The sequence below is a fragment of the Streptomyces sp. NPDC034085 genome, from assembly GCF_055575555.1.
On sequence record NZ_JBVISL010000008.1, the window covers coordinates 226,612 to 282,739 of the forward strand.

The following is a 56,128-nucleotide window of genomic DNA, read 5'->3' on the forward strand; positions in this document are numbered from 1 at the left end:
CGTCCACCAGGGGCAGGCCGCGGTCCAGGTGGCCGGTCAGGGTCTGCAGGACGGTGGTGATGATGGTGGCGCCACCGGGCGACCCGACCGCCAGGACCGGCCGGCCGTGCTCCAGGACGATGGTCGGGGAGATCGAGGAGCGCGGGCGCTTGCCCGGCCCGGGCAGGTTCGGGTCCGGGACGCCGGGGGCCGCCGGGGCGAAGGAGAAGTCGGTCAGCTCGTTGTTGAGCAGGAAGCCGCGCCCGGGGACGGTGAGGGCGCTGCCGCCGGTGGACTCGATGGTCAGGGTGTAGGCGACGACGTTGCCCCAGCGGTCGGCGACCGTCAGGTGGGTGGTGTTCTCCCCCTCGTAGGTGGTGGGGGCCGGCCCGCCCGTGGTGGCGCAGGGCACGGGATTGCGGGGGTCGCCGGGGGTCAGCGGGCTGGTCAGGGCCCGGTCGGGCCTGATGAGGCAGGCGCGGGTGTCGGCGTACCGCTGCGAGAGGAGCTCGCGCGTGGGGACGGGGACGGCGGCCGGGTCGCCGACCCAGCGGCCCCGGTCGGCGAAGGCGATCCGGGAGGCCTCGATGTAGTGGTGCAGGTACTGCGCCGGGGACAGCTTCGACAGGTCGGTGCGCTCGAGGATGTTCAGCGCCTCGCCGACGGTGGTGCCGCCGGAGGAGGACGGCGCCATGCCGTAGACGTCCAGGCCCCGGTAGCCCACCCGGGTCGGGGCCTGCCGCTTGGTCTCGTACGCGCGCAGGTCGGCCGTGGTCAGGTCGCCGGGGCGGACGTTGCGGGTGGCGGACGGGTCGACGGGGGGCTTGCGGACGGTGTTGACGATGTCCTCGGCGATCGGTCCCCGGTAGAGCGCGCCGGTGCCCTTGCGGGCGAGTTCGGCGTAGGTCGCGGCGAGGTCCGGGTTCTTGAAGGTCGAGCCGACGACGGGGGGCTGCCCGCCGGGCAGGAACAGCTCGCGGGTGGCGGGGAAGTCCTTGAACCGGTCCTGGTTGGCCTCGGTCTGGGCGCGGAAGGTGGCGTCGACCGTGAAGCCGTCCCGGGCCAGTTTCTCCGCCGGGCGCAGGAGCTGGGCGAGGGGGCGGCTGCCCCAGGCGTCGAGGGCGCTCTTCCAGGTGGCGGGGGTGCCGGGGACGCCGACCGCGCGGCCGCTGGTCTGGCCTTCGGCGAAGGGGATGGGCGCGCCGTTCTCCTGGAAGAGTGCCGCGGTGGCCGAGGCGGGCGCGGTCTCGCGGCCGTCGATGGTGTGCACCCGGCGGGACCGGGCGTCGTAGTAGACGAAGTAGCCGCCCCCGCCGATCCCGGCGGAGTACGGCTCGGTGACCCCGAGCGCGGCGGCGGTGGCGACCGCGGCGTCGACGGCGTTGCCGCCGGCGCGCAGGACCGCGATGCCGGCCGCGGAGGCGTCGGCGTCCGCACTGGCGACGGCCCCGCCGTATCCAGCGGCGACCGGCACCTTGGGCGGGGCGGGGCTCTGCTGGGGCGGAGCCGCGGCCCCGGTGGAGACGAGCGCCCCGGCGAGGGCGGCGAACGCAAAGTGACGTGCTGCGAAGGCGCGCATCCGGTTCCTCCAGTCGACTGCCTGTCAGGCCTGGGAGCGGCAGCCTAGCTTCGCCGCACCCCCCGCGTCAGGAAGGCGGTGCGGCGGCTACCATCCGCGGCATGAACGATGACGTCCGCAACATCGTGCTCGGGGTGGTCGCCACTGCCGTCAGCGGTGGTTTCGGCTGGTTCACGCGGACGTACCTGTGGCGCCGCGCCCTCCGCCGCAAGCAGGCCTTCTTCGGGCTGCCGACCGGCTCGGACTGCCTGTTCGTGGCGAACCGGCAGGTGGGCGGTACGGAGTCCTCGCTGCACCGCAGCGACGCCTTCGCGCTGTTGGAGATATCCGCCCTGATACGGGACTGCGGGGCGACGGTGCGGATCGTCACGCACGAAGCCCGCCAGGGTTTCGGTGAGCGGGCGGAGTTCTGCGTCGGCGGTCCGGCCTCCAACTCCCGCACGGTGGCCCACCTGCACTCCATGCTGCCGGGCGTGCGGGTCGACCTCTCCACCGAGCCCGGCCCCGGCCGGGGGGCGATCAGCGTCGGCGGGGAGGCGTACCGCTGGGAGCCGGGCCTGGTGGAGTACGTCCTGCTGGCGCGGCTGACGGCCGGGGAGGGCGCGCGGCCGGTGTTCCTGCTGTCGGGGCAGACCGCCAACAGCAACCAGGCGGCGGCCCGTTACCTGGCCAGGCACCATGAGGCGCTGGCCCGTACCTACCGCGGCGGCTCCTTCTGCCTCGTGCTGAAGGTGGTCAACTCCGATGCCTACGGGCCGGACGTGACGGAGCTGGTGGCCGACGTCACCGCCGCGGCCCGGACACCCGCAGCGGCAGCCGCGTGATGCCGTTGATGAAGTTGGAGACCAGCCGGCGGGGCTCTCCCGCGAGTTCGGGAGCGGGCATGGCGGCGCGCCACTCCTCGTAGAGGGGTGCGCAGCTGGAGCCGGGCGAAGTGGGCGCCGAGGCACACGTGAGGGCCCTCGCCGAAGGAGACGTGCGGGTTCGGGGAGCGGTCGGGGTCGAGGCGGTGCGGGTCGGTGAAGACGCGCTCGTCGTGGTTGGCGGCGGCGTGGAAGACGACGACCTTGTCGCCGGCCCGGACCGGGGTGCCGGCGAGTGCGGTGTCGCGGGTGGCGGTGCGGCGGAAGCTGAGCACCGGCGGGTGGACGCGCAGCAGCTCCTCGGTGGCCCGGTCCACCGGGGCGGTGCCGTCGGCGAGGCGCCGGTAGGCCTCGGGGTGGCGGGCCAGGGCGAGCAGGCCGCCCGGCGCGGCGCTGCGTACGGTGTCGTTGCCGGCGACGGTCAGCAGGAAGAAGAACATCTCCAGCTCGGCGGGCTCCAGTCCGGCCTGCGCGAGGGCGGTCATCACGTCGTCGCCGGGGTGGGCGCGCTTGTGGGCGGCCAGTTCGCGGGCGTACGCGAACATCTCGCCGAGCAGGGCCGGGGAGCGCGGGTTCAGCGGTGTGCCGTCCGGGCCGAGGAGCGGCGCGGGGGCGTCCTCGGGGTCCTGGTAGCCGATGATCCGTACGGTCCACTCCAGCAGCAGGCCCCGGTCGGCGGGCGGGACGCCCAGCAGGTCGGTGAGGTTGAGCAGGGCGTACTCGTCGGTGACGGCCCGCACCACGTCCGCGGCGCCGTCCTCGGCCCCGGCGCGGGCGGCGGCGAGGAGGGTGCGGGCGCGCTCGCGGACCCGGCCCGCGAAGGCGTCGACCCGGGCGGGGGTGAAGGCGCGGGCGACGAGGCGGCGCAGCCGGCCGTGCCGGGGAGGGTCCTGGTTGAGCATGGTGCTGCGCAGGAACGGCAGGTCCGCCGGGTCGGGGTCGCGGATCTGGGTGGCGCCGGTCCAGGAGGAGTACGTGGCGTGGTCGCGCAGCACGCGGACGACGTCGGCGTGCCGGGTGACGGCCCAGAACCCGGGCCCGGCGGGCCAGCCCTGGACCTCGGGCTCCTCCTGCCAGGCCACCGGGTGCCGCTCGCGCAGCAGCCGGTACCGCTCGTGCGGGATGCCGCCGGCGTAGAGGCGGGGGTCGAAGACGTCGGGGATGCCGGGGGCCCGGGCGGCGGCGCGTTCCATGGCCCACACGGTGGCGGCACGGCGGGGCCGCCCGCAAGGGGCCGTCAGGTCCCCGCCGCCCCCGCCGTCCCCGCCGTCCCGGACGCGGCCCCGGCCCCGGACCCGGCCCCGGCGTCGCAGCCGGCCGCCTCCAGTGCGGTGTCGGTGCCGTGCAGCTCCACCCGCGTGCCCGGGGCGAGGGTGGACAGGGCGCTGCACACCAGCTGGCGGCGGGCCAGCGGGTCCAGGTCCGCCACGGGGAGGGGCAGCCGCACCTCCAGCAGGTCCCGCGCCGGGTAGCCGGCCGTGATCTCCTCCAGCCGGCGTTCCTCGACCGGCGGCAGCCGGGTGCCCAGCCCGGCCTCGGCTTCCGCGGCGCCGGGGCCGCTGAGCAGTCCCGTGAGGCTGCCCCGGGGGCCGTTGGCGGTGTGCTCGGGCTGCGGCGAGGGAACCAGCCGCCCCTCGGGGGTGACGAAGTACGCCAGCGAGGTGCGGGCGGGCGCGGCGACGGCGACCTTGGCGGCCGCGCCGCTCTCCACGACCCCGGTGGGCTTGATCCCGCAGGCGGTGAGCAGCAGCGGCGGGCCGAGCAGGGCAGCGGCCGCCGCGAGGGTCCGCGTCCGGCTCATCCGGTGGCCTCCAGGGGCATGTCGAGGGTGAACACCGCTCCGCCGCCGGGTGCGTTCGCCGCGGTCAGGGTGCCGCCGTGCAGCCGGACGTTCTCCAGGGCGATGGCGAGCCCGAGGCCGCTGCCGGCGGAGCGGGCCCGGGCGGCGTCGGCTTTGAAGAAGCGCTCGAAGACGTGCGGCAGCGCCTCCTCGGCGATGCCCGGGCCGCTGTCGGCGACCTCCAGCAGCAGGCGCTCCCCGCCCGGGTGCTCCTCGGTGCGCACGGTGATCCGCACGGGTGCGTCGCCGTGCCGCAGCGCGTTGCCGACGAGGTTGGCCAGCACCACGTCGAAGCGGCGCGGGTCCAGCCGGGCGCGGATCCCGTCGGGCAGGTCGGTGGTGATCCGCTCGTCGTCCCAGCGGCGGCGCTCCAGGGTCTTGACCACGGCCTCGGCCATGTCGACCTCGTCGGGGTTGAGTCCGGCGGCGCGGGCGTCGAAACGGGAGATCTCCATCAGGTCCTCGACGAGGACGGCGAGCTTCCCGGTCTCGGTGCTGATCAGCCGCAGGGCCTTGGCGGTGTCGGGGCCGAGGCCGGCGGCGTCCTCGTCGAGCACCTCGGTGACGGCGAGCATCCCGGCGAGCGGGGTGCGCAGTTCGTGGGAGACGTCGGCGGCGAACCGGCGGGCCCGGGCTTCGGCCCCGCGCAGTTCGGCCACGGACTCCTCGAGGGCCGCGGCGGTCTCGTTGAAGGTGCGGGCGAGACCCGCGAGTTCGTCCGCCCCCCGGACCTCGATCCGGGTGTCGAGGCGGCCCCGGCCCAGGTTCTGCGCGGCGCGCCGCATGTCCCGTACGGGGCGCAGGACGCTGCGCGCGGCCAGCAGGGCGGGAACGAGCGCGATGGCGAGGCCGGGGACGGCGCCCTGCTTGGCGGCCTCGACCATGGCGTCGACGGTCTGCTGTTCGCTGGTCAGGGGCATGACGGCGTAGACGGTGACCCCGGTCGGCTCGCGGTCGCCGCCGCGCGTGAAGACGGCGGGCATGCCGATGGTGAGGTAGGGCTCGCCGCGGCCGTCCCGCACGCGCTGGAAGGCACCGTGCGGGTTGGCTGCGACCTGGTCGCGCAGGGCGTCGGTGAGGACGGCGGAGGTGGTGGGGGTCCCGTTGGAGGAGACCCGCAGGGTGCCGTACTCCCCGTAGACCACCCAGGAGTGCGGTTTGCCGCGCTTGCCGAGGTCGTTGACGAGGCGTTGGAGCTGGGGGCGGTCCATGGGCAGGCTCATGCCCTGGCCCTCCAGCTGGTCGCGCAGGGTGCTGACCGCCGTGTCCTGGCTCTGGGTCAGGACCGCCCTGCGTGCCTGCCGGTAGGTGAGCGCGGCCGTGCTGACCGCGCAGATGGTGGCGACCAGCAGGAACGCCGCGATCAGCCGGGTGCGCAGTCCGAGCGGGGGGAGGTTGCGCACGGCCTAGAGCGGGCCGAAGCGGTAGCCGAAGCCCCGCACGGTCTGGATGTAGCGGGGGTGGCGGTCGGGGTCCTCGACCTTGTTGCGCAGCCGGCGCACGCAGGCGTCCACGAGGCGGGCGTCGGCGTGGTAGCTGTGCTCCCACACGTACTCCAGCAGCTGCTGCCGGGAGAAGACCTGCCCGGGTGAGGCCGACAGGTGGAGCAGGAGCTTGATCTCGCTGGGTGCGAGCGCGAGGCGCCTGCCGTTCTTGGCGACGGTCAGCCCGGCGCGGTCGACGGTGAGCTCGCCGTGGTGTTCCACCCCGGGCCGGCCGGCGGGGCCCTTGAGGCGGCGCAGCACGGCCTTGACGCGGGCCTCGATGATCTCGGTGCGGGCGGGTTTGACGATGTAGTCGTCGGCCCCGGCCTCCAGGCCGACGACGATGTCGAAGTCGTCGCCGCGTGCGGTGAGCATGATGACGGGGACCTGGCTGCTCTCCCGGATCCGGCGGCAGACCTGTACGCCGTTGATCCCGGGCAGCATCAGGTCCAGCAGCACCAGCTCGGGGCGGAATCCGCCGAGGAGCGCCAGGCCCTCCTCGCCGGTCCGGGCGGCGCTCACCTCGTGGCCGCGGCGGCGCAGGCCCAGGGCGACCCCTTCCCGGATGGAAGGGTCGTCCTCGATCAGCAGTACGCGCGGCATCCGGCCCGTATTCCAGGGTGCTTCATGTGCTTTCCTCCCGGTTTCGTCCGACCTTCCGGCGCAGGGAGTCCAGCAGGTCGGTGATCTCCGCCAGGCGCAGCGGCCGGGCGAGGAGTACGACGACCAGGGCGAGCGCGGCGGTTCCCGCTCCGGCCGCGGCGAAGGCCCCGAGGCCCTCGGCGGCGCGGGCGGCCCCGTACCCGGCGGCGGCCGCGGGCAGGCAGGCGCCGGCCAGCCGGAGGTGGGTGGAGAGGGCGGTGGTCCGGTGCCGGGCGCGCGGGCCGAGCCGCCGGGAGAGGGTGCGGGCGGTGACGGCGGCGCCCCCCATGAAGGCGAGGGAGGTGGCGGCGGCCATGCCGGTGACGGCCCAGCGGGCCGGCAGCAGCAGGTAGGCGGCGCAGGAGAGCCCGGCGTTGAGGGCGACGACCACCAGGTTGAGGAAGAAGGGGGTCCGCGCGTCGGAGAGGGCGTAGAAGCCGCGGGCCATCACGTACTGCGCGGAGTAGGCGAGGAGGCCGGGGGCGAAGGCGATGAGCATGCCGGCCATCGCCGCGACGCCGGCGGGGGTGACGTCCCCGTATCCGGCGGCGCAGTCCACCACCCAGGGGGCCAGCGCGGCGAACAGCGCGGCGGCGGGGATCACCAGGGCGGCGCTGGAGCGCAGCGCGTACGAGACGTCCTCGCGGACGGAGGCGAGGTCGCCGTCGGCGGCGGCCGCGCTCATCCGGGGCATGAGGGCGGTGACGAGGGAGACGGTGATGATGCCCTGGGGGACGACCCACAGCTGGTAGGCGCTGCTGTAGGCGGAGTAGCCGTAGCCGGCGGCCCGGTGTCCGACGGTGGTGGAGAGCCTGGTGACCACCCAGTAGGCGATCTGGTTGGTGAAGACGAGCGCGACCAGCCAGCCCGCGTTGCGCAGGGGGCGGGTGAGGCCGCTGCCGCGCCAGTCGAAGCGGGGGCGCCAGCGGAAGCGGGCGGCGCGCAGCGAAGGGACGAGGGCGAGGGCCTGGATCACGATGCCGGCGGTGGTGCCGAGGCCCAGCAGGCGGGTCTCGGCGGCGGTGAGGCCGGCGGAGCCGGTGCGGGAGAGGTACAGGAAGAGGCCGAAGACGGCCACGACCACGAGGTTGTTGAGGACCGGGGTCCACATCATGGCGCCGAACCGGCCGCGGGCGTTCAGTACTTGGCCGAGCAGGGTGAACAGGCCGTAGAAGAGGATCTGCGGCAGGCAGAAGCGGGCGAGGGCCACGACCGTGTCGCGTGGGGCGCCGGTGTACTCGGGGGCGTACGCCTCGACGATCAGCGGCGCGGCGAGGACGGCGGTGGCGGTGACCAGCAGGAGCGCCGCCGTGCAGGCGGTCAGCAGCCGGTCGGTGTACGCGGCGCCGCCGTCGCGGTGTTCCCGGGCGGCGCGCACCAGTTCCGGTACGAAGACGGCGTTGAGCGCGCCGCCGACGAGCAGCATGTAGATGATGTTCGGGACCGTGTTGGCGACGGCGTAGCCGTCGCCGAGCAGTTCGGAGCCCAGTGCGGCGAGGACCACGGCGGAACGGACGAAGCCGGTGGCGCGGGAGACGAGGGAGCCGGCCGCCATCAGCGCGCCGCTGCGCAGTACGGAGCCCTTCGGCGGTGGGGCGGTCGCCGGGGCGGCGCCGGCCGGTCGGGTGTCGGTGGCCGTCACGGACGGTCTCCCTCGTCTGGGTTGGCTGGGGGTCGAGGGTGGAGGGTACCCCGGGCGGATCGGCGGGCCTTCGCCCGGAATTCGCGGACGGTAGCGCCGTCGACCGCTTTCCACAAGGCCGAAAGTCCTTTATCCGAAACCGACACGAGTTTTCGGCCAGGGCTCGTCGGAACCGGCCACGGCTGCCGCCTCCGGCGTATGTGACCGTTCGGCAACCGTTGTGCTGCGGCCCATGTCACACGGCGCAGAGAGAGCCTTTTCCGGGGAATGCGCAACCTAAAGTCGTTCCGTTCACTCCTTGCTTGTGGACGATCATTACTTCGGAGGGGTTTTCCTTGAGCCGCACACGCCGTACCGCACTTCCGCGCCGCCGGGGCCGCCACGCCACGCTGGTCGGCACCGCGCTGCTGGCCGCCGCGCTGACCGCCTGCGGCGGCGGCTCGGGCGGGAAGGGCGCGGCCGGCGACGGCGGGGCGGACGCGAAGAACAAACCGGACATGGCGATCGCGGTGAACCTGACGGGCGACCAGGTCAAGGCGGGTGAGCCGGTCCGGGTTACCCTCGCCGACGGGAAGTTCTCGCTGGTCAAGGTCACGGACGGCAAGGGCGGGGAGCTGCCGGGCCAGATATCCGCCGACGGGCGGACCTGGACCTCGGAACGCAACGCCTCCCCGGGCACCGACTACAGGGTCGAGGCGCAGAACACCGCGAGCCAGAGCGCGAGCACCCAGTTCAAGACCTCTCCCGCGGACAAGGTGAACAAGGTCTCCATCAACATCCCGAAGGGCAGCACGGTGGGCGTCGCGATGCCCGTCTCGCTCGTCTTCGACAATCCGGTGAAGAACAAGGCCGAGGTCGAGAAGCAGCTGAAGGTCGCCGCCTCGGACAACACCGAGGGCTCCTGGGGCTGGTTCAAGGATTACTCCGGCAAGGACCGGGTGGACTGGCGGCCGAAGGAGTACTGGAAGTCCGGCACCACCGTGAAAGTGGACATGAAGCTGAACGGCGTGGACTCCGGCACCGGCGGCGGACTCTTCGCGCGCGATTACAACACCGAGTTCACGATCGGCAAGGACCGCCGGATGGAGGTGAGCCTCGACACCAAGAAGATGACGGTCACCGAGGACGGCCAGGCGGTCAGGACGATCCCGGTCTCGGCGGGCACGCCGGGCGGCCAGAAGGCCTCCTGGTCGGGGAAGATGGTCCTGATGTCGAAGGAGGGCACCATCCGCATGGACTCCCAGACGGTGGGCCTGGGCGACTCCTACGACAAGATGGTCGACTACTCGATGCGGCTCACCTGGTCGGGCATGTACGCGCACGCCGCGCCCTGGAACTCCGGCAACTTCGGCCGCGTCAACAGCAGTTCCGGCTGCGTGGGCATGAGCGACGCCGACGCCCGGTCCTTCTACGAGCGCGTGCAGGTCGGCGACCCCTTCGAGGTGGTCGGCAGCGGCTCCAAGGGCAACGCCGAGCTCGGCAACGGGTACGGCGAGTGGAACCTGTCGTGGGACCAGTGGAAGGCGAAGAGCGCCCTCGCCGGCGGCGGCGCGCAGCAGGGCTGAGCGTACGGGCGGCCGCTGACCCCTCCTCAATTGTTACCGCTACGTAACTTACTCATGGGTTACCACCGGTAAGCCCCTCCGGTTACCGTCGGGTCACTTTCGGACACCGGCGCACGCGAGGAGCGATCGATGAGACCCCGCCCCACCACCGCAGTGGCCGCACTGCTGGCGGCAGCCGCCCTGGGCCTGGCCCCCCACCAGGCCCAGGCGGCCCCCGCCACCACCTCGCAGACGGACGCCTCGTCGCAGCTGCGCTTCCACGACATCCCCGGCTCCGGCGGCATCACCCTCAAGGGCAACGTCTTCACCCCGGCCGGCGCCGAGCCCGGCCGGAAGTACCCGCTGATCGTGCTCCCCACCAGCTGGGGCATGCCGCAGATCGAATACATCGCCCAGGCCAGGCAGCTCGCCGACTCCGGCTACGTGGTCGTCAGTTACACCTCGCGCGGCTTCTGGCTCTCCGGCGGACAGATCGAGACCGCCGGGCCGGCCGACATCGCCGACGTCTCCGCCGTCATCGACTGGGCCCTCGCCACCGCCCCCGCCGACCCCGGCCGCATCGGCCTCGGCGGGGTCTCGTACGGCGCGGGCATCAGCCTGCTCGCCTCCGCGCACGACCCGCGGATCAAGGCCGTGGTCGCCCTCAGCGGCTGGGCCGACCTCATCGATTCCATCTACTCCGGCCGCACCCAGCACCTCCAGGCCGCCGGGATGCTCGGCGCCGCCGGCCGCCTCACCGGCCGCCCGGGACCCGAACTCCAGCAGATCCTCGGCGACTTCCTCGGCTCGAAGCTCGAGAACGAGCAGGCGATGATCGAGTGGGGCAGGAAGCGCTCCGCCGCCGACCAGGTGGACCGGATCAACGCCAACGGCGCCGCGCTCATGCTCGGCAACGCCTGGGGCGACACCATCTTCCCGCCCAACCAGTACGCGGAGTTCTTCGAGAAGCTCACCGGCCCCAAGCGCCTGGAGTTCCGCCCCGGCGACCACGCCACCGCCGAGGCCACCGGCCTGCTCGGCCTGCCCAACGACACCTGGACCAACGCCCACCGCTGGTTCGACCGCTACCTCAAGGGCGAACGCAACGGCGTCGACACCGAGGCCCCCGTGCAGATCAAGTCCCGCAGCACCGAAGGCTACGAGGGCTACCCGGACTGGAAGTCGGTGGGCTCCGGCGGCACCGAGCGGCTCCCGCTCGCCGACAGCGAGCACGTCTGGGCCAACGCCGACTCCGGCGCCAACGGCGGGATCCTCTTCCTCTCCAGCGTCCTCGACCAGTTCGCGAAGGCCCCGCCGACCGCCTCGATCCCCCTCCTCCCCCGCGCCTTCGCCGCCGTCTGGCAGTCACCGCGCTACGAGCGGGAGCGCCGCGTCCGCGGGGCCGTACGCGTGCACACCACCGTGACGCCCACCAAGGGGGACGGCACCTTCGTCGCCTACCTCTACGACGTCGGCCCGCTCGGCATCGGCAAGCTCGTCAGCAACGCCCCGTACACCTTCCACGGAAAGACGCCCGGCCAGTCCTTCGGGGTGGACCTCAACCTCTTCTCCACCGCCTACGACGTGCCCGCGGGCCACCGGCTCGCGCTCGTCGTGGACACCGTCGACCCGCTCTACATCGAGCACAACCCCACCGGCGCACAGCTGACCTTCTCCTCGCCGCGCACCGATCCCTCGTACGTCTCGGTGCCGCTGCGCGAGCAGTGATCCGCGGCTGCGGCCGGGGAGGCGGGCTCCGCGCCTACCTCCCCGGCAGTACCGTGCCCGGATCGGCGGGGGCGACCTCGACGGCCCTGGTCTTCATGCTGCGCCGCTCACGCCGCGCGACCCAGGTGGCGAACCAGGACAGCAGCATGCACATCCCGATGTAGATCGGCGAGATGATCATCACGATGGGGATGAACGGCAGGTCGTAGTCCAGGTTCGAGGCGATCAGCTTGCCCGCGTGCAGGAACTCCTCGTAGGTGATCAGGAAGCCCAGCGAGGTGTCCTTCAGGGCCACCACCAGCTGGCTGATGATCGCGGGCAGCATCGCGCGGACCGCCTGCGGGGCCAGAACGAAGGTCATCACCTGCGTCTTGCGCATGCCGAGCGCGTACGCCGCCTCGCGCTGGCCCTTCTCCACGGCGTTGATGCCCGTGCGGAAGACCTCGGCCAGCACCGACCCGTTGTACAGCGTCAGCCCCGCCACCAGCGCGGGCAGGGGCTGCACCTTCAGCGCCACGAAGACGAAGAAGATCATCACCAGTACCGGCATGGCCCGGAAGAACTCCACGCACAGCGTCGCCGGCCAGCGCAGCGGCCGGTGTGCCGAGAGCCGCCCGGCGGCGAGCACCGCACCGAGTGCGAGCGAGAGCACCGAGGCGTACGCGAAGGCCTTCAGGGTGTTCCCGAGCCCCTCGAGCAGCAGCTCCTGGATGCCCTCGTACCCGAAGGGGCGCCACTTGGCGGCGGTGAACTGGTGGGTGGCGAAGAGCAGGTGGAGGATCCATGCCAGCAGGGCGAGGATCACCACCGTCGAGGCGATCCCGTAGAGGAAGTGGCGCCGCCGGGCCCGGGGCCCGGGCAGGTCGTACAGCGCGGTGGACACCAGGTCCCCGTGCAGCGCGTGCGCGGTCATCGGGCGACTCCGTAGCGCTTCTCCAGCACGTTGAAGAGCGCGCTGATGGACAGGGTGATGATCAGGTAGCCGACGGCGATCCAGACGAAGGTCCAGATGATGCTGTAGCCCAGCTCGTTGAGGGTCTTGTACGTGCCCAGCAGCTCGGTGACGCTGAAGGCGCCGGCGATCGCGGAGTTCTTCGCCAGCGCGATCAGGGTCGAGCCGATGGGCGGGATGACGGAGCGGAAGGCCTGCGGCAGCACCACCGTGCCCAGGGTCTGCCCGAAGGACATGCCCAGGCTGCGCGCGGCCTCCCCCTGCCCCTTGGGCACGGTGTTGATGCCCGAGCGCAGCACCTCGCAGATGAAGGCCGAGGTGTAGCAGCCGAGCGCGAGGACGGCGAAGAGCTGAAAGGGCAGGACCAGTCCGAAGCGGGGCAGGCCCAGCAGCACGGCGAAGAAGAGCAGGGTGAGCGGGGTGTTGCGCAGCACGGTCACCCAGACCGTGCCGAAGACCCGGAAGGAGCCGACGGGCGCGACGCGGAAGGAGGCCATCAGGAAGCCGAGGACCAGGGCGAGGAGCGAGGCGTAGACGGTCAGCTCGACGGTGCCGAGGAAGCCCTTGCCGTAGAGCGAGAAGTTCTCGGTGAGTACGTCCATGGAGTGCGCTCTCCCCTCAGCTCGCCGGGTAGCGGTCGATGGCGGGCGGCTTGGGGGCGGGCCGGCCGGAGAGGCCGAGCGTGGCCTCGTAGGCCTTCTTCCAGTAGCCGTTCTTCTCGTCGGCGGCCAGGGCGTCGTCGAGGGCGAAGCGCAGGGCGTTGTCGCCGCGCGGGACGCCGATGCCGTAGGGCTCCTCGGAGAAGGGCTTGCCGACCACCTTGAGCTCCTCGGGAACCTTGGCGGCGTAGCCGAGGAGGATGGAGTCGTCGGTGGAGACGGCGTCGACCTGGTAGGTGAGCAGGTTGTCGACGCAGACCGAGTACGTGTCGTAGGCGACGAGGACCGCCTTGGGGAACTCCCGCTGGAGCCGCTGGTAGGGGGTGGAGCCGGCGGCCGAGCAGACCTTCTTGCCGGCGAGGTCGCCGGGGCCCTCGATGTCCTTCTCGTTCCTGCGGACCAGCAGGGACTGGCCCGCCATGAAGTAGGGGCCGGCGAAGCCGACCTGCTTCTTGCGGTTGTCGTTGATCGTGTAGGTGCCCACGTAGTAGTCGATCTGGCCGTTCTGCAGGGCGGTCTCCCGGTTGGCGGAGGCGATCGTCCTGAACTCGACGGCCTTGGGGTCGAAGCCGAGCGAGGCCGCCATCATCTTGGCGATCTCGATGTCGAAGCCGGAGTAGCGGCCGCTCGCGGGGTCCTTCTCCCCCATGTACGGCTGGTCCTCCTTGACGCCGACGACGAGGCGGCCGCGCCGCTTCGCCTTCTCCCAGGTGCCCGACTGCGGCAGCGAGAAGCCGGTGTCGACCCGGTAGGCGGGCAGGTCCTCGGGTTGGGGGCCCTTGACCGGGGGGCTGCCGGACTTTCCGCAGCCGGCGGCCGCGAGGAGCAGGGCGGCCAGGGCGAGTGCGCGCAGGGTGTGTTTCACCGGGCCGCCCCTCAGTGCTTGAGGATCTTGGAGAGGAAGTCCCTGGCCCGGTCGCTCTCGGGGGCGGTGAAGAAGGCCTCCGGGGTGCGGTCCTCGACGATCCTGCCGTCGGCCATGAACACGACGCGGTTCGCGGCGGAGCGGGCGAAGCCCATCTCGTGGGTGACCACGACCATGGTCATGCCGTCGCGGGCGAGCTGCTGCATGACCTCCAGCACCTCGTTGATCATCTCCGGGTCGAGGGCGGAGGTCGGTTCGTCGAAGAGCAGGGCCTTGGGGTTCATGGCGAGGGCGCGGGCGATGGCCACGCGCTGCTGCTGGCCGCCGGAGAGCTGGGCGGGGTACTTGTCCGCCTGGTCTGCGAGGCCCACCCGGTCGAGGAGTTCCCGGGAGCGTTTGTCCGCCTCTTCCTTCTTGCGCTTGCGCACCTTGACCTGGGCGAGCGAGACGTTGGCCAGGACGGTCTTGTGTGCGAAGAGGTTGAACGACTGGAAGACCATGCCGACCTCGGCGCGGAGCCCGGCCAGCTCCTTGCCCTCGGCGGGCAGTGGCCGGCCGTCGAGGGTGATGGTGCCGGACTCGATGGTCTCCAGCCGGTTGATGGCGCGGCAGAGGGTGGACTTCCCGGATCCGGAGGGGCCGATGATCACCACCACCTCCCCGCGGCCGACGGTGAGGTCGATGTCCTGGAGGACGTGCAACGTCCCGTAGTGCTTGTTCACGTCCCGCAGCTCGATCAACGGATCGACGGCCATACGCTGCCCTGCCCACTTGTCGGTGTGTCGAGGTCAGCGCAAACTATCCAGCCGCCGGAGGGGCTTCGCCTCGACACGCCTAAAAGGCACATAAAGTACATTGGCCCTTTATTCACCCCTCGGAGGCCTCGGCGTAGGCCTGGCCGAGTTCCGGGGAGCCGGTCATCGCCCAGGACACCCCCGACTCGATCACGTTGAGCTCGCGCCCCGAGGCGAGGCGGATCACCGGCTGGCCGTTGGGCCAGACCTGCCAGCGGGCGCCCGGGAGGCTGCGGACGATCACGGTCCCGAGGTAGAAGCCGGCGTCGTTGCCCAGCCAGGGCACGGCCTCGGGGTCCCGTCGCCAGCGCGGCATCAGCTGGTCGAGTGCCCCCAACGAGGCCGGGGTCCCGTCGAGTTGGAGCCCGGCCGCCCTCGCCTGGGAGCGCAGCATCTCGCACTCCGAGAACAGCTCGGCGACGCCCTCGGGATCATCCGCGAGGGCGGCGGCGAGCCCCGCACCCTGTTCCGTTTCGTGCCGGTTCCGCCAGTTGGCCAGGAAAGGGATGTTCATACCGCCCAGCCTGGCACCCCGGCCCCGGGCTGGCCACAGGGCGCGCCTTGATCCTCCGGCCTATCCTCAGGCCGTCTGGACGTCCAGGTCCACGACGACGGGGGCGTGGTCGGAGGCGCCCTTGCCCTTGCGCTCCTCGCGGTCGACGTAGGCGTCCTTGACCGCCTTGGCGAAGGGCTCGTTGCCGTACACCAGGTCGATGCGCATGCCCCGGTTCTTGGGGAAGGCGAGCTGGCGGTAGTCCCAGAAGGTGTACGGCCGGTCGTACTTGAGCGCGCGCGGCACGACGTCGGTGAGCCCGGCGACGCGCAGGGCCTCCAGGGCGGCCCGTTCGGCGGGGGTGACGTGGGTGAGGCCCGCGAAGACGGCGGGGTCGTACACGTCCTCGTCGGTCGGCGCCACGTTGAAGTCGCCGAGCACCGCGAAGGGGCGGGGGCCCGCGGCGTCTTCGGCGATGGCGGTGGTGAGGGCGCCGAACCAGTTCAGCTTGTAACCGTAGTGGTCGTGCTCGACCTCGCGGCCGTTGGGCACGTACACCGACCAGACCCGCACCCCGCCGCAGGTGGCGGAGATGGCGCGGGGTTCCTGGACGCCCTCGTAGTCCGGGCCGCCCGGCAGGCCCATGACGACGTCCTCCAGGCCGACCCGGGACAGGAGGGCGACGCCGTTCCACCGGCCGGTGGCGTGCACCGCCGACTCGTAGCCCAGCTCGCGCAGCTCGGCGGCGGGGAACTGCTCCACGGAGCACTTGGTCTCCTGGACGCAGAGCACGTCCGTGCCGGAGCTCTCCAGCCAGGCCAGCAGGCGCGGCAGCCGGGCGGTGATCGAGTTGACGTTGTACGTGGCGATACGCATGCACACCAACCTACCGCCCGGCACCGACAGTCAGAATGCGGCGCTCTGACCTGCGCCGAGGCGGCTGTGCGGGGCGCCGCCGAGGGTGTCGAGGGCCATGTCGTAGATCGGCCGGGCGATGTCCGCGAGGTAGGCGTCGTGGATGTCGAAGGCCCGGGCCGGCTTGACCTCGCGGAGGTAGTCGATCACCTCGGAGACCTTGTTCCACGGCGCGTGCACCGGCAGCATCAGCGTCTCGACCGGGGCGTCCGGCACGGTCAGCGCGTCACCGGGGTGGAAGAGGGAGCCGTCGACGAGGTAGCCGACGTTCGTGACCCGCGGGATGTCGGGGTGGATCACGGCGTGCAGCTCGCCGTGGACCTGGACCTCGAACCCGGCGGCGGTGAAGGTGTCGCCGTGGCCCACGGTGTGCACCCGGCCCGGGTAGGCGCCGGCCATGCGCTCCGCGACGCTGCGCAGGGTCCACAGCCCGGCGGCCGGGTTCGCGTCGAGCGCCGCGCGCAGCCGGCCCTCGTCGAAGTGGTCCGGGTGCTCGTGGGTGACCAGCAGGGCGTCCGCCCCGAGGCCCGCGTCCGGTTCGCTGAACGCGCCCGGGTCGATGACGAGCAGGCGCCCGTCCTTCTCCAACTGGACGCAGGAGTGCAGCCGTTTGGTGAGCTTCATGATCCCACCATAGGGCGTGCCCGGAAGCGGTCCGGGGAACGGCGGTCTACGGAACCGCGGTGGAGACGACGTACACGCGGGGGGCGGCCGGGTTGGCGAGGTCGACCGTGACGTCCCGGGTGGGGCGCGGCTCCTTCGCCTCCAGGGTGACCCCGGACCACTTGTGCTTCGGGCTCCAGCTCCAGCCGGCCACCCCGGCGTCGCGGTCGGAGACCGACACTCCGGGGGTCAGCGCCTCCCGGCTGGTGCCGATGCCGGACAGGAAGGCGTCCAGCTCCGCTGGCGTCACCTGGAACTGGACGTAGAGCCGGCTGGTGTGCCAGTTGTTGGTCTCCAGGTAGCCGACGTGGGACGCCATCATCGGTATCGGCACCTCGTAGATGCTGCGCTGCACCCTGGACGGCCAGTCCGGGCGCACCTTGACCGCGCCGACCCGGGCGGCCTTGTCCCGGCCGCTCTCGCGGCTCTGCTGGGCCGAGACGAACAGGTAGCCCGCCGGGACGCCGATGAGCAGCACGATGATGATCGCGGTGACCCAGCGGCGCCGCAGGGTGTGCCGGCGGTCCGCCTGCTCCTCGGCGGTGGGCGGCCGGCCGCCCGCGTCGGGGGCGGGGGCCTGGCGGGGCAGGGAGGGCGGTGTCACTGCTGTTCCTGGTCCTTGCTGTCCGTGGGGCCCGCGGTGCCGCGCCGGCCGAGCTGCGCGTAGCGCTCGTGCCGTTCGACGCGCCGGCGCGTGGCGCGGCGGAAGCGCCGGGCGACGAGCCGGGCGAGGTCCGCGGCGCCGACCATGCCCGCCTCGGGGCCGAGCTGGGCCTTGGCGATCCGGGCCTCGGGGCGGTAGCCGCGGCCGGTGAGGTGGCGGCGGAAGGCGTCCCGGGCGGGGCCGATCAGGAGGTCGTCGGCGGCGCTGACGCCGCCGCCGATGACGAAGCAGGAGGGGTCGAGGGCGGCGGCGAGGTTGGCGATGCCGACGCCGAGCCACTGGCCGATGTCCTGGAGGAGCTCGACGCACATGGCGTCGCCCTCGCGGGCCAGCTCGGTGATGAGGGGGCCGGTGATCTCGTGGACGTTGCCGCCGACCCTGGCGATGATGTTGTAGGCCACCGGGGAGTCGGCGGCTGCCAGCTCGCGGGCCTCGCGGACCAGGGCGTTGCCGGAGCTGTACTGCTCCCAGCAGCCGCGGTTGCCGCAGGGGCAGCGGTGGCCGCCGGGGACGACCTGCATGTGGCCGAACTCGCCGGCCACCCCGTAGCGGCCGCGCTTGACCTGGCCGTCCTCCAGGATGGCCCCGCCGATGCCGGTGCCCAGGGTGATCATCACGAGGTGGTCCTCGCCGCGGCCGGCGCCGAAGCGCCATTCGGCCCAGGCCGCGGTGTTGGCGTCGTTGTCCACCATGACCGGGACGGCGAGCCGGGACTGGAGCGCGTCGCGCAGCGGCTCGTCGCGCCAGGCGAGGTGCGGGGCGAAGAGCACGCGGGAGCGGTCGGCGTCGACCCAGCCGGCGGCGCCGATGCCCACGGCGTGCACGTCGTGCCGGTCGGACAGGTCGAGGACCAGTTCGACGATGGTGTCCTCGACGACCTTGGGGCTCTTGGACTTGTCCGGGGTCTCGGTGCGGATCTTCTCCAGGATGATCCCGTCGGCGTCGACCACGCCCGCCATGACCTTGGTGCCGCCGATGTCGATGCCGACGGTCGGCACGCGCGGGGCGGTCCGCAGCGAGCGCCGCTCGCGGGTCCCGACGGTCCGCAGGACGGTGCCCCGCGCCGCCCCGCGGTGGGCGAGCGTGAAGTCCCGGTACGTGCTCATCGAGTGGTTTCGTCCCTGTCGGAGGCCGGAGCGGAAGGGGTGGTCGCCCCTGATTCTGCCACCCGCTCCAGCTCGTGGCTCAGCTCCTCCAGCTCCGAGCCGCCCGCCATCTGCCGGGTGAGCTCGTCGAGGGTGATCGAGTCCCGGGTGTGACTGCCCGCCATGGCGCCCCGCTTGAGCAGGACGAAGCGGTCGCCGACGAGGTGGGCGTGGTGCGGGTTGTGCGTGATGAGCACCACTCCGAGGCCCGCGTCGCGGGCGGCCGCGACGTACTTGAGGACCACTCCGGACTGCTTGACGCCGAGGGCGGCGGTGGGTTCGTCGAGTACGAGGACCTTCGCGCCGAAGTGGACGGCGCGGGCGATGGCCACGCACTGCCGCTCCCCGCCGGACAGGGTGCCGATCGGCTGGTCGACGTCGCGCAGGTCGATGCCCATGCGCAGCAGCTCGGCGCGGGTGGTCTCGCGCATGAGCCGCACGTCGAGGCGGCGCAGGGGGCCGCGCCCCCGGGTGGGCTCGGAGCCGAGGAAGAAGTTGCGCCAGACCGGCATGAGGGGGACGACGGCCAGGTCCTGGTAGACGGTGGCGATGCCGTGGTCGAGGGCGGCGCGCGGGTTGGCGAGCTGCGTCGCGGTGCCCTCGATCTCGAAGGTTCCGCCGTCGTGCCGGTGGAGTCCCGCGATGATCTTGATGAGGGTGGACTTGCCCGCGCCGTTGTCACCGAGTACGCAGGTGATCTCGCCGGCCGACACCTCCAGGGAGACGTCCTTGAGGGCGCGGATGGTGCCGTAGTACTTGCCGACTCCGGTCAGTTTCACCAGTGGCGTGCTCATGCCCGTGCCTCCGCCCGCTTGCGGACCCATGCGTTCAACAGCGTGGCGAGCAGCAGCATGGCGCCCAGGAAGAACTTGAACCAGTCGGGGTTCCACTGGGCGTAGACGATGCCGTTGCTGGTCATCCCGAAGATGAAGGCGCCGACGGCCGAGCCGATCGCGGAGCCGTAGCCGCCGGTCATCAGGCAGCCGCCGATGACGGCCGCGATGATGTAGAGGAACTCGTTGCCCACCCCCTCCCCCGACTGGACGACGTCGAAGGAGAAGAGGATGTGCTGCCCGGAGATCCAGGCGCACAGGGCGACGCCCATGTAGAGGCCGATGCGGGTCTTGACGACCGGTACGCCGACCGCGCGGGCCGCGTCCGCCCCGCCGCCCACGGCGAAGATCCAGTTGCCGGCGCGGGTGCGCAGCAGGATCCAGGTGGCGACGGCGACCAGGACCAGCCACCACAGGATGGTGACCTTGAGGGTGACGGAGCCGATGTTCCACTGCGAGGCGAACAGGGCGCGGGCGGAGGCGAAGCCCTCCATGTCGGCGATCGTCTTGGTGGAGACCGAGCCGCTGATCAGCTTGGTGAAGCCGAGGTTCAGGCCGGTCAGCATCAGGAAGGTGCCGAGCGTGATGATGAAGCTCGGCAGCTTCGTGCGGGTCAGCATGAACCCGTTGAAGAAGCCGAGCGCCAGGGTGACCAGCAGGGAGACGAGGACGCCCACCCAGAGGTTGGCGGTCATCTGGTAGCTGAACATCGAGCTGATCAGCGCCGAGGTGGTGACCATGACGCCGGCCGAGAGGTCGAACTCGCCGCCGATCATCAGCAGGGCGACCGGGACCGCCATGATCCCGATGGTGGAGGCCGAGTAGAGGACGGTGCTGAGGCTGGAGGCCTTCAGGAAGCTGTCCGCGGCGAAGCAGAAGAAGACGAAGACCGCGGCGGCGCCGACGACGGCGCCGAGCTCCGGGCGGCCCAGCATGCGCCGGACCTGGGAGGCGGGCGCGAGCCGTTCGTCCGCGGCCGGGGCGGCGGGGGTGCTCATCGGCTGCCCCGCTTGATGTACTTCTCCAGCTCGGCGGCCTCCGCGGCGGTCACGATCTGCGGGCCGGTCAGCACCGGGCGGCCGCCGCCGAGGACGTCCGCGTTGTAGCGGTAGAGCCACAGCAGGTCGACGGCCTGGTAGCCCTGGAGGTAGGGCTGCTGGTCCACGGCGAAGCCCAGCGCCCCGGACTTGAGGTCCCGGGCGACGGACTCGTTGAGGTCGAAGGTGTCCACCTCGGCCTTGCTGCCCGCCGCGTCCTTCGCCTTGACGGCGGTGGGGGCGAAGGGCGCGCCCAGGGTGACGACGGCGTCGACGGAGGGGTCGGCCTGGAGCTTGGCCTGGACGGCCGCCTGGACGGAGGGCATGTTCGTGCCCTCGACGTACAGGTTCTCCAGCTCCCCGCCGAAGGTCTTCTTCGCCCCGGCGCAGCGCTGCTCGTGGCCGACGTTGCCCTGCTCGTGCAGGACGCAGACGGCCTTCTTGCGGCCCCGCTTCGTCAGCTCGGCGCCGACCGCCTCGCCGGCGATCTGCTCGTCCTGGCCGATGTGGGTGAGCGCGCCGTACGCGGCCGACTGCGCGGAGCCGGAGTTGACCGTCACCACCGGGATGCCGGCCTTGGCGGCCTTGGCGAGGACGTCCTTGAGGGCTTCGGGCTTGGCGAGGCTGACGATGATCCCGTCGGCCTTCTGGTCGATGGCGTTCTGCACGAACTGGGCCTGCTGCTGCGCCTGGTCGTCGTGGGAGTAGACGAAGTTGATGTTGTCCTTGGCCGCGGCCTCCTTGGCGCCCTTCTGCACGATGTCCCAGAAGGTGTCGCCGTCGCCCGCGTGGGTGACCATCGCGAAGGTCCAGCGCGGCGTGGACACGGCGGGCCGGCCCGCCTCGGCGGCCTTCGCCCGTTCCTCGGCGCGCTTGCCGCCCGTGCTGCTGCAGCCCGCGAGGGAGGCCCCCAGTACCGCCGCGAGCACGGCGCCGACGACGCGTACCCCTGTCCGAACCCTAGCCACGTCCCCGTGCCCTTCCCTCGTCCGTCATCAATCGGTCATTTGCGGTTTCAGCCGCCCAGTATCCGCCACAGTGGACCATGCAGGGTCATCGGGGCATGGCCGGGCAGATTGACAGGTCCCCCGTACGGGGTCACGTTGAGTGCATGCGCATCGGGCTGATCGGAACGGGCCGGATCGGCTCCTTCCATGCGGCCGCCCTGGCCCGCCACCCGGACGCCGGGTCGCTGCTGCTGGCCGACGCCGACCCGGCGCGGGCCGCGCGGCTCGCGGACCGGCTGGGGGCCACTGCCGCGCCGACCGTCGACCAGGTCTTCACCTGGGGCGTGGACGCCGTGGTGGTGGCCTGCGCCACGGAGGGCCACGCCGAGCTCGTCGTACGGGCGGTGCGCGGCGGACTGCCGGTGTTCTGCGAGAAGCCGCTCGCCCCGGACCTGGCGCGCTCCCTGGCGGTGCTGCGCGAGGTGGGGGCCGTCGGCGGGACGCTCCAGGTGGGCTTCATGCGCCGGTTCGACGCGGGCTACCGGACCGCGCGGGAGCTGGTCCGTTCGGGCGCCCTGGGCCGGCTGCACACGGTGCGCACGATGACGGCGGACCCGGCTCCCCCGCCGGCCGCCTACCTCGCCGCCTCGGGGGGCCTGTTCCGGGACTGCCTGGTGCACGACTTCGACATGGTCCGCTGGGTGACCGGGCACGAGGTGACGCAGGTGTACGCGACCGGTTCCGACCGGGGGCCGGCCCGGTTCCGCGAGACGGGGGACGTCGACACCGCCGCCGCCGTGCTCACCCTGGACGACGGGACGCTGGTCACCAGTACCGGCAGCCGCTGCAACGGCGCCGGGTACGACGTGCGGATGGAACTGGCCGGGGAGCTGGACCAGGTCTCCTGCGGACTGGACGACCGGACGCCGATCGCCTCGACCGAGCCGCACGGCCCGCCGCCGGCGAGCAAGCCGTGGACGGGCTTCCTGGAGCGCTTCGGCCCCGCCTACGAGGCCGAGCTGGCGGCCTTCGTACGGCTGGTGCGCGGCGAGGGGGACAACCCGTGCGACGGGATCCAGGCGCTCGCCGCGTTCCGCGTGGCCGAGGCCTGCGAGCGCTCCCGGCGCGAGCGCCGCCCCGTGCGGCTGGAGGAGCTCCCGGGCCTGTAGGGGTGACGCGCCGACGGGCATGCGGGCCACAGTAGGGCCGGTGATCAAGCCCGCAGGAGCCGATTACCGGCCAATCGAAGCGGGCCCGCGTGAGGGCCGGGAGCACTCAGCGCGCCGCGCGGCGCCCCCAGGCGGTGCCGGCGAGGACCAGCGCCGCACCGGTGAGGCCGAGGGGGGCGAGGTGCTCGCCGCCGATGGCGATGCCCGCGGCGGCCGCCCACAGCGGTTCGGTGCCGAGCAGCAGGCTGACGCGGGAGGGCGAGGTGCGGCGTACGGCCCACATCTGCACGAAGAAGGCGAAGAGGGTGCAGAAGACGGAGAGGAAGGCGAGCCCGGCCCACTGGGCGGCGCCGAAGCCGGCGGCCGCCGCCCAGGGGCCGTCCCCGGTGCCGGGCAGGGCGGCCAGCAGGGCGAAGACCAGGACGGCGCCGCCGAGCTGGACGGTGGTGAGGGAGAGGGAGTCGGCGTCCTGGACGGCCTTGATCCGCGCCATGAGCAGCACGTGCACCGTGCGGGCCAGGGCGGCACCGAGAATGAGCAGGTCACCGGGCCCGGGCGCGGTGAACCCGGCGCCCTGCGTGAGCAGCACGACCCCGGCGACGGAGACGGCGGCCGCCCCGAGGAAGGCGGCCGGGGGCGCCTGGCGGCGTACGGCGGACTCGGCGAGCGGGGTGAAGATCATGGTCAGGCTGATGATCAGACCGGCGTTGGTGGCGGAGGTGTGCACCACCCCGTAGGTCTCCAGCAGGAAGATCCCGCCGAGTACGAGGCCCAGCGCGCCGGCCCCGCGCAGCTGGGCGGCGCTCAGCGCCCGCAGCCGCCGCCGTCCGGCCACGACGAGCACCGGCAGCACCAGCGCGAAGCGCAGCACGAGGACCGCGATCACGGTGTGCGCGGTGGTGATGCCCTTGGCGGCGAGGTAGCTGCCGCCCCAGACGACGGCGACGAGCAGGACGGGCAGGTCCGCGAGCCAGGCCCGCCGGGGGGCGAGCGCGGGGGCGGGGGCAGGGGCGGCGAGGGTGGACACCGGGCGGCTCCGACGGCGGGAAGGGCGTGGAGACGGCGGTGGCTCGCACGGATGCGGGGTCACCGTACCCGAGTCGATCTTCCCGGGGCGACCGGGAAGATCCCGCCCCGCACGGCGCCCGGCGGGCGGGGGCTCAGTCCTCGAAGGTGCCGAAGGAGGCGCGGCCCGTGGGGCGGTAGGTGTGGATGGCGGTGCCGGAGCCGGTGGTGCGCGAGCCGGTCGTCTCGAAGGCCGTGGGCAGGCCGCCGGTGGGGAACAGGCGCCGGCCCGCGCCGAGGAAGACGGGGAAGACCAGCAGGTTCAGCTCGTCGACGAGGTCGCGCGCGAGCAGCCACTGGGCCAGCTGCCCGCTGCCGTGCACCTGGAGCTCCCCGTCCAGGGCGTCCTTGACGCGGACGATCTCCGACTGGAGGTGCTCCCCGTCCAGGACGGTGGCGGGGCCCCAGGCGGGCTCCTTGAGGGTGGTGGAGGCGACGTACTTCGGCAGCCGGTTGAGCCCGCCGGCGATCGGGTCGGCCGGCTCGTCGTGCTGCGGCCAGTAGGAGGCGAAGATCTCGTACGTCCGGCGCCCCAGCAGGAAGGCCCCGGCCCGGTCGAAGACCTCGCCCATGAACTCCCCCATGCCCTCGTCGGCGAAGGGCACGAGCCAGCCCCCGTACGCGAACCCGCCGCTGCGGTCCTCCTCGGGCCCGCCGGGGGCCTGCATCACTCCGTCGAGGGTCAGGAAGGTGGTGAGGGTCAGCTTGCCCATGGCGCGGCGCTCCTTGTGTCGGTGTCCCGTGTCCGGTTACCCGTTGTTCCGGTACGTGTGCAGACTCCCGCCGGCGTGCGGACTCATCGGTGCGGCGCGCGTGAACGCGAGGTCGGATTCCCGCCAGCGCCGCCCGCCCCCCGAGGATTTCATTGAACCCGCAAGCAAATGGACCGCGGGAGGACACACATGAACGGCAACAGGGTGGCTCTGGTGACGGGCGGCAGCCGGGGCATCGGGGCGGCCACCGCGCTGCGGCTGGCCGAGGACGGCTTCGACGTGGCGCTCACCTACGTCGGCGGCGCGGAAGCCGCGGCCGAGGTCGTCGGCAAGATCGAGGCGCTCGGCCGCAGGGGCCTGGCGGTACGGGCCGACGCCGGCACCGCCGACGGTCCCCGGACGGCGGTGGAGGAGACGGTACGCGCCCTCGGGCGGCTCGACGTCCTGGTCAACAACGCCGGCGTGGGCGTGCTCGGCCCGATCGGCGAGCTCGGCGCCGCCGACGTGGACCGGGTCCTCGGCGTCAACGTCCGGGGCGCCTTCCTGGCCGCGCAGGCCGCGGCCGGGCACCTGCGCTCCGGCGGGCGCGTCGTCACCGTCGGCAGCTGCATCGTCCAGCGGGTCCCCGGCCCGGGCGGCACCCTGTACGCGATGAGCAAGGCGGCCATGACCGGTCTGACGAAGTCCCTCGCCCGGGAGCTCGGCGGACGCGGCATCACCGCGAACCTGGTGCACCCCGGCCCCACGGACACCGACATGAACCCCGCCGACGGCCCGTACGCGGACCCGCAGCGGGCGATGACGGCCCTCGGGCGGTACGGCACCTCGGAGGAGGTGGCCGCGATGGTGTCCTTCCTCGCCGGGCCGGACGCCGCCTACGTCACCGGGGCGGAGTTCTCGGTGGACGGCGGCCACGCCGCCTGAGCGGGGGACGCGCCGCCTCACCCGGGCGGCGCCCCCCCACGCCTGTGGGGCGCACCGCGTGTGCGGTGCGCCCCACAGGGCCGTGCCAGGCCCCGGGGGTGTCGGCCCCCGGGGCGGTCGGACGGGGCGGACTCAGCCGCCCAGCTCCTGGTGGCGGGCGGCGTGCGCGGCCGCGCCGGCCTCCGTCAGCGAACCGAACAGCCGCAGGCGGGAGAAGCCGCCGTCCGGGAAGATGTCGATCCGTACGTGCGTGCCGACCGCCGGGGCGTCCAGCACGAAGCGGTGGTTGGTGTCGGGCTGCAGGCGGGTGCGCGGCAGGAACTCCGTCCACTCGCCCTCCTCGCCCGTCTTGACCGACAGCGAGGCCCAGCCGGCCGAGTTGCCCTTGAGGTAGGCGGTGTCGATCTCGACGGCGCGGATCTCGGACTCGGCGACGAGCTGGTAGCGGATCCAGTCGTTGCCGTTGTCGCGGCGGCGGGCGGTCTCCCAGCCGTCGTCCATCTTGCGGGAGCGGCCCGGGTTGATGGTGTTGGTCGGGGGGGAGTAGAAGCGGTTGGACGCGTCCTCGACGGAGCCGCCGTTCTCCAGGGCGACGACGTCGAAGGTGCCCAGCGCGGCGAGCCACTTCGGGTCGGGGCGGACCTCGCCGTAGACGCGCAGGCGGGCCACGCCGCCGTCCGGGTGCTGGTTGAGGCGCAGGTGCGTGAAGCGCTGCTCGGCGTCGACCTCGAAGCCGTTGGCCGCGTGGCCGCCGACGGGGGTGCGCTCGACGAGGGTCGTCCACTTGACGTCCTCGGACAGCAGCTCCTCCGCGGTCGGGGAGCCCTCGACGGAGGCGCCCTGGACCGACACGGCCTGGGGCATGTTGCCGCGGAAGTGGGCGGTGTCGACGACGATGCCGCGGATGACGCCGGGGGCGCCGAGGCGGATCAGGGCGTAGTCGTGGTCCTCGGCGGTCGGCCAGGGCTGCTCGGCGGACACGCCGCGGCGGCGGCGGGTCTCCCAGCCGTCCATGACCTTGCCCTTGTGCCCGAAGTGCTCGGGGTCGAAGTGCGGGGCCTCGTGGATGAGCAGGTTCTCGCGCTCGGCGAAGAACTCGTCGTTGGCGGCGATGACACCGGCGCCCAGCTCGCGGGCGGCGAGGTTCGCGTACTGGGTGAAGGGGAACTCCGCGGTGCGGTAGTCCGCGTACGGGTCGCCGCCCCCGTACGGGTTCGCGTTACCGGTGAAGGAAGCCAATCCAGTCGAACGCTGTGCCACTGTCAGTTCTGCCTTTCAAGGAGGAGGCCCGTGGGCTCGGTCGGGGTGCCGTGGTCGGCGATCTGCCGCCCGCGCAGCCAGGTGGACTTCACGACGCCGTGCAGGGTCCTGCCCGCGTACGCCGTGACCGGGTTGCGGTGGTGCAGGTGGGCCGGGTCCACGGTGAAGGTCTCTTCGGGGGCCAGGACCGCGAAGTCGGCGTCACGGCCGGCCTCGATGGCACCCTTGGCCGCCAGGCCCGCCAGCGCGGCGGGGGCGGTGGACATCCAGCGCGCGACCTCTTCGAGGGTGCGGCCGCGCTTGCGGGCCTCGGTCCAGATGGCGGGGAGGCCCAGCTGGAGGGAGGAGATGCCGCCCCACGCGGTGGCGAAGTCGCCGGTCTTCAGGTCCGCGGTGGAGGGCGAGTGGTCGGAGACGATGCAGTCGATGGTGCCGTCGGCCAGCGCGTCCCACAGCAGGTCCTGGTTGGCGGCCTCGCGGATGGGCGGGCAGCACTTGAACTCGGTGGCGCCGTCCGGGACTTCCTCGGCCGTGAGGGTGAGGAAGTGCGGGCAGGACTCGACGGTGACGGCCACGCCCTCGGCCTTGGCCGCGGCGATCAGCGGCAGCGCGGAGGCGGAGGAGAGGTGCAGGACGTGCACGCGGGCGTTCAGCCGCTTCGCCTGGTCGATCAGGTTCTGGATCGCGGTGTTCTCGGCGTCCTGCGGGCGGGAGGCCAGGAAGTCGGCGTACTTGGGGCCCGGGGTCTGCGGGGCGGACTCCAGGTGGTGCGGGTCCTCGGCGTGCACGATCATCAGGCCGCCGAAGCCGGTGATCTCGGCGAGGGAGGTGGCCAGCTGCTCCTGGTCCAGCTGCGGGAACTCGTCCACGCCGGAGGGCGACAGGAAGCACTTGAAGCCGAAGACGCCGGCGTCGTGCAGCGGGCGCAGGTCCTTGACGTTGTCCGGGAGCGCACCGCCCCAGAAGCCGACGTCCACGTGCGCCTTCGTCCGGGCGACCTCCTGCTTGACGCGGAGGTTGTCGACCGTGGTGGTCGGCGGGAGGGAGTTCAGCGGCATGTCGAGGATGGTGGTGATACCACCGGCGGCGGCGGCGCGGGTGGCCGTCCAGAAGCCCTCCCACTCGGTGCGGCCGGGGTCGTTCACGTGGACGTGCGTGTCCACCAGGCCGGGGAGCAGGACGTCGTCGCCGAAGTCCTCGAGCCGGGCTCCGGCCGGTACCTCGGCGTCGTGCGCCAGCACGGCCGTGATCTTCCCGCCGGCGACGGCCACCGAGGCGGCGCGCGTCCCCTCGGGGGTGATGACGCGCGTCGAGCGCAGTACCAGTTCCACAGCCACGTCGGCCACCGGAACCTCCCCATCTACTTCCACAGAGCGAAATTCAACGTTCTGTTGACGGAGTCTTCACTCCGATCCGGGGCCAGTCAAGAGCGCCCGGAGGGACTGTCGGCACGTTCGCGCCCCAATTGGATGTTTCCACAGGATGGAATTAGGATTTCGCTATCCAGAATGTAGCTACCACCACCGGTAGCGGGCGGGTAACTTTCCGAGGACGTCCACCACCCGGACAAACCACCTCTGACCGGCGAGGACGGCGAGGCCCCGGCTCTAGGGCCGACGCCGACCGACCGGTAGGCTGCTTCCTTGCCTGCCAGCACCGAAAGGACCGCGCCGTGCCGACGTCCAGCGCCAGCACCACCGACGCTTCCGCCAAGCCCACCGCCGGCGGCGGTGGCGTCCAGTCCCTCGAGCGCGCCTTCGATCTGCTCGAACGCATGGCCGATGCCGGTGGTGAGGTCGGACTCAGCGAACTCTCGGCCGCCAGCGGCCTGCCGCTGCCGACCATCCACCGCCTGATGCGCACCCTCGTCGCGTGCGGGTACGTCCGCCAGCAGCCCAACCGACGTTACTCCCTCGGGCCCCGGCTCATCCGCCTCGGCGAGTCCGCGTCGCGGCTGCTGGGCACCTGGGCCCGCCCCTACCTGGCCCGCCTCGTCGAGGAGACCGGGGAGACGGCGAACATGGCCCTGCTCGACGGCGACGAGATCGTCTACGTCGCCCAGGTGCCGTCCAAGCACTCCATGCGCATGTTCACGGAGGTCGGCCGCCGGGTGCTGCCGCACTCCACCGGCGTGGGCAAGGCGCTGCTCGCCCACACCCCCGCCGACGAGGTCCGCGCCCTCCTGGCGCGCACCGGCATGCCCGCCGCGACCGAGAAGACCATCACCACGCCCGAGGGGTTCCTGGACGCCCTTGAGCAGGTCCGCAAGGTGGGCTACGCGGTCGACGACAACGAGCAGGAGATAGGAGTCCGCTGCCTCGCCGTGTCGGTGCCCGACTCGCCGACCGCCGCCGCGATCTCCATCTCCGGCCCGGCCGGCCGGGTGACCCAGGCGGTCGCCGAGTCCTTCGTGCCGATCCTCCAGGGCGTGGCCGCCGAGCTGTCGGTCGCGCTGCAGAGCCAGAGCCCGGCGTAGGCCCCTAAGGCGCGCACGCGCGTACGAGAGCCCCGGCGCCCCTCCCCCTGTGGGGGCGCCGGGGCTCTCGCGTGTGCGGGCCCGCGGACGCGCGTACGCGCGCTCAGGCCGCCGGGACGGACGCGGAGGAGGGTTCGGCGGGCCGCGGCCCGGAGGTGAGGCGGCCGTCGGCCATGGTCGCCGTACGGTCCACCCGGTCCAGGTGGGCACGGTCGTGAGTGACCAGCACCGTGGCCGTGGAGCGCTCGCGGGTGAGGGTGACCAGCAGGTCGAGGACCGCCGCGCCCCGCTCGTGGTCGAGGGCGCTGGTGGGCTCGTCGACCAGCAGCACGGCCGGCTCGTTCATCAGGGCCCGGGCGATGTTGACGCGCTGGCGCTGGCCGCCCGACAGCTGGTGCGGGCGCTTGTCGGCCTTGTCGGCCAGGCCCACCGCTGCCAGCAGTTCCAGGGCGCGGCGGCGCGACTGCCGGGAGGGGCGGCCCGAGAGGTGCGCCATGACCTGGAGCTGCTCGGCGGCGGTCAGCGAGGCCGGCAGGTTCGGCTGCTGGAAGACGATGCCGAGCTCCTCCCGGCGCAGGGCCGACTTCTCGGCGGGGCCCAGCCGGGTGGTGTCCCGGCCGGCGACCACCACCCGGCCGGAGTCCGGGGTGACCAGGGTGGCCGCCACCGCCAGCAGGCTGGACTTCCCCGACCCGGAGGGCCCGACGATCGCGGTCAGGGAGCCCGCGGGCACCTCCAGCGACACCGCGTCCAGCGCGGTGAGGCGGCCGTCCCCGTCGGGATAGGTGAGGGTGACGTCGTGGACGAGCAGGGTCATCGGGCGCTCCCGAGGGCGGTCAGCGGGTCGACGGCGGTGATCCGCCGGATGGACAGGGCCGCGCCCAGCACCCCGAGGACGATCATGATCGCGGCGGGGACGAGCACGGTGGCGGCGTCGAGGACGAAGGGCACGTCGCCGCCGCTGATGAGGGCTCCGGCGCCGGCCGCGAGTGCGGTCCCGGCCCCGGCGCCGATGGCCAGCATCACGACGGCCTGGCCGAGGGCGTCCTTCAGCAGGTACGGGGTGGAGGCCCCCAGGGCCTTCAGCACCGCGATGTCACCGCTGCGCTGGATCGTCCAGACCGTGAAGAACGCCCCTATGACCAGGGCGGAGATGGCGAAGAGGAAGCCGCGCATCAGCTGGAGCGAGCCGTTCTCGGCCTGGTAGGACCCTATGGCGCCCAGGGCCTCGTCCACGGTCCGGGTCCGCGTGCCCGCAGCGCGGTCGCCGGCGGCCCAGTCCGCGTCCCCGGAGCCGTCCAGGGCGATGACGGTGGCGACGGTGTCCGCGGCCGTGCCGGGATTGCCGACGCGCTGCCAGTCGGCCAGCTCCATCCAGACGACGGGGGTGTGGCTGTAGGCGGCCGTGCCCGAGACGGCGGCGACGGTCGTCTCCAGCGGACCGATCCTGACCTTGGCCCCGGCGGTGAGGCCGCCCAGCTCCCGCGCCGCCTTCTCGGTGAGGACGACCCTCCCCCGGGCGAGGCCCGCCCCGGCGGGTGCGAGCCGGCCGGCCGCCTCGACGCCGAAGACGGAGACGGCGGCGGTGCGCTGCCCCGAGACGGCGTTGGTGGTGCGGATGCCGAGCGGCTGGGCCAGCACGACCCCGGGCCGCTCGCGCCAGGCCCGCCACGCGCGCTCCGGCAGCTGGGACTGGGTGAAGGAGACCTCCTGGTCCCCGGCGGGCGCCGCGAAGGCCAGCCGTGAGGCGGGCAGCCCGGTGACGGCCGAGACGTTCTCCCGGGCCAGTCCGGAGGTGAGCCCGGACAACAGGCCGACCAGCAGCGTGATCAGTAGGACGACCGAGCCCATGAGGGCGAAGCGGCCCTTGGCGAACCGTAGATCTCTCCATGCGACGAACATGTCCCCCACCTTGGTCTCGGAGGCGGGCCCGGGGCGTCGCGCCACGGTAGACATCCTGCTGTCGAAGGTGGCACGCGGACATCGAACTTTCGATTGACCGGGGTCCCGGGCGGCCCGCTTACGCTGGTCGGACGATGTCTGCCGCTCCGCCTCCCCGCCCCCGCCCGTCCCGCGCCCTGACCCCCGTCTCGCGCGTGCTGGGGCTGTGCCTGCACGCGCTGCTGTTCGGGCTGCTCGCGCTGGCCGCAGCCCGGGCCGCCGCCGGCCCCGCGCCCCGCGCCGGCTGGGTGTACGGCCTCTGCGCCCTGCTGGCCGCCGTGTACGCGGCGGGCGTACGCGCCCCCGCGGTGCGGCGCTCGGCCCGGGCCGCCGGACTGTGGCTGGCCGGGGTGGGCGCGGTGTGGGCCGCGCTGCTCACCGTCTCCCCCGACGGGCTGTGGATCGCCTTCCCGCTGTACTTCCTGGAGCTGCACCTGCTGCGGCTGCGCTGGGGCGTGGCGGCCGTCGCCGCGACCGCCTGCGCGGCGATCGGCGCCTCCCTCGGACACGGCGGCCTCGCGCACAGCGGCTCCGTCAGCCCGGGCGCCTTCCTCGGGCCGGTGCTGGGCGGGGCGGTGGCCGTCGCCACGGTGCTCGGATACAAGGCGCTGTACCGGGAGAGCGAACGCCGGCGCGAGCTGATCGAGGAGCTCATCGCCACCCGGGCCGAGCTGGCCGCGGCCGAGCGGGGGGCGGGGATCCTCGCCGAACGGGAGCGGCTGGCACGGGAGATCCACGACACCCTGGCGCAGGGCCTGTCCTCCATCCAGCTGCTGCTGCGGGCCGCCGAGCGGACGCTGCCCGAGGACGCGCCGGCCGCCGGACACATCGCCCGGGCCCGGGAGGCCGCGCAGGAGAACCTCGCCGAGGCACGCCGTTTCGTACGGGCCCTGACGCCCCCGGACCTGGAGCACGGTTCGCTGGCCGGAGCGCTGGAGCGGCTGTGCTCGGGGATCCCGGGCCCGCGGGTGCGGTTCTCCGTCAGCGGCACCCTCCGGGTGCTGCCCACCCCGTACGAGGTGGCCCTGCTGCGGATCGCCCAGTCGGCGCTGGCCAACGTGGTGCGGCACGCGCGGGCCGGCCGGGCGGAGATCACCCTGACCTTCATGGACGACTCGGTCACCCTGGACGTGGTCGACGACGGCCGGGGCTTCGTCCCCTCCGGCGCCGCCCCGGGCGAGGGCGGCTTCGGCCTGCCCGCGATGCGCGCGCGGGCCGAGTCGCTGGGCGGGCTGTTCACCGTGGAGTCCGACCCGGGCCAGGGCACCGCCGTGGCCGTCACCCTGCCGCTGCCCGTGGAGGCCCGACCATGACCATCCGGCTCCTGCTCGCCGACGACCACCCCGTGGTCCGGGCCGGACTGCGCGCGGTGCTCGACACCGAGCCGGACTTCGCGGTGGTCGCGGAGGCGGCGACGGCGGAGCGGGCGGTGGAACTGGCCGCCGCCGAAGCGGTGGACGTCGTCCTGATGGACCTCCAGTTCGGGACCGGCATGCACGGCTCGGCGGCCACGGCGGCGATCACGGCCCGCCCGGGCGCGCCCCGGGTGCTGGTCCTGACCACCTACGACACGGACGCCGACATCCTGGCGGCGGTGGAGGCGGGTGCCTCGGGCTACCTGCTGAAGGACGCCCCGCCGGAGGAGCTGGCGGCGGCGGTCCGCACGGCCGCCGCGGGCCAGTCGGCGCTGGCCCCGGCGGTGGCGCTGCGGCTGATGGACCGGATGCGCACTCCGGCGGAGGCGCTGACGAAGCGGGAGCTGGAAGTGCTCCAGCTGGTCGCGGACGGGCTGTCGAACCAGCAGATCTCCAAGCGGCTCTTCCTCAGCCAGGCCACGGTCAAGTCCCACCTGGTGCACGTCTACGCCAAGCTCGGCGTCGACTCGCGCACCTCCGCCGTCGCCGCGGCCGCCACCCGCCGCCTGATCCGGACGCCGTAGGGGCAGCGGCCGCCCGCGCGGGGCGGGCGGCCGTACGGTTACGCCACCCAGTAGGGCCGCTCCACCCCGGGAGCCAGGGGCACGCCGTCGTGGAAGGCCGCCGCGAGACGGCGTACGGCTTCCTCCAGGCGGTCGGCGGGCAGGGTGTACGGGATCCGCAGGCGGTGCTCGAAAGTGCCCGGGTCGACTCCGAAGCGGGCCCCGCGGCCGATGTGCACTCCGGCGGCGGCCGCCCGTTCGGCGAGGGCCGAGCTGACCGGTTCGCCCAGGTCGACCCAGAGGGAGAGCCCGCCCGGCGGCAGCCGCCAGCTCCACTCGGGCGTGTGCCGCTGGAGGGCGGACACCAGGGCCGCCCGCCGGGTGCGCAGCTGGTCGAGGCGCCCGGGCAGGGACCGGTCCAGGCCCTCCATCAGCGGGAGGGCCACCACCTGGTCGAGCACGGAACCGGTCATGTCCGCGGAGACCCGTACGGCGGTCAGCTCGGCGATCAGCTTGGCGGTGGCCCGGACCCAGCCCACCCGGAGGCCGCCCCAGTGCGTCTTGCTGAGGGAGCCGATGGTGATCACGTGGTCGGCGCCGGCCTTCGGGGCGAGCGAGGCCAGCGGTGCGGGGGCCGGCACGTCCAACGCGATGTCGGCGATGGTCTCGTCGGCCACCAGCCAGGTACCGGTGGCCCGGGTCGCCGCGAGCAGCCGCAGCCGCTGTTCCTCCGGCATCAGGGCGCCGGTCGGGTTCTGGAAGTCCGGGATCACGTACGCGAGCCGCGGCACGGTCTGGCGCAGCGTGGACTCGGCGATCTCCATGTCCCAGCCGTCGTCGGAGACGGCGATGGACCCGGTGCGCAGCCGGGCGTGGCGCAGGGCGTCGAGGGCGTTGGCGTACGTGGGGTTCTCGGTGACGACCCGGTCGCCGGGGCGGCACAGCAGGCTGACGACCAGGGCGAAGGCCTGCTGGGCGCCGGCGGTGACCAGGATCTGCTCGGGGCGGGTGGGCAGCCCGCGCCGGGTGAAGCGGTCCGCGACGGCGGCGCGCAGCTCGGGCAGCCCGAAGGGGTGGTAGCCGGGGGTGCGCGCGAGCCCGGGCAGCCGTGGAGCGGCCCAGGCGAGGGCTTCGGCGAGGGCGTCGGCCGGGGCTCCCATCGCGGCGATGGCGAGGTCGATGCCGGGCTCGCCGTCGGCGCTGTAGCCGCCCGCCCCGAGGAGGTTGTGGGCGCCGACGGGGCCGTGCCCGTCGGGGAGTTCGGTCCAGGTGCCGGAGCCGCGCCGGCTGCGGACGTAGCCGGCTTCGCGCAGGAGGTCGTAGGCGCCGGTGACGGTGGCGCGGCTGGCTCCGACGGCCTCGGCGAGCTCGCGCTCGGCGGGCAGCCGGACGTGCAGGGCGATGCGGCCGTCGAGGATCAGGGTGCGCACGGCTTCGGCGAGGGCCCGGTAGCCGGGGCGGGCCAGCACCTCGGGCGGGAGCAGGGCCGCGAGCTGCCGGCTCCCCATCGTCCTGTCCGCCGTATGGACCACTCGCCCGTTTGCCATGCCAACCTCCCCTGATTGGCTCTGCCTGCCAGGCCAATCAGGGTCCAGACTCGCGGTATTGGCCCCCGATTGGCAAGGAGTCCTCCGCCGTGCCGTACGAGTCTCACGATGTGTTCACCGACCGCGACGAGCGGGCCCTGCTGGCCGCAGCCGAGAACCGGATCTGCGAGCCCCTGCGGTTCGGGGCCGCGCTGGCCTCCGTACGGCGGCTGCTGACGGAGCTCCCACCCGTTCGGGGGAAACGGCGGCGAGAATCGCTGTCATGTCAGCAGTCGAACACGTCCCCGAACCCGACCACCGCGCTGCCCCTGTGACCTCCGGCGAGGCCCCGCCCGTGGTCGCCGGCCTGCTCCTGGCCGCCGGCGGCGGCCGCCGGCTCGGCGGGCGACCCAAGGCCCTGCTCCCCTACCGCGGCCGCCCGCTGGTGGAGAACGCCGTCCGCGTGCTGCGCGAGGCCGGCTGCGGCCCCGTGCACGTGGTGCTCGGGGCCTCGGCCGCCGAGGTGCGCGAGCGCGCCGACCTGGCGGGCTGCGTGGTCGTGGACAACCCGGACTGGGCCGAGGGCATGGGCTCCTCCCTGCGGGTGGGCCTCGCCTCCCTGGCCGGTACGGGGGTCGGCGCGGCCCTGGTGTCGCTGGTGGACCAGCCGGGCATCGGGCCGGCGGCGGTGGCCCGGGTGAGGCGGGCGTACCGCTCCCCGGCGAGCCTGGTGGCGGCGGCGTACGACGGGGAGCGCGGGCATCCGGTGCTGTTCGGCGCGGACCACTGGGCGGACATCGCGGCGACCGCGACCGGCGACCAGGGTGCGCGTGTCCACCTGAAGAACCACGCCGCCGACGTCATGCTGGTGGAGTGCGGGGACGTCGCGGCCGCGTACGACATCGACACCCCGCCGGACCTGGCCCGTCTGGACTGAGCGGGGCGTGACCGCGATGGCACTGAGGGCCACCGGCAAGCGGAATCTGTCGACTCAGAGAATCTCGACATCAACAAACCATTGAACTTCCACCATGAGGAAATTACTATCCACTGGTCAGAAGCGCCCTGAACCCCCAGACGGCGCCCGCGACCGTTACCCGGAACTCTCCACACCCGACGGCACTGCGTGCCGTCTCGCGCGAGCATTCCCCGCGGCCGCCAGGCACCGCCGCTGAAGGAGTGACAGATATGTCCGCACCAGCGCCGTCCCCGCTGGCCATCGTCGACGCCGAGCCCCTGCCCCGGCAGGACGAAGTCCTCACCGAAGCGGCCCTCGCCTTCGTGGCCGAGCTCCACCGGCGGTTCGCCCCCCGCCGCGCGGAGCTCCTCGCCCGACGCGGCGAGCGGCGCGCCGAGATCGCCCGCACCTCCACGCTCGACTTCCTCCCGGACACCGCACAGGTCCGCGAGGGCGACTGGAAGGTCGCGCCGGCCCCGGCCGCCCTGAACGACCGCCGTGTGGAGATCACCGGTCCGACCGACCGCAAGATGACCATCAACGCCCTCAACTCGGGCGCCAAGGTCTGGCTCGCCGACTTCGAGGACGCCTCGGCTCCCACCTGGGAGAACGTCGTCCTCGGCCAGCTCAACCTCATCGACGCCTACGAGCGCCGCATCGACTTCACCGACGCGCGCACCGGCAAGGCGTACGCCCTCAAGGCCGCCGACCAGCTCGCGACCGTCGTCATGCGCCCGCGCGGCTGGCACCTGGAGGAGCGCCACCTCCGCTTCGAGGGCGGCCCGGCCTCCGGCTCCCTCGTGGACTTCGGCCTCTACTTCTTCCACAACGCCCAGCGCCTGATCGACCTCGGCAAGGGCCCGTACTTCTACCTCCCGAAGACGGAGTCGCACCTGGAGGCGCGCCTCTGGAACGACATCTTCGTCTTCGCCCAGGACTACGTCGGCATCCCGCAGGGAACGGTCCGCGCGACCGTCCTCATCGAGACCATCACCGCGGCCTACGAGATGGAAGAGATCCTCTTCGAGCTCAAGGACCACGCGGCCGGGCTGAACGCGGGCCGCTGGGACTACCTGTTCTCCATCGTCAAGAACTTCCGTGACGGCGGCGAGAAGTTCGTCCTGCCGGACCGCAACGCGGTGACGATGACGGCCCCCTTCATGCGCGCGTACACCGAACTGCTCGTCCGCACCTGCCACAAGCGCGGCGCGCACGCCATCGGCGGCATGGCGGCCTTCATCCCGTCCCGCAAGGACGCCGAGGCCAACCGGGTCGCGTTCGAGAAGGTCAAGGCCGACAAGGACCGCGAGGCGAACGACGGCTTCGACGGCTCCTGGGTCGCCCACCCCGACCTGGTCCCGATCGCCATGGCCTCCTTCGACGCGGTGCTCGGCGAGAAGCCGAACCAGAAGGACCGCCTCCGCGAGGACGTCTCGGTGGCCCCCGGCGACCTGATCGCGATCGACTCGCTGGACGCCCGGCCCACCTACGAGGGCCTGCGCAACGCGGTCCAGGTCGGCACCCGCTACATCGAGGCCTGGCTGCGCGGCCTGGGCGCCGTCGGCATCTTCGGCCTCATGGAGGACGCCGCCACGGCGGAGATCTCGCGGTCCCAGATCTGGCAGTGGATCAACGCCGGAGTCGTCTTCGAGAACGGCGAGCGCGCCACCGCCGAACTGACCCGCAAGATCGCCGCCGAAGAGCTCGAGGCGATCCGCGCCGAGGTCGGCGACGAGGCCTTCGCGGCCGGGAAGTGGCAGCAGGCCCACGACCTCCTGCTCCAGGTCTCCCTGGACGCCGACTACGCGGACTTCCTCACCCTGCCCGCGTACGACCAGCTGGTCGGCTGACCTCCCACCACCCCCTTCGGCTGAATCGCACAGCAGCCGAGCACCGACTCCGCCCCCGCCGCCCCCGAGGCGCCGGGGGCGGAGCCGTTTCCGCACGGGGCGTGAGCACGTGCGAAGCGGGACGGCGTCGCCCGTCCCTGCCGCCCTGACCTGATCCGGCCTTGACACCCGACCGACCGGTCGGGCGTTACGGCATCGTAATCCGACTGTACCTAGCGGTAACAAGCGGGCGCGTGCCACCTTTCCGATGCCACCGGCGCCGGCGGTACCCCCACTTTCCAAGCCACGCACCGAAGTTGTGCCGACTTCGGCGTGGCCGACCGCAGGAGTTCCGCAGTGATCGGATTCCGAAAGGCCGGCAAGGGCCGGGCCGTCCCACGTCGTGTGCGACGACTGGCCGGCGCCGGATTGGTCCTCCCGCTCGCCGCCGCGCTGCTCGCCGGCGGGGCCGGGACGGCGGTGGCCGGTCCCGGGACGGGGCCCACCGCGGTGGTGTCCATGGGCGACAGCTACATCTCCGGCGAGGCCGGGCGCTGGAAGGGCAACAGCCTGACCAACAGCGGCAGCAGGAACGGCACCGACCGGGCGTGGCTCAGCGGCAGTTCCTACGATCCCGCCAAGGTGTACGGCGCCACCGCGGGCGGCTGCCACCGCTCGGACTCGGCCGAGGTGCTCAGCGCCGGGGCCGTCGCCGAGACGGCGGTGAACCTGGCCTGCTCCGGGGCGACGTCGCAGAACGTCTTCCGCGCCTCCAACGGGGGCGTGGCGTACAAGGGCGAGGCACCGCAGGCCGACCAGCTGGCGGCGGTGGCCGCGAGCCGCAACGTGAAGGTCATCGCGCTGTCCATCGGCGGGAACGACCTCGGCTTCGCCGACATCATCAAGGACTGCGCGTACGACTTCGTCCTGTGGAACTCGTACTGCTACGACGACCAGCAGGCCGGCGTCGACCAGAAGATCGACGCGGTCATGGCCGGCGTCGGCAAGTCGGTCGACGAGATCCGGGCGGTGATGCGCCAGGCCGGGTACGCGGACTCGGCGTACCGCGTCGTGCTGCAGTCCTACCCGTCGCCGATCCCGCGGGGGGCCGAGAACCGGTACACCCAGAGCGACTGGAGCCGCCTCAACACCGGCGGCTGCCCCTTCTGGAACCGGGACTCCGACTGGGCCCGGGACTCCCTGGTCCCGCAGATCGCCAACCGCATCAAGGGCGTCGCGGCGGCCAAGGGCGTGCAGTTCCTGGACCTGCGCGACATGCTCCAGGGCCGTGAGGTGTGCGCGAAGGCCAGCAAGCAGGTCACCTCCGCCGTCCCCGCCTCGGCGGCGACGAGCGAATGGGCGCGCTGGATCGACAACAACGAGACCCAGGGCCTGGTCCAGGAGTCCATGCACCCGAACTACTTCGGGCAGCTGGCCGTCGGCCGCTGCCTCGCCCTGGCCGTGGCCCAGCCCGCGGGCTCGGCCTCCAGCTGCAAGAACACCGCCGGCGGTGACCACACCGGCATGTTCCTGACGGCCGCTCCGTAGAACGGACGAGGACCGCGGGGCGGGCTGCCGTGGACCGGCTCCACGGCAGCCCGCCCCGCGCGTCCGCGTCCCTGCGACCTGATGCTGTGGGAGCCGGACCTGCGCCGTGAGCCCGGCTACGCCGCCCGGTCGTCCGGGCCGGTGAGGCCTGCCAGGGCCGTGGTGAAGGCCGCGCGGCAGCGGAGCCAGTCCGGGTCCGGGGACGGGGCGTGCAGGGCGAGGAGCTTGGGGAGGAGGTCCGCCGAGAAGGCACGGGCCGCCTCGGCCGGGAGGAGGGACGGGAGGTTGTCGATGGCGATCACGTCCAGCGGCGGGGTCCCGCCGAGGAGCCGCCGGGCGGGGACGGTCCAGTCGGTCAGGCGGTCGTAGACGGGGAGCAGGTGCAGCTCCGATCCGGTGTCGCAGGTGATGTCGGCGATCACCGAGAGCCGGCGGGGCGCGGTCTCCAGGTCGGCCGGGGTCAGGAAGGGCGGTACGGGCCGGGTGGTGAGCACCGCGTTGACGAGGATGTCGTGGCCGAGGAGCGCGGCGCGGTCCAGGCTGCGGGTCGCGGCGCGGTCCCAGCGGGTGACCCGGATCCCGGCGGTGGTGAGGGCGTCGCAGGCACCGCGCCCGCTGCGGCCGCCCGCGCCGATGACCAGGGCCCGTAACCCGTCGGGGGCGGCCGCGGCGCGCAGGCGGGCGTCCAGCTCCGGCCGGGGCAGCGGGACCAGCGGAGCCGTGAGGGCGCCGCGGGCGTGCAGCGCGGCCAGGGCCGCGCCCGCGTACCCCGCCCAGTAGCCGAAGGCGGCCAGCCTGCGGCCCTGCGCGTCGGCGAGGTACTCCAGGTCGAGCAGGGTCCCGCCGCCCGCCGCGAACCGGCGCAGCAGCTCGGGGGCCTGCGCCTGGCCCTTGTAGGCGTGCCCGAAGTAGACGTGCCGATGGTGCAAACGCTCGGGTGTCGGCGGGAGTTCCTTCAGGCCGAGGACGTACGCCGGTCCGGGCGCGGCCCGCGACCAGGAGCCGGCGGGCGCGGTGCGGCACCCGACGGCCTCGTACGCGTCGAGCGGGAAGACCCGGTGGCCGGAGTCCTCCACGGTGATCCGTACGCCCTGCCCGACGAGCCGGGCGGCGTCGTCGGGGGTCAGCGGTGCACGCCGTTCGGTGGGGCGGGTCTCGCTGCGCATCCACAGCTGCGGGGTTTCGGACATCGCTGTACCACCTGTCCGGTCAGAGGGGTGGGGCGAGCGCGCTCATGCGATGTCTTTCCGCGTCCTCGACGCGGTACGCCGGTTCGGCGCGGGAACTCCGGGCCCGGGGGCACCACCCGCCCCAGCCGGTGACCCGCGGCTCAGAGTTCCGGCAGGAGCTCCCCCAGTGCGGTCCGGGTGCCTTCGGCGTGCGCCGCCCGGAAAGCCTCCGGAGACATCCGGACGCGCAGGATCCGCTCGGCGCGCGGGGGACGGGCGGCGGGCGGGCGGTCGCGGGAGACCGCGCCGAGCAGCCGCGCGGACTCCTCGTAGTGGCCGAGGCCGGCCTCCAGTTCGGCCAGCAGCTCCGCCGAGAGGGCCTGTCCGAGCCGGTCGCCGAGGGCCAGCTGGATCTCCAGGGCGCGCACCAGCCGGGTGCGGGCCGACGCGGGGCGGCCCGCGCGGCGGTGCACGACGGCGCGGGCGTACCAGGACCAGGCCCGGGCCCACAGGTCGGCGGGGCTCCCCTGCGCGGCGCCCGGCCCGGCCGGCGGTGCGTCGCCCGGCCCCCCGTCCCGCCCGGCGTCCTCCAGGGCCGCGGACGCCGGGCCGGTGTGCGCGAGCGCCATCGCGAGGGCGGCCCGCAGCGGCTCCCGTCCGGGCCCGAACTCCGGCTCCTGCGGAAGTAGTTCGAGGGCGTCACGGTACTCGTCGGCGGCCTCGGCGGGCCGGTCGTTCCACAGGGCCGCAGTGCCCCGGGCGTGCGCGAGGTAGGCCAGGGCCGCGTCCTCCCCCTCCAGTACGGCCGCCTTCCACGCCTCGACGAGCAGCGGAGCAGCGGCTTCCGCCCCGCCGAAGGCGGTCTCCAGCCAGGCCGCGAGCCAGAGCGCGCGAGCCGGCCGCGGCGCCGGGTGCGGGGCGAGGGCCCGCGCCAGGTGCCGGCGCCCCTCCTCGTCCATCCCGCAGGCCGCCCAGAGGAACCACAGCGACACGGCGACCTCCAGCGCCGCCGCCGGGCCGCCCGCGGAGTCCGGGTCCATCGCCAGGCGCAGGTCGGGCAGCTCCCGCAGGGCCAGGGCGCGCGCCTCGGGCTGCGCCCCCGACCGCCACAGCCGGGAGGCCCGCTCGGCGACGGCGCGGCACCGCTCGTGGTGGCGGCGGACGGCCCGCACCGCGTCACCGCCGGGTTCGTGCGCGAGGCGCCGGGCCTCGTGGGCCCGTACGGAGGCGGGCAGCCGGTAGCGGCCCCGCTCCCCCGGCTCGGCGAGCAGGGCGGGGGCGATCCGCCGCAGGGTCGCGGCGGCGGCCTCCGGGCCGAGTGCGCCGAAGCCGCACACCTGCGCGACGGCGGCCTCGTCGAAGGAGCCCGCGAAGACGGAGAGCCGAGCCCACAGCAGGCGCTCCCCGGGCGGGGCCGCCCGGTGGGCGCACAGGACGCCGGCCCCGTCGGCCCGGCCCGCCCCCTGCGCGAAGAAGCCGAGCGGGTCGGCGGTCAGCCGGCGCAGGGCCTCGGCCGGGGCGCACCGGTCGGCGCGTCCGGCCGCCAGCTCCAGCGCGCCGGGGATCCCGTCGAGGGCGCGGCACAGGGCGGCGACGGCGCCGGCGTTGTGGTCGGTGAGGGCGAAGGAGGGGTCGGCTCCGCGCACCCGCTCCACGTAGAGCCGTACGGCGGCGTATCCGGCGACCTCGGCGGCGGAAGGCCCGCCGGCCCGGTCCCGCGGTTCCGGCGGCAGGGCGAGCGGTCCGAGGGTGAGCTGCGCGCCGCCCGCGATCCCGAGAGCCCGCTGCGAAGTGGCCAGAATTCGTACCCCGGGCAGTCGCTCCAGCACGTCCGCCACCAGGGTCCCGGCGCGCTCGCCGAGGTGTTCGCAGCCGTCCAGCACCAGCAGGGCGTGCCGGCCGGCGAGCCGCCGGCCCAGCTCCGGCACCAGCCCGTCCCCGCTCCCGAGGGGCCCGGGCAGGTCGGCCAGGCCGGCCCACAGCACGTCGGCGCCCTGGCTGCGGCCGAGGGCGCGCACCGTCCTCACGGCCAGCCGCGTCTTGCCCATTCCCGCTGGTCCGACCATGCTGACCAGGCGTTCCTCGGCGAGCAGGGCGGTGGCGCGGGCGAGTTCGCGCTCCCGTCCCACGAAGCCGGACGGTTCGGCCGGCACCGTGTGGCGCAGGCCCGGGCCGAGGTCCCGCACGCTCCTCCTCCTCCTGCTCTGGTCGAGGCACGCACCACCGCCTCCTGCCGTGGTCGGGGCCATGAGGAGAGATGATCAGCCGAAAGTAGGGTTGACCGGCCGGGGGCCGGGAGAACCGCCAGGGGAAGGTATGAACTCGGCCATTTCCGCCATCGACGACACCGACCGTGCGCTCGTCCACGCACTCCAGCTTGCTCCGCGCGCGAGCTGGGAGCGCCTGGCACAGGTGCTCGGGGCGCGTCCCGAGACCCTCGCCCGCCGCTGGGAGCGGCTGACCACCGCCGGGGAGGCCTGGGTCTCGGGCATCGGGCTGCGCACGGGCGCCCAGGCGCCCTGCATGGCGTGGGTCGAGGTGACGTGCGCGGCGGGCACGTCACCAGCGGTGGGCGCGGCCCTGACCGGCGATCCCCACACCATGGGCGTGGAGCACACCACGGGCGGCCGCGACCTGCTGGTCTTCGTGGCCGTGCCGAACCTGCACGTGCTGTACCAGTACCTCTCCTTCCGCGTGCAGCGGATTCCGGGGGTGGTCGGCACCCGGTCCTCGATGGTCACGGCGGTGCACTCCTCCCCCGACCGCTGGCGCCTGGACCAGCTGACGCCGGCGCAGGCCGACCTGCTGACCGGGCGCGGACGCCGCAAAGTGGCCGCGACCCCGCCCGCGCCCGTCGCCCCGATGCCCGAGGAGGACCGGCCGCTGGTGCTGGCGCTTGCCTCGGACGCGCGGCGCAGCGTGGCCTCGCTGGCCCGGGAGTCGGGGATGAGCGAGTCGACCGTACGGCGCCGCCTGGGCCGGCTGGAGGCGGGGCAGAGCCTGCGCTACAGCTGCGCACTGGCCTCCGGACTGACCGGCTGGCCGGTGGCGGCGACGGTGTGGGCGGAGGTGCCCGAGCACGAGGTGGCCGACTGCGCGGCGGTCGCCGCGGGGCTGCGCGAGACCCGGACCTGCATGTCCGTCAGCGGCCCGTGGAACTTCATGATCGGCGTCCGGCTGCGCACCATCGAGGAACTGTCCCGCTACACCGCCGACCTGACGCGGCGACTGCCGGGGATGCGCGTCGCCGACACGATGGTGGCCCTGCACGTGCGCAAGTCGGAGGCGCAGGAACTGGACCGGACGGGCCGGCGGGTCCGGACGGTCCGGCCGGACATCTGGCAGGACGCGGCGCCGGCACCCCGGGAGGAGGCCCCGCCGCACGGGTCCGCGTAGGGCGGCGCGTGCCTGCGGCCGCCGGCGCGTGACGGCGCGCCCGCCCGGGCCCGCGTCACGCGGCGGCAGCGCGCGGCGGCGCGTACGCCACGCCCGCAGTGGGTGGCGTACGCGCCGCCGCGCGCGGCGCGGGTCCCGTCCGGCGGGCCGGGCCGCGGGGCTCAGTGGACGAAGGCCGGTTCCGCCGCGGCGTCCGCCGCCGCGGAGTTCCGCTTCACCCCGAGGTGGTTGAAGGCCAGGTTGAGCAGGATGGCCACCACGCAGCCGGTGCTGATGCCGGAGTCGAGGACGACCAGCAGGTCCTTCGGGAAGGCGTGGTAGAACCCGGGCGCGGCGATCGGGATCAGGCCGATGCCCACCGAGGCGGCGACGATCAGGGCGTTCTCGCCCTTCTCCATGGCCGCGCCCGCCAGGGTCTGGATGCCGCTGGCCGCGACCGAGCCGAAGAGGACGACGCCCGCGCCGCCGAGGACGGGCAGCGGGACCACGCCGATCACGGAGGCCGCCATGGGACAGAGGCCGAGCAGGATCAGGATGCCGCCGCCCGCGGCGACGACGAAGCGGCTGCGCACCTTGGTCATCGCGACGAGTCCGATGTTCTGGGCGAAGGCACTGCACATGAAGCCGTTGAACAGCGGGCTGAGCGCGCTGCCGAGGGTGTCGGCGCGCAGTCCGCCCTCGATGGTCTTCGCGTCCGCGGGCCGTCCGACGATCTTGCCGAGGGCGAGGATGTCGGCGGTGGACTCGGTCATGCAGACCAGCATGACGATGCACATCGAGATGATGGCGGCGACCTGGAACTGCGGGGCGCCGAAGTGGAAGGGGGTCGGGAAGCCGACGACGGAGGCGTTCCGCACGGCGTCGAAGCCGGTCATCCCCAGCGGGATGGCGATCAGTGTGCCGGCGACGAGGCCGAGCAGGATGGATATCTGCTGGAGGAAGCCGCGCAGGAACTTGCGCATCACCAGGACGATCGCCAGGGTGAGGGCGGCCATGCCGATGTTCTTCATCGAGCCGTAGTCGGCGGCGGTGCGGTTCCCGCCCTGCGACCAGTTGAACGCCACCGGGAGCAGTGACACGCCGATCAGGGTGATGACGGTGCCGGTGACGACGGGCGGGAAGAAGCGGACGAGCTTGCCGAAGTAGGGGGCGGCGAGGAAGCCGACCAGTCCGGCGACGATGATCGCGCCGAAGATGACGGGGACGGCGTCCGCCCCCTCGCCCTTGCCGATGGCGATCATCGGGGTGACACCGGCGAAGGAAACGCCGTTGACGAAGGGGAGTTTGGCGCCGATCTTCCAGAACCCGAGGGTCTGGAGGAGGGTGGCGAGCCCTGCGGTGAAGAGCGAGGCGCCCATCAGGAAGGCGGTCTCGGTGGCGGAGAGGCCGACCGCCGGTCCGACGATCATGGGCGGGGCGACGACACCCGCGTACATGGCGGCCACGTGCTGGAGGCCGCTGGTGAACATCTTCAGCGGAGGCAAGGTCTCGTCGACCGGGTGCTTCTCCTCCGGTACTACGACTGCATCTTTGCGAAACCTGGGCGTTGGGGCCACGGCTTCCTCCGGTCGGTTAGACACGTCGGCAGGGACGTGGGTGTCATGGAGGTGGTGCGAAAGCGGTGCTAGTCGAGCCTGTATGGAGTTGTGGTGGTGCTGTTTCTGGTCCCAAGGGGTGCGGAATCGATTCGCCCGACATCGGCTCCGCGCAGTGGCTCCGGGCCCGTTCGGGGCTGGGGGTGCCGTGGCAGTGGCACGGGACGTGCGCTGCGGTGGGGTTGTCACGCGTGCCCGCTCCCCGAGGAGCGGGTCACCGTCCCCGGGGGCGCCCTCGGATCTGTCCTCGGGCGCTCCCGGGTGCGGCTGCCGCGGACCCCGCTCGGGTCCGCGGCCGCCGGCCGGGGGCCGTCCCCCCCGGCCGGACTCCTGGGGTTCCCCCCAGCGGTCGCTGGGCGGATCAGCCCTGCGCGGTGATGCGCGCGAGGCGCTGGGCCTCTTCCCGCGTGGACACGGCGATCGCGTCCTCGTCGGCGAAGAGCAGCCGGTTGTTCTCCACGATCTGCTTGCCGTTGACGAACGAGGCCGTCACCGGGGCCGCCGCACCGAAGACCAGCGCGGTGACCGGGTCGGCGATCGAGGAGTGCAGGAAGGTGCTCAGGTTCCACAGCACCAGGTCGGCGCACTTGCCGACCTCGAGCGAGCCGATGTTGTCGGCACGGCCGAGGACCTGGGCGCCGCCGTAGGTGCCGAGTCGCAGCGACTGGCGGGCGTTGAGCGCGGCCTCGCGGTGGACCGGGTTCAGGCGGTTGATCAGCAGCGCGTTGCGCAGCTCGGTGTGCAGCTCACCGGACTCGTTGGAGGCGGTGCCGTCGACGCCGAGGCCGACCGGGACACCCGCCTTCAGCATGTCGGGCACCCGGGCGATGCCGGCGGCCAGCCGGGCGTTGGAGGAGGGGCAGTGCGCCACACCGGTCTTGGTACGGGCGAAGGCGGCGATGTCGGAGTCGTTCATGTGGACGCTGTGCGCCATCCACACGTCCTCGCCGAGCCAGCCGGTCGACTCGAAGTAGTCGGTCGGGCCCATGCCGAAGAGCTCGTGGCAGAACTTCTCCTCCTCGACCGTCTCGCTGCCGTGGGTGTGCATGCGCACACCGAGGCGGCGGGCCAGCTCGGCGCCCTGCTTCAGCAGCTCGGTGGAGACCGAGAAGGGGGAGCACGGGGCGACGGCGACCTGCGTCATCGCGTCGAAGGAGGCGTCGTGGTACTTCTTGACGGTCGCCTCGGTGTCGGCCAGGGCGCCCTCGAGGGTCTCGACGGCGTGGTCCGGGGGCAGGCCGCCGTCCTTCTCGCTGCGGTCCATGGAGCCGCGGGCGAGGGTGAAGCGGACGCCCATCTCGGACGCGGCGCGGATGATCGCGCCGGAGAGGTCGCCGGAGTTCCTGGGGTAGACGTAGTGGTGGTCCATCGCGGTGGTGACACCGCCGCGGGCCATCGCGGCCAGGGAGCCCTGGGCCGCGGAGTACGCCATCTGCTCGTCGATGCGCGCCCACGTCGGGTACAGCGCGACGAGCCAGTTGAAGAGGTTGTGGTCGGTGGCCAGGCCGCGCGTGATCCACTGGTAGAAGTGGTGGTGCGTGTTGACCAGACCGGGAGTCACGAGGTGCCCGGTGCCGTCGATGCGGCGGACGACGTTCTCGAGGTTCTCGGGGGCTTTGCCCGCGCCGATGGACTCGATCTTGTTGCCGGCGATGACGATGTGACCCGAGGCGTACTCGGTGTCGTTCGCGTCGACGGTCGCGATCGCACAGTTCTCGATGACGATGCGCTCTACTGCGCCGTCAAGGGCTGCCGATGCTGCCATGGGACTTCCTCGTGCTTTCAGTGGCGGTGCGGGCACGGCAAAACCCAGGGGATTTGAGTGCCGGAGCCGGGGGCCTTGACAGCTGACAGTACTGCCGCCCCGTGTGTTGCGTCCGGGTGCCGATTCAGGAAGCTGGGGGGTGTCGCGCCCCGGGGCCACTGCGGAGCCCCGGGACGCGCGCGCCGTGCTTTAGAGGTTGGTCATGTCCACGGGGATACGGGCGTCGGCGCCGTCGCGGAGGACCGTCGCCTCGATCAGACCGTACGGGCGGTCCGCGGCGAAGTAGACCTCGTTGTCGTTCTTGAGGCCGAAGGGCTCCAGGTCGACGAGGAAGTGGTGCTTGTTCGGGAGCGAGAAGCGGACCTCGTCGATCTCCGAACGGTGGTTGATGATGCGCGAACCCATCTGGTACAGGGTCTGCTGCAGCGACAGGGAGTAGGTCTCCGCGAAGGCCTGGAGCATGTGCTTCTTGGTCTCGGCGTAGGACTTCTCCCAGTTGGGCATCCGCTGCTCGTCGTCGGTCCAGTTGAAGCGCCAGCGGCCCGACACCTGGGTGGCCAGGATGCGGTCGTACGCCTCCTGCAGGGTCGTGTACTTGTCCTTCACGTAACCCCAGAACTCCGAGTTCGTGGAGTTCATGACGATCAGGTCCTTGAGGCCGGAGACGACCTCCCAGTTCTGGCCGTCGTAGGTGATCTGGGTGACGCGGGTCTCCATGCCCTTGCGGACGAAGGAGTGGTTCACCTCGTCGGAGCCGATGAACTTGGAGTTGGCGTCCGAGGTGGCGATCCGGTCCCAGGCGTACTCCTCGATCCGGATGCGCGCGCGCTGGATCGGCTCCTGGCTGTTCACGAACCAGCGGGCCAGGTGGATGCCGAACTGCTCGGCGGATTCGATGCCGTACTCCTTGGCGAACGCGTACACCGTGTTCTTGGTGGTGTCCGTCGGAAGGACGTTGGCGTTCGAGCCGGAGTAGTGGACGTCGTCCATGTCGCCGGAGAGGGCGACCGAGACGTTCAGGTCCTTGATGTGGTGGGTGTCGCCGTCCCGCGTGATCTTGACGACGCGGTTCTCTGCCTTGCCGTACTGGTTCTGGCCCAGAATCGTGGCCATGCTAGCTCCCTCGGTAAACGGAGTAGCCGAACGGGTTGAGCAGCAGCGGTACGTGGTAGTGCTCGCCCGGGTTCACCGCGAAGGTGATCGTTACCTCGGGGAAGAACGCACCGCTGTCCCTTACGCGGGGGGCGTCCTGCTGCGCCTCGGCTTGCTTCTTCGAAAAGTACGTCTCGGTCTCGAAGTCGAGACGCACGTGTGTGGTGCCCTCCGGCAGGGCCGGCAGGTCCTTGCAGCGCCCGTCGGCGTCGGTGGCGCTGCCGCCCAGGGCCGCCCACTCGCCGTCCAGGCCCGCGCGGGCCGACAGGGAGATGGCGACGCCCTCGGCGGGGCGGCCGATGCTGGTGTCCAGGATGTGGGTGGACACCGACGCGGTGGTCTCGGTGCTCATGGTCACTCTCCTTCTGCGAGTTCGACGAGTCGGGTCAGGCGGATCCGGTTGATCTTCACCAGTTCGCCGCGGGCGATCTCCCGCTCCTGCTCCGGCGAATTGTCGATCCGGACCTTGACCGCGTCCCGCATGAACTCACCGGTCGCACCGGTGGCACAGATGAGGAAGACGTGGCCGAACTTCTCCTGGTACGCCAGGTTCAGTTCGAGGAGCTCGTTCTTGAGCTCCTCCGAGGCACCGGCCATGCCGCGCTGCTCGCGGGCGGAGGTCGGGTCTCCCGGCTTCGGGCGGCCGATCGGCGCGTGGCCTCCCATCGCCTCGCCCAGGTCCTGCGCGGTGAGCTCCGCCATGGCGGTCTCGTTCGCGGCGAAGAGGGCTTCGGCGGTGGCGAAGGGGCGCTGGGCGAGCATCTTGCTCCCCCACGCGGCGCTGGCGCACACCTCGTGCAGCTCGGCCGTGGCCGCGCTGTCGTCCAAGGCGTTGAACCGGGTGAGACCCGGGGTCGGACTCGAAGTCACGGTAGGCCTCCGTGGCCTGTTGTTGCTTTGACGGGCTGCGCATAGCTAACGCCCTCGGCCACACGGCGTCAACACTTTGTTGAAACTTCCCGTACACAAAAGCCGCCGCCCGGGTGAATCGGGCGGCGGCTCGTCACCGGGGGTGAATCAGCCCTCACTCTTGGCTGGCTTGCCGGGCCTCGTCTGGGAGGCGGCGTCCCGGTTCAGGTAGTTGTACACCGTGAAGCGGCTCACCCCGAGGGCGCCCGCGACCGTCTCCACGCCGTGCCGCACGGAGAAGGCGCCCCGCGCCTCCAGTATGCGCACCACGTCCTGCTTGGCCTTCCGGTCGAGCTGTGCCAGCGGTACGCCGTGCCGGCGCTCCAGCGCCGCGAGGATGTGGTCCAGCGAGTCGGACAGCTGGGGCAGGCGCACGGCCAGCAGGTCCTGACCCTCCCAGGCGAGCACGACGTCGTCGGGCTGCGCCAGGGCGGGATCCATCATCTCGCCGCCCATCGCGTCGACCAGCGGCTTGACCGCGGTGACGAAGGGGTGGTCGCGGGGCTCGGTCATGCGGTGTCCTCCCCGATCACATTGACCTGGAGCGAGACACGCGTCGCGCCGGCCTCCAGCGAATCGCGCAGCAGCGCGGCCACGGCGGTCAGCACCCGGTCGGACTCACCTTCCGCGGTGTTGCCGAACGGGCCGACGTCCACCGCGTCCAGCTGGGCCTTCTGGATGATCTCGCGGGCTGCCACGGCATGGGCGGGGGCCTCTTCGAGATCGAAGGGCTCGGTCGTGAACTCAACTCTCAATCGCACGCCGTCAAGCTACCCGGCGGTCGGCAGATTTCGGGAGTCCGCACTTGACAAGTGCGCCGCTCGGCTTGCAGTCTTCCATCAAGCAGAAAATAACTTCCGCAATACGGAAGGAGCGCACACCCCTCATGGGATACTCGGACCAGCGCTTCGATGTGAACCTGTCGATCCTCTTCACGGAACTCCCGCTCCTGGAGCGCCCTGCGGCCGCGGCCGCGGCGGGCTTCACCGCGGTCGAGCTGTGGTGGCCCTGGATCGAGACCCCCACCCCCGCTCAGGAGGAGCTCGACGCCCTCAAGAAAGCCCTTGAGGACGCCGGCACCCAGCTGGTGGGCCTGAACTTCTACGCCGGCCGGCTGCCGGGCCCGGACCGCGGCGCGGTATCGGTCCCCGGTGAGGAGTCGGACCGCTTCAACGCCAACATCAACGTGGCGGCGGACTTCGCCGCCTCGGTGGGCTGCAAGGCGCTCAACGCCCTGTACGGCAACCGCGTCGAAGGCGTGGACCCGGCCGTCCAGGACGAGCTGGCCCTGAAGAACCTGGTCGTCGCGGCACAGGCCGCCGACCGCGTGGGTGCGATCCTCCTGATCGAGACCCTCAACAAGCCCGAGTCGCCGCTCTACCCCCTGGTGAGCGCCCCGTCCGCGATCGAGGTCGTGGACAAGGTGAACGAGGCGACCGGTCTGGGGAACGCCAAGTTCCTGCTCGACCTGTACCACCTGGCGATGAACGATGAGGACCTCTCCGAGGTCATCGAAAAGTACGCCGCCAAGACCGGCCACGTCCAGATCGCGGACAAGCCGGGCCGGGGTGCCCCGGGCACGGGTGAGCTGCCCCTCGAGGACCTCCTCGACCAGCTCAAGAAGGCCGGCTACCAGGGCTTTGTCGGCCTGGAGTACAAGGCCGCCGACGCCGCCGCCTCCTTCGAGTGGCTGCCGGCCGAGGCCCGCGCCGCCAAGTAAGAGGACAAAGTCCGGGCGAACGCCCAGGCACCTGTCGCACTTTTCGTACCAATGCATTAAGAGAAGGACCTCATCATGAGCAACCTCCCCAAGATTGCGTGGATCGGCCTCGGCATCATGGGCTCCCCCATGTCCGAGAACCTGCTGAAGGCCGGCTACTCGGTCACCGGCTTCACCCTGGAGCAGGACAAGCTGGAGCGCCTGGCCGCCGCCGGCGGCGCCGCCGCGGGCTCGATCGCCGAGGCCGTCAAGGACGCCGACGTGATCATCACGATGGTGCCCGCCTCCCCGCAGGTCGAGGCGATCAACTACGGCCCCGAGGGCATCCTCGAGAACGCCAAGTCCGGCGCGCTGATCATCGACATGTCGTCGATCACCCCGCAGACCTCGGTCGACCTCGCCAAGAACGCCGCCGAGAAGGGCATCCGCGTCATCGACGCCCCGGTGTCCGGCGGCGAGGCCGGCGCGATCGAGGCCGTCCTGTCGATCATGGTGGGTGGCGAGCAGGCCGACTTCGACGCGGCCCTGCCGATCCTTGAGGCCCTCGGCAAGACCATCGTCCTGTGCGGCCCGCACGGCTCCGGCCAGACGGTGAAGGCCGCCAACCAGCTCATCGTCGCGGTGAACATCCAGGCGTGCGCCGAGGCCGTCGTCTTCCTCGAGAAGTCGGGCGTGAACCTCCAGGCCGCCCTGGACGTCCTCAACGGCGGTCTGGCCGGCTCCACGGTCCTGACCCGCAAGAAGGACAACTTCCTGAACCGCGACTTCAAGCCCGGTTTCCGGATCGACCTGCACCACAAGGACATGGGCATCGTCACCGACGCCGCCCGCAACGTCGGTGCGGCCCTGCCGGTCGGCGCGGTCGTCGCCCAGCTGGTCGCCTCGCTGCGCGCCCAGGGTGACGGCGGCCTGGACCACTCCGCCCTGCTGCGCGCGGTCGAGCGCCTCTCCGGCGCCCAGATCTGATCCCCCGCGGCCCGCTGCCCCGGGCCGCCCCTCCCCCACCAGGGGGTCCGAGTTTCCGGATGGTGCCGGTGCTGACACCTGTCCTGTCGCGCCCAAGCGCCGGCACCGTCCGGATCACCTCTTTTATTGTTTTCAACAAACTGTTGACGTCGCGTTCACGCCGAATTTAGGCTGTTCCGCATGACGGAAGACGATTTCCGTCAGCAGTTTCCCGTACGGAAGGTCACCATGTCGAAGCGCACGCTGACGACCGAGTCCGGCGCCCCGGTCGCCGACAACCAGAACTCCGCCACCGCCGGCGTCGGTGGCCCGCTCCTGATCCAGGACCAGCAGCTCCTGGAGAAGCTCGCCCGCTTCAACCGCGAGCGCATCCCGGAGCGCGTGGTGCACGCCCGCGGCTCGGCCGCGTACGGCTACTTCGAGGTGACCGACGACGTCACCGCGTACACCAGCGCGGCGTTCCTGAACACGGTCGGCAAGAAGACCGAGACCTTCCTGCGGTTCTCCACCGTCGCCGACTCGCTCGGCGGCGCGGACGCGGTCCGCGACCCCCGCGGCTTCGCCCTGAAGTTCTACACCGAAGAGGGCAACTACGACCTCGTCGGCAACAACACCCCGGTGTTCTTCATCAAGGACCCGATCAAGTTCCCCGACTTCATCCACTCCCAGAAGCGCGACCCCTTCACGGGCAAGCAGGAGCCGGACAACGTCTGGGACTTCTGGGCGCACGCCCCCGAGGCGACGCACCAGATCACCTGGCTGATGGGTGACCGCGGCATACCGGCGTCCTACCGCCACATGAACGGCTACGGCTCCCACACCTACCAGTGGACCAACGCCCAGGGCGAGGCCTTCTTCGTCAAGTACCACTTCAAGACGAACCAGGGCATCCGCTGCCTGTCGGCCGAGCAGGCCGCCGAGCTCGTCGGCAAGGATGCCAACTCGCACCAGACCGACCTGCTCCAGGCGATCGAGCGCGGCGTGAACCCGAGCTGGACCCTCTACGTCCAGATCATGCCGGCCGCCGAGGCCGCGGACTACCGCTTCAACCCGTTCGACCTCACCAAGGTGTGGCCGCACGCCGACTACCCGCTGCAGCGCGTGGGCCGCCTGGTCCTCGACCGCAACCCGGACAACGTCTTCGCCGAGGTCGAGCAGTCCGCGTTCTCCCCGAACAACTTCGTCCCGGGCATCACCGCCTCGCCGGACAAGATGCTCCAGGGCCGCCTCTTCGCGTACGCCGACGCCCAGCGCTACCGCCTCGGTGTGAACCACACCCAGCTGCCGGTCAACGCCCCGAAGGCGACGAAGGCCGACAACTACGGCCGCGACGGCGTCATGGCGCTGCGCAACGGCTCGCGCCACGACAAGAACTACGAGCCCAACTCGTACCAGGGCCCGGCCGAGACCGGTCTGGCGCTGGGCGCCCCGAAGGCCGTCTCCGGCTACACGGGCACCCACGAGGCCCCGGCCCACACCAAGGACGACGACTTCTTCCAGGCCGGTGAGCTCTACCGCCTGATGTCGGAGGCCGAGAAGCAGCGCCTGGTGGCGAACATCGCCGGCGGCCTGTCTCAGGTCACCCTCGAGGACGTCATCGAGAAGAACCTGGCTCACTTCCACGCCGCGGACGCCGACTACGGCCGCCGCGTCGAGGAGGCCGTCCGCGCCCTGCGCGACGCCTGAGCCGAAAAGCTGCACCGGGGGCCTGACGGGAGGTCAGGCTCCGGGTGCCGAGCCCGCACCGCGGACCCGGATGAGGGGTGGTACGCGGTGGGGGCAGGACGAGGACCGTGGCGGGCGTGCGAGCCAGTGCGGTGGTAATGGGTTCCGAGGCCCGTCTCTTGACCTGAGGGAGACGACGCCGGAGTTCTCGTCGCCGACCGCCACGGTCCCAGCCACTCCTTGCGTACAGGGGCCACGCACAGAGTCCCCTGTACGAGGAGGAGACCCTTCGACTCCGCCCGGTGGTGCGAACGTCCTGTCGCGCCAGCCTCGCACCGTCGGGCGGTCAGACCAGAGCGCCGAGTCACGGACGGTCCCGTGACTCGGCGCTTTGTCGCGTGCCCGCGGGCGGACGGCTGAGGGGCCGGGGGGTCCGCTACCCGCACGAAATGGCGCTCGGATCCCCCTGCGGTGCACCCGAGCGCGCCAGATCGCTACGCGCTGCCGACGGCTTGGCGTCCGACGGCCGTCTGGGGCCGATACCCACACCACACGTCGATCAGGAGCCCGTTCGGCAGCGACGGCCGCCCCCGATCCCCACGTGCGTCTCCCGGCGGGCGTCTGGGGGGTCCCGAGACCACTCTCATCGACGTGTGGTGCAGGTAGCAGCCCCAGAGAGGCGTCGGACGCTGCGACATGGGCGCTTCGGGGCCCCAGGCCGATCAGGCCGACGTGTGGTGGGGGTGGCCGGGCCCCCTGCCCGGATCGCTGCTTCTGAGGGCCCGGAAGGCCGATGGCTGGGCCCGGTCCCTCGTCTCTTCTCTGAGAGACCCGTCCCGTCCCCTTGAACCGTGCCGTTCTTTCGGGGGTTTCCCGGCAGTCTTTCGGCTTTCCGGGGTGGGTCGGTCGGTCAAGGGTGGCCGAAGGCCATCGCGTAGCGACGCGAACGAAGTGAGCGCCCTTGACGGGCCGGCACGAACCGGAAGGACGATGGGACTGACGGGAAGCCCCCGACCCTCCCAGAGGCCGCCCCAGGGGCCCCCGCCCCCGAAAACCCCCGCCCCGGCAACACCAAACGGCCCCCGCCCCTCCCTTCTCGGGAGGAGCGGGGGCCGCTGCGTACGGTGGGGATCAGGCCTGGAGGGCCTTGATCGCGGTCGGGGCGTGGCCCGACTCGGTCGCGAGCTCTTCGAACTCGGTGACGTCGCTCATGTCGACCGTCTTGCTCATCGCGATGTTGGTGACGCGCTCCAGGATGGCCTCGACGACGACCGGGACCTGGTGCTCGACGGCCAGCTTCTTGGCCTGCTCGAACGCCTCGCCCAGCTTCTCCGGGTCGGTGACGCGGATCGCCTTGACGCCCAGGCCCTCGGCGACCTTGACGTGGTCGACGCCGTAGACGCCGATCTCCGGGGTGTTGATGTTCTCGAACTCGAGGTTGACCTCGAAGTTGATGCCGAGGCCGCCCTGCGCCTGGCGGATCAGGCCCAGGTAGGCGTTGTTCACCAGGACGTGGACGTAGGGGACCTTGTGCTGGGCGGCGACCGCCAGCTCCTCGATCATGAACTGGAAGTCGTAGTCGCCGGACAGGGCGACGATCGGGGTCTGCGGGTCCGCGGTGGCGGCACCGATGGCGGCCGGGATGGTCCAGCCGAGCGGGCCGGCCTGGCCGCAGTTGATCCAGTGGCGCGGCTTGTAGACGTGCAGGAACTGCGCGGCCGCGATCTGGGAGAGGCCGATGGTGGTGACGTAGCGGGTCTCCGGGCCGAAGACCTTGTTCATCTCCTCGTAGACGCGCTGCGGCTTCATGGGGATGTTCTCGAAGTGCGTACGGCGCTGCAGGGTGGCCTTGCGCTCCTGCGCGGAGGCGGCCCAGGCGGAGAAGTCGGGCAGCTTGCCCTCGGCCTTGAGCTCCTTGGCGACCTCGATGAAGAGCTCGAGGGCGACCTTGGCGTCGGAGGCGATGCCGAAGTCCGGGGCGAAGATCTTGCCCAGCTGGGTGGGCTCGATGTCGACGTGGACGAACTTGCGGCCCTTGGTGTAGGCCTCGAGGTTGTAACCGGTGTGACGGTTGGCCCAGCGGTTGCCGATGCCGAAGACGAAGTCCGACTCGAGGAACGTCGCGTTGCCGTAGCGGTGGGCGGTCTGCACACCGACCATGCCGGCGGCCAGCTCGTGGTCGTCCGGGATGGTGCCCCAGCCCATCAGGGTGGAGATGACCGGGACGCCCGTCAGCTCGGCGAACTCGACCAGCAGGTCGGAGGCGTCGGCGTTGATGATGCCGCCACCGGCGACGATCAGCGGGCGCTCGGACTCCAGCAGGAACCGGATGGCCTTCTCGGCCTGGGCGCGGCTGGCCTGCGGCTTGTAGACCGGCAGCGGCTGGTAGGTCTCGGGGTCGAACTCGATCTCCGTCAGCTGGACGTCGATCGGCAGGTCGATCAGGACCGGGCCGGGACGGCCGGAGCGCATCAGGTGGAAGGCCTGCTGGAAGACACCGGGGACCTGCGCGGCCTCCAGGACCGTGGTGGCGGCCTTGGTGACGGGCTTGGCGATGGAGGCGATGTCGACGGCCTGGAAGTCCTCCTTGTGGAGCTTCGAGACCGGAGCCTGACCGGTGATGCACAGGATCGGGATCGAGTCCGCGATGGCGGAGTACAGGCCGGTGATCATGTCGGTGCCGGCCGGACCCGAGGTACCGATGCAGACGCCGATGTTGCCCGCCTTGGCACGGGTGTAGCCCTCGGCCATGTGCGAGGCGCCCTCGACGTGGCGGGCCAGCGTGTGCGCGATGCCGCCCACGTTCTTGAGCTCGCGGTAGAACGGGTTGATCGCAGCACCGGGCACGCCGAACGCTTGTTCGACACCCTCGAGCTTGAGGATCTCAACTGCGGCAGCGGCGGCTGTCATACGAGGCATCAGGTTCTCCTGCGGGTCTGGCGGTCAGACTTTTCCGTCATCCGGAATTATTGTTCTGCTATACGGAACAAGCTAAGGCGCGACTCCGCGCTCGTCAAGGCGGTAAGGCACCCCGGAACCCACCAAAAGCCGCATCGCGTTCGGCGAGTTGTACAAATGCCCGGGGTCCGGGGCCGGATCGGCGTGAATCCGTCGGTCCGCCTCGCCCGGCGGTCGCCGGTGGTGGAGCATGGACCCACGCACAGCGACGGAGGGGGTCCAGGTCTCATGGCAGAAG

51 protein-coding genes and 1 pseudogene (2 of these 52 running past the window's edge) are annotated in these 56,128 nt (G+C 72.3%); 17 read left to right on the forward strand and 35 right to left on the reverse strand.

The window, feature by feature from the left end:
- A protein-coding gene (gene ggt, locus ACZ501_RS25940; protein WP_468798496.1) for a gamma-glutamyltransferase crosses the window boundary here: on the reverse strand, positions 1-1,558 show its 5' portion. 242 nt of this gene lie to the left of the window's left edge; 1,558 of the gene's 1,800 nt are visible here — the first part of the coding sequence; its start codon is at positions 1,556-1,558; its stop codon lies off the left edge, out of view.
- A gap of 101 nt (positions 1,559-1,659) precedes the next feature.
- On the opposite strand from ggt, the gene ACZ501_RS25945 reads away from it, so the two are divergent.
- Positions 1,660-2,382 (forward strand): hypothetical protein, encoded by a 723-nt coding sequence (locus ACZ501_RS25945; protein ID WP_361603264.1) that lies wholly within the window; start codon positions 1,660-1,662, stop codon positions 2,380-2,382.
- Here the strand turns inward: ACZ501_RS25945 and ACZ501_RS25950 are convergent.
- The 5 genes and pseudogenes from ACZ501_RS25950 to murJ form a co-directional block, all read right to left on the reverse strand.
- A pseudogene (locus ACZ501_RS25950) lies at positions 2,342-3,614 on the reverse strand (cytochrome P450). The gene ACZ501_RS25945 and the pseudogene ACZ501_RS25950 overlap by 41 nt on opposite strands.
- A gap of 44 nt (positions 3,615-3,658) precedes the next feature.
- The gene (locus ACZ501_RS25955; RefSeq protein WP_468798499.1) at positions 3,659-4,222 is read right to left on the reverse strand and encodes a hypothetical protein; all 564 of its coding nucleotides are present in this window, start codon (positions 4,220-4,222) and stop codon (positions 3,659-3,661) included.
- Entirely contained in the window at positions 4,219-5,664 is a 1,446-nt protein-coding gene (locus ACZ501_RS25960; RefSeq protein WP_468798502.1) for an ATP-binding protein, read from the reverse strand. Before ACZ501_RS25960 ends, ACZ501_RS25955 begins: the two co-directional genes overlap by 4 nt.
- A gap of 3 nt (positions 5,665-5,667) precedes the next feature.
- Entirely contained in the window at positions 5,668-6,348 is a 681-nt protein-coding gene (locus ACZ501_RS25965) for a response regulator transcription factor (RefSeq protein ID WP_361603276.1), read from the reverse strand.
- Positions 6,349-6,370: 22 nt separating this feature from the next.
- Complete coding sequence (gene murJ / locus ACZ501_RS25970; RefSeq protein WP_468798505.1) at positions 6,371-8,029, reverse strand: murein biosynthesis integral membrane protein MurJ; 1,659 nt, start codon at positions 8,027-8,029, stop codon at positions 6,371-6,373.
- A 335-nt stretch (positions 8,030-8,364) separates the two neighbouring features.
- On the opposite strand from murJ, the gene ACZ501_RS25975 reads away from it, so the two are divergent.
- Together ACZ501_RS25975 and ACZ501_RS25980 are read left to right on the forward strand one after the other, a co-directional pair.
- Entirely contained in the window at positions 8,365-9,594 is a 1,230-nt protein-coding gene (locus ACZ501_RS25975) for a L,D-transpeptidase (protein ID WP_361603282.1), read from the forward strand.
- A 129-nt stretch (positions 9,595-9,723) separates the two neighbouring features.
- A complete protein-coding gene (locus ACZ501_RS25980; RefSeq protein ID WP_468798508.1) occupies positions 9,724-11,301 on the forward strand; it encodes a CocE/NonD family hydrolase in 1,578 nt (525 codons plus the stop codon).
- Positions 11,302-11,335: 34 nt separating this feature from the next.
- Here ACZ501_RS25980 and ACZ501_RS25985 read toward each other — a convergent pair whose 3' ends face one another.
- The 12 genes from ACZ501_RS25985 to ACZ501_RS26040 form a co-directional block, all read right to left on the reverse strand.
- A complete protein-coding gene (locus ACZ501_RS25985; RefSeq protein ID WP_362465083.1) occupies positions 11,336-12,214 on the reverse strand; it encodes an amino acid ABC transporter permease in 879 nt (292 codons plus the stop codon).
- Positions 12,211-12,855, reverse strand: a complete 645-nt coding sequence (locus ACZ501_RS25990; RefSeq protein WP_361603291.1) for an amino acid ABC transporter permease — start codon at positions 12,853-12,855, stop codon at positions 12,211-12,213. The genes ACZ501_RS25985 and ACZ501_RS25990 overlap by 4 nt, the downstream gene beginning before the upstream one ends.
- 16 nt (positions 12,856-12,871) lie before the next feature.
- Positions 12,872-13,777, reverse strand: a complete 906-nt coding sequence (locus ACZ501_RS25995; protein ID WP_361603294.1) for a glutamate ABC transporter substrate-binding protein — start codon at positions 13,775-13,777, stop codon at positions 12,872-12,874.
- An 11-nt stretch (positions 13,778-13,788) separates the two neighbouring features.
- Positions 13,789-14,532: an amino acid ABC transporter ATP-binding protein gene (locus ACZ501_RS26000; RefSeq protein WP_361603297.1), complete on the reverse strand. Its 744-nt coding sequence runs from the start codon at positions 14,530-14,532 to the stop codon at positions 13,789-13,791.
- Between the two features lie 112 nt (positions 14,533-14,644).
- Positions 14,645-15,085 (reverse strand): DUF6278 family protein, encoded by a 441-nt coding sequence (locus ACZ501_RS26005; RefSeq protein ID WP_361603300.1) that lies wholly within the window; start codon positions 15,083-15,085, stop codon positions 14,645-14,647.
- A gap of 66 nt (positions 15,086-15,151) precedes the next feature.
- Positions 15,152-15,940 (reverse strand): exodeoxyribonuclease III, encoded by a 789-nt coding sequence (locus tag ACZ501_RS26010; RefSeq protein ID WP_362465074.1) that lies wholly within the window; start codon positions 15,938-15,940, stop codon positions 15,152-15,154.
- Between the two features lie 30 nt (positions 15,941-15,970).
- Positions 15,971-16,603, reverse strand: coding sequence for an MBL fold metallo-hydrolase (locus ACZ501_RS26015; RefSeq protein WP_361603306.1), 633 nt, complete (start codon positions 16,601-16,603; stop codon positions 15,971-15,973).
- A 46-nt stretch (positions 16,604-16,649) separates the two neighbouring features.
- Positions 16,650-17,246, reverse strand: a complete 597-nt coding sequence (locus tag ACZ501_RS26020; protein ID WP_361603309.1) for a hypothetical protein — start codon at positions 17,244-17,246, stop codon at positions 16,650-16,652.
- On the reverse strand, positions 17,243-18,412 hold the full coding sequence (locus ACZ501_RS26025; protein ID WP_361603312.1) for an ROK family glucokinase: 1,170 nt from the start codon (positions 18,410-18,412) through the stop codon (positions 17,243-17,245). Before ACZ501_RS26025 ends, ACZ501_RS26020 begins: the two co-directional genes overlap by 4 nt.
- A complete protein-coding gene (locus ACZ501_RS26030; RefSeq protein WP_468798511.1) occupies positions 18,409-19,245 on the reverse strand; it encodes an ATP-binding cassette domain-containing protein in 837 nt (278 codons plus the stop codon). Before ACZ501_RS26030 ends, ACZ501_RS26025 begins: the two co-directional genes overlap by 4 nt.
- A complete protein-coding gene (locus ACZ501_RS26035) occupies positions 19,242-20,282 on the reverse strand; it encodes an ABC transporter permease (protein WP_468798514.1) in 1,041 nt (346 codons plus the stop codon). Before ACZ501_RS26035 ends, ACZ501_RS26030 begins: the two co-directional genes overlap by 4 nt.
- Positions 20,279-21,289 (reverse strand): sugar ABC transporter substrate-binding protein, encoded by a 1,011-nt coding sequence (locus tag ACZ501_RS26040; RefSeq protein WP_468798517.1) that lies wholly within the window; start codon positions 21,287-21,289, stop codon positions 20,279-20,281. The genes ACZ501_RS26035 and ACZ501_RS26040 overlap by 4 nt, the downstream gene beginning before the upstream one ends.
- Positions 21,290-21,432: 143 nt before the next feature.
- Between ACZ501_RS26040 and ACZ501_RS26045 the strand changes: the two genes are divergently transcribed.
- Positions 21,433-22,437 carry a Gfo/Idh/MocA family protein gene (locus ACZ501_RS26045; RefSeq protein WP_468798520.1) on the forward strand — a complete coding sequence of 335 codons (1,005 nt, stop codon included), beginning with the start codon at positions 21,433-21,435 and terminating at the stop codon, positions 22,435-22,437.
- A 106-nt stretch (positions 22,438-22,543) separates the two neighbouring features.
- On the opposite strand, the gene ACZ501_RS26050 is transcribed toward ACZ501_RS26045, so the two are convergent.
- Positions 22,544-23,464 carry a DMT family transporter gene (locus ACZ501_RS26050; RefSeq protein WP_468798523.1) on the reverse strand — a complete coding sequence of 307 codons (921 nt, stop codon included), beginning with the start codon at positions 23,462-23,464 and terminating at the stop codon, positions 22,544-22,546.
- A 133-nt stretch (positions 23,465-23,597) separates the two neighbouring features.
- Positions 23,598-24,215, reverse strand: a complete 618-nt coding sequence (locus ACZ501_RS26055) for a dihydrofolate reductase family protein (RefSeq protein WP_468798526.1) — start codon at positions 24,213-24,215, stop codon at positions 23,598-23,600.
- A 189-nt stretch (positions 24,216-24,404) separates the two neighbouring features.
- Between ACZ501_RS26055 and ACZ501_RS26060 the strand changes: the two genes are divergently transcribed.
- Entirely contained in the window at positions 24,405-25,139 is a 735-nt protein-coding gene (locus tag ACZ501_RS26060) for an SDR family oxidoreductase (RefSeq protein ID WP_361603333.1), read from the forward strand.
- A gap of 132 nt (positions 25,140-25,271) precedes the next feature.
- Here the strand turns inward: ACZ501_RS26060 and alc are convergent, their stop codons facing one another.
- Both alc and allB read right to left on the reverse strand, forming a co-directional pair.
- Positions 25,272-26,399, reverse strand: a complete 1,128-nt coding sequence (gene alc, locus ACZ501_RS26065; RefSeq protein WP_468798529.1) for an allantoicase — start codon at positions 26,397-26,399, stop codon at positions 25,272-25,274.
- Positions 26,400-26,401: 2 nt separating this feature from the next.
- Positions 26,402-27,736: an allantoinase AllB gene (allB, locus tag ACZ501_RS26070; RefSeq protein ID WP_468798703.1), complete on the reverse strand. Its 1,335-nt coding sequence runs from the start codon at positions 27,734-27,736 to the stop codon at positions 26,402-26,404.
- Positions 27,737-28,071: 335 nt separating this feature from the next.
- On the opposite strand from allB, the gene ACZ501_RS26075 reads away from it, so the two are divergent.
- Positions 28,072-28,875, forward strand: a complete 804-nt coding sequence (locus ACZ501_RS26075; protein ID WP_361610170.1) for an IclR family transcriptional regulator — start codon at positions 28,072-28,074, stop codon at positions 28,873-28,875.
- A gap of 103 nt (positions 28,876-28,978) precedes the next feature.
- On the opposite strand, the gene ACZ501_RS26080 is transcribed toward ACZ501_RS26075, so the two are convergent.
- A complete protein-coding gene (locus tag ACZ501_RS26080; RefSeq protein WP_361610172.1) occupies positions 28,979-29,692 on the reverse strand; it encodes an ABC transporter ATP-binding protein in 714 nt (237 codons plus the stop codon).
- Entirely contained in the window at positions 29,689-30,777 is a 1,089-nt protein-coding gene (locus ACZ501_RS26085; protein ID WP_468798706.1) for an ABC transporter permease, read from the reverse strand. The genes ACZ501_RS26080 and ACZ501_RS26085 overlap by 4 nt, the downstream gene beginning before the upstream one ends.
- Before the next feature lie 134 nt (positions 30,778-30,911).
- On the opposite strand from ACZ501_RS26085, the gene ACZ501_RS26090 reads away from it, so the two are divergent.
- Both ACZ501_RS26090 and ACZ501_RS26095 read left to right on the forward strand, forming a co-directional pair.
- Positions 30,912-32,129, forward strand: coding sequence for a sensor histidine kinase (locus ACZ501_RS26090; protein WP_468798532.1), 1,218 nt, complete (start codon positions 30,912-30,914; stop codon positions 32,127-32,129).
- On the forward strand, positions 32,126-32,755 hold the full coding sequence (locus tag ACZ501_RS26095; RefSeq protein WP_468798535.1) for a response regulator: 630 nt from the start codon (positions 32,126-32,128) through the stop codon (positions 32,753-32,755). Before ACZ501_RS26090 ends, ACZ501_RS26095 begins: the two co-directional genes overlap by 4 nt.
- A gap of 38 nt (positions 32,756-32,793) precedes the next feature.
- Here ACZ501_RS26095 and yczR read toward each other — a convergent pair whose 3' ends face one another.
- Positions 32,794-34,281 (reverse strand): MocR-like transcription factor YczR, encoded by a 1,488-nt coding sequence (gene yczR / locus ACZ501_RS26100; protein WP_361610470.1) that lies wholly within the window; start codon positions 34,279-34,281, stop codon positions 32,794-32,796.
- An 89-nt stretch (positions 34,282-34,370) separates the two neighbouring features.
- Between yczR and ACZ501_RS26105 the strand changes: the two genes are divergently transcribed.
- The 4 genes from ACZ501_RS26105 to ACZ501_RS26120 all read left to right on the forward strand — a co-directional run bounded on the left by ACZ501_RS26105 (position 34,371) and on the right by ACZ501_RS26120 (position 38,595).
- On the forward strand, positions 34,371-34,595 hold the full coding sequence (locus ACZ501_RS26105) for a hypothetical protein (RefSeq protein ID WP_468798538.1): 225 nt from the start codon (positions 34,371-34,373) through the stop codon (positions 34,593-34,595).
- The gene (locus ACZ501_RS26110; RefSeq protein ID WP_468798541.1) at positions 34,544-35,197 is read left to right on the forward strand and encodes a nucleotidyltransferase family protein; all 654 of its coding nucleotides are present in this window, start codon (positions 34,544-34,546) and stop codon (positions 35,195-35,197) included. The genes ACZ501_RS26105 and ACZ501_RS26110 overlap by 52 nt, the downstream gene beginning before the upstream one ends.
- Positions 35,198-35,448: 251 nt before the next feature.
- Positions 35,449-37,068 carry a malate synthase A gene (aceB, locus tag ACZ501_RS26115; RefSeq protein WP_362466225.1) on the forward strand — a complete coding sequence of 540 codons (1,620 nt, stop codon included), beginning with the start codon at positions 35,449-35,451 and terminating at the stop codon, positions 37,066-37,068.
- Between the two features lie 336 nt (positions 37,069-37,404).
- A complete protein-coding gene (locus ACZ501_RS26120) occupies positions 37,405-38,595 on the forward strand; it encodes a GDSL-type esterase/lipase family protein (RefSeq protein WP_468798544.1) in 1,191 nt (396 codons plus the stop codon).
- A gap of 116 nt (positions 38,596-38,711) precedes the next feature.
- On the opposite strand, the gene ACZ501_RS26125 is transcribed toward ACZ501_RS26120, so the two are convergent.
- Together ACZ501_RS26125 and ACZ501_RS26130 are read right to left on the reverse strand one after the other, a co-directional pair.
- Positions 38,712-39,785, reverse strand: a complete 1,074-nt coding sequence (locus ACZ501_RS26125) for a saccharopine dehydrogenase (protein WP_361608012.1) — start codon at positions 39,783-39,785, stop codon at positions 38,712-38,714.
- Positions 39,786-39,925: 140 nt separating this feature from the next.
- Complete coding sequence (locus ACZ501_RS26130; protein WP_468798547.1) at positions 39,926-41,950, reverse strand: ATP-binding protein; 2,025 nt, start codon at positions 41,948-41,950, stop codon at positions 39,926-39,928.
- Between the two features lie 130 nt (positions 41,951-42,080).
- Between ACZ501_RS26130 and ACZ501_RS26135 the strand changes: the two genes are divergently transcribed.
- Complete coding sequence (locus ACZ501_RS26135) at positions 42,081-43,160, forward strand: Lrp/AsnC family transcriptional regulator (RefSeq protein WP_362466476.1); 1,080 nt, start codon at positions 42,081-42,083, stop codon at positions 43,158-43,160.
- A gap of 161 nt (positions 43,161-43,321) precedes the next feature.
- Here the strand turns inward: ACZ501_RS26135 and ACZ501_RS26140 are convergent, their stop codons facing one another.
- From ACZ501_RS26140 to ACZ501_RS26170, 7 genes are all read right to left on the reverse strand, one after another.
- Positions 43,322-44,716, reverse strand: a complete 1,395-nt coding sequence (locus ACZ501_RS26140) for a nucleobase:cation symporter-2 family protein (protein WP_468798550.1) — start codon at positions 44,714-44,716, stop codon at positions 43,322-43,324.
- Between the two features lie 400 nt (positions 44,717-45,116).
- Positions 45,117-46,520, reverse strand: coding sequence for an 8-oxoguanine deaminase (locus ACZ501_RS26145; protein ID WP_361609204.1), 1,404 nt, complete (start codon positions 46,518-46,520; stop codon positions 45,117-45,119).
- A gap of 189 nt (positions 46,521-46,709) precedes the next feature.
- A complete protein-coding gene (gene pucL / locus ACZ501_RS26150; RefSeq protein ID WP_361609206.1) occupies positions 46,710-47,633 on the reverse strand; it encodes a factor-independent urate hydroxylase in 924 nt (307 codons plus the stop codon).
- A gap of 1 nt (position 47,634) precedes the next feature.
- On the reverse strand, positions 47,635-48,024 hold the full coding sequence (uraH, locus tag ACZ501_RS26155) for a hydroxyisourate hydrolase (protein ID WP_007267387.1): 390 nt from the start codon (positions 48,022-48,024) through the stop codon (positions 47,635-47,637).
- A 2-nt stretch (positions 48,025-48,026) separates the two neighbouring features.
- Complete coding sequence (uraD, locus tag ACZ501_RS26160) at positions 48,027-48,542, reverse strand: 2-oxo-4-hydroxy-4-carboxy-5-ureidoimidazoline decarboxylase (RefSeq protein ID WP_468798553.1); 516 nt, start codon at positions 48,540-48,542, stop codon at positions 48,027-48,029.
- A gap of 147 nt (positions 48,543-48,689) precedes the next feature.
- Complete coding sequence (locus tag ACZ501_RS26165; RefSeq protein ID WP_361609210.1) at positions 48,690-49,094, reverse strand: helix-turn-helix domain-containing protein; 405 nt, start codon at positions 49,092-49,094, stop codon at positions 48,690-48,692.
- On the reverse strand, positions 49,091-49,342 hold the full coding sequence (locus ACZ501_RS26170) for a thiamine-binding protein (RefSeq protein WP_361609212.1): 252 nt from the start codon (positions 49,340-49,342) through the stop codon (positions 49,091-49,093). The genes ACZ501_RS26165 and ACZ501_RS26170 overlap by 4 nt, the downstream gene beginning before the upstream one ends.
- Positions 49,343-49,467: 125 nt before the next feature.
- Here ACZ501_RS26170 and ACZ501_RS26175 point away from each other — a divergent pair, with 125 nt between their 5' ends.
- From ACZ501_RS26175 to ACZ501_RS26185, 3 genes are all read left to right on the forward strand, one after another.
- On the forward strand, positions 49,468-50,301 hold the full coding sequence (locus tag ACZ501_RS26175) for a TIM barrel protein (RefSeq protein WP_361609214.1): 834 nt from the start codon (positions 49,468-49,470) through the stop codon (positions 50,299-50,301).
- A gap of 75 nt (positions 50,302-50,376) precedes the next feature.
- Entirely contained in the window at positions 50,377-51,267 is an 891-nt protein-coding gene (locus ACZ501_RS26180; protein WP_361609216.1) for a 2-hydroxy-3-oxopropionate reductase, read from the forward strand.
- Positions 51,268-51,495: 228 nt separating this feature from the next.
- Positions 51,496-52,953, forward strand: coding sequence for a catalase (locus tag ACZ501_RS26185; RefSeq protein WP_361609218.1), 1,458 nt, complete (start codon positions 51,496-51,498; stop codon positions 52,951-52,953).
- Positions 52,954-54,063: 1,110 nt separating this feature from the next.
- Here ACZ501_RS26185 and gcl read toward each other — a convergent pair.
- Complete coding sequence (gcl, locus tag ACZ501_RS26190; RefSeq protein WP_468798709.1) at positions 54,064-55,842, reverse strand: glyoxylate carboligase; 1,779 nt, start codon at positions 55,840-55,842, stop codon at positions 54,064-54,066.
- Positions 55,843-56,118: 276 nt separating this feature from the next.
- On the opposite strand from gcl, the gene ACZ501_RS26195 reads away from it, so the two are divergent.
- On the forward strand, positions 56,119-56,128 hold the 5' portion of the coding sequence (locus ACZ501_RS26195; protein WP_468798556.1) for a hypothetical protein. The gene runs 917 nt beyond the window's last position; the window shows 10 of its 927 coding nt (coding positions 1-10); it begins with the start codon at positions 56,119-56,121; its stop codon lies off the right edge, out of view.

Coding starts and splice junctions, on each gene's coding strand:
- ACZ501_RS26095 (WP_468798535.1), top strand. CDS start 32,126: ATGACCATCCGGCTCCTGCTCGCCGACGACCACCCCGTGGTCCGGGCC.
- ACZ501_RS26055 (WP_468798526.1), bottom strand. CDS start 24,215: ATGGGCAAGCTGACCCTCACCACCTTCCTGACCCTCGACGGAGTGATG.
- ACZ501_RS26060 (WP_361603333.1), top strand. CDS start 24,405: ATGAACGGCAACAGGGTGGCTCTGGTGACGGGCGGCAGCCGGGGCATC.
- ACZ501_RS26185 (WP_361609218.1), top strand. CDS start 51,496: ATGTCGAAGCGCACGCTGACGACCGAGTCCGGCGCCCCGGTCGCCGAC.
- ACZ501_RS26135 (WP_362466476.1), top strand. CDS start 42,081: ATGAACTCGGCCATTTCCGCCATCGACGACACCGACCGTGCGCTCGTC.
- ACZ501_RS25965 (WP_361603276.1), bottom strand. CDS start 6,348: ATGCCGCGCGTACTGCTGATCGAGGACGACCCTTCCATCCGGGAAGGG.
- ACZ501_RS26090 (WP_468798532.1), top strand. CDS start 30,912: ATGTCTGCCGCTCCGCCTCCCCGCCCCCGCCCGTCCCGCGCCCTGACC.
- ACZ501_RS26125 (WP_361608012.1), bottom strand. CDS start 39,785: ATGTCCGAAACCCCGCAGCTGTGGATGCGCAGCGAGACCCGCCCCACC.
- ACZ501_RS26145 (WP_361609204.1), bottom strand. CDS start 46,520: ATGGCAGCATCGGCAGCCCTTGACGGCGCAGTAGAGCGCATCGTCATC.
- ACZ501_RS26005 (WP_361603300.1), bottom strand. CDS start 15,085: ATGAACATCCCTTTCCTGGCCAACTGGCGGAACCGGCACGAAACGGAA.
- ACZ501_RS26110 (WP_468798541.1), top strand. CDS start 34,544: ATGTCAGCAGTCGAACACGTCCCCGAACCCGACCACCGCGCTGCCCCT.
- ACZ501_RS25955 (WP_468798499.1), bottom strand. CDS start 4,222: ATGAGCCGGACGCGGACCCTCGCGGCGGCCGCTGCCCTGCTCGGCCCG.
- ACZ501_RS26010 (WP_362465074.1), bottom strand. CDS start 15,940: ATGCGTATCGCCACGTACAACGTCAACTCGATCACCGCCCGGCTGCCG.
- ACZ501_RS26045 (WP_468798520.1), top strand. CDS start 21,433: ATGCGCATCGGGCTGATCGGAACGGGCCGGATCGGCTCCTTCCATGCG.
- gcl (WP_468798709.1), bottom strand. CDS start 55,842: ATGACAGCCGCCGCTGCCGCAGTTGAGATCCTCAAGCTCGAGGGTGTC.
- ACZ501_RS26025 (WP_361603312.1), bottom strand. CDS start 18,412: ATGAGCACGTACCGGGACTTCACGCTCGCCCACCGCGGGGCGGCGCGG.
- uraH (WP_007267387.1), bottom strand. CDS start 48,024: ATGAGCACCGAGACCACCGCGTCGGTGTCCACCCACATCCTGGACACC.
- pucL (WP_361609206.1), bottom strand. CDS start 47,633: ATGGCCACGATTCTGGGCCAGAACCAGTACGGCAAGGCAGAGAACCGC.
- ACZ501_RS26080 (WP_361610172.1), bottom strand. CDS start 29,692: ATGACCCTGCTCGTCCACGACGTCACCCTCACCTATCCCGACGGGGAC.
- ACZ501_RS26035 (WP_468798514.1), bottom strand. CDS start 20,282: ATGAGCACCCCCGCCGCCCCGGCCGCGGACGAACGGCTCGCGCCCGCC.
- aceB (WP_362466225.1), top strand. CDS start 35,449: ATGTCCGCACCAGCGCCGTCCCCGCTGGCCATCGTCGACGCCGAGCCC.
- ACZ501_RS25985 (WP_362465083.1), bottom strand. CDS start 12,214: ATGACCGCGCACGCGCTGCACGGGGACCTGGTGTCCACCGCGCTGTAC.
- ACZ501_RS26175 (WP_361609214.1), top strand. CDS start 49,468: ATGGGATACTCGGACCAGCGCTTCGATGTGAACCTGTCGATCCTCTTC.
- ACZ501_RS25990 (WP_361603291.1), bottom strand. CDS start 12,855: ATGGACGTACTCACCGAGAACTTCTCGCTCTACGGCAAGGGCTTCCTC.
- yczR (WP_361610470.1), bottom strand. CDS start 34,281: ATGGCAAACGGGCGAGTGGTCCATACGGCGGACAGGACGATGGGGAGC.
- ACZ501_RS26015 (WP_361603306.1), bottom strand. CDS start 16,603: ATGAAGCTCACCAAACGGCTGCACTCCTGCGTCCAGTTGGAGAAGGAC.
- ACZ501_RS26180 (WP_361609216.1), top strand. CDS start 50,377: ATGAGCAACCTCCCCAAGATTGCGTGGATCGGCCTCGGCATCATGGGC.
- ACZ501_RS25980 (WP_468798508.1), top strand. CDS start 9,724: ATGAGACCCCGCCCCACCACCGCAGTGGCCGCACTGCTGGCGGCAGCC.
- ACZ501_RS26030 (WP_468798511.1), bottom strand. CDS start 19,245: ATGAGCACGCCACTGGTGAAACTGACCGGAGTCGGCAAGTACTACGGC.
- ACZ501_RS25945 (WP_361603264.1), top strand. CDS start 1,660: ATGAACGATGACGTCCGCAACATCGTGCTCGGGGTGGTCGCCACTGCC.
- ACZ501_RS26085 (WP_468798706.1), bottom strand. CDS start 30,777: ATGTTCGTCGCATGGAGAGATCTACGGTTCGCCAAGGGCCGCTTCGCC.
- ACZ501_RS26165 (WP_361609210.1), bottom strand. CDS start 49,094: ATGACCGAGCCCCGCGACCACCCCTTCGTCACCGCGGTCAAGCCGCTG.
- ACZ501_RS26000 (WP_361603297.1), bottom strand. CDS start 14,532: ATGGCCGTCGATCCGTTGATCGAGCTGCGGGACGTGAACAAGCACTAC.